At 64.8% G+C, this 56040-nt stretch carries 56 protein-coding genes (2 of these 56 only partly in view); 36 read left to right on the plus strand and 20 right to left on the minus strand.

Going from position 1 to position 56040, the window contains the following annotated elements:
• The 3 genes in view from OKW37_RS26605 to araD are tightly spaced (at most 31 nt apart) and all read left to right on the plus strand, a layout consistent with a single transcriptional unit that may run on beyond the window.
• On the plus strand, positions 1 to 291 hold the final stretch of the coding sequence (locus tag OKW37_RS26605; RefSeq protein ID WP_090807312.1) for an ABC transporter permease. 597 nt of this gene lie to the left of the window's left edge; only the last 291 of its 888 coding nucleotides appear in the window; its start codon lies beyond the left edge, outside the window; its stop codon occupies positions 289 to 291.
• Positions 291 to 1232, plus strand: a complete 942-nt coding sequence (locus OKW37_RS26610) for an ABC transporter permease (RefSeq protein WP_184063285.1) — start codon at positions 291 to 293, stop codon at positions 1230 to 1232. Before OKW37_RS26605 ends, OKW37_RS26610 begins: the two co-directional genes overlap by 1 nt.
• A gap of 31 nt (positions 1233 to 1263) precedes the next feature.
• Positions 1264 to 3000: an L-arabinonate dehydratase gene (araD, locus tag OKW37_RS26615; RefSeq protein WP_429402702.1), complete on the plus strand. Its 1737-nt coding sequence runs from the start codon at positions 1264 to 1266 to the stop codon at positions 2998 to 3000.
• A gap of 3 nt (positions 3001 to 3003) precedes the next feature.
• On the opposite strand, the gene OKW37_RS26620 is transcribed toward araD, so the two are convergent.
• A complete protein-coding gene (locus OKW37_RS26620) occupies positions 3004 to 3609 on the minus strand; it encodes a short chain dehydrogenase (protein WP_090807306.1) in 606 nt (201 codons plus the stop codon).
• 143 nt (positions 3610 to 3752) lie between these two features.
• Positions 3753 to 4205 (minus strand): DUF3005 domain-containing protein, encoded by a 453-nt coding sequence (locus OKW37_RS26625; protein ID WP_429402703.1) that lies wholly within the window; start codon positions 4203 to 4205, stop codon positions 3753 to 3755.
• A 329-nt stretch (positions 4206 to 4534) separates the two neighbouring features.
• Here OKW37_RS26625 and OKW37_RS26630 point away from each other — a divergent pair, with 329 nt between their 5' ends.
• A complete protein-coding gene (locus tag OKW37_RS26630) occupies positions 4535 to 4768 on the plus strand; it encodes a hypothetical protein (protein ID WP_013092363.1) in 234 nt (77 codons plus the stop codon).
• Between the two features lie 147 nt (positions 4769 to 4915).
• Positions 4916 to 5842: a serine O-acetyltransferase EpsC gene (gene epsC / locus OKW37_RS26635; protein ID WP_090807303.1), complete on the plus strand. Its 927-nt coding sequence runs from the start codon at positions 4916 to 4918 to the stop codon at positions 5840 to 5842.
• A 50-nt stretch (positions 5843 to 5892) separates the two neighbouring features.
• Here epsC and OKW37_RS26640 read toward each other — a convergent pair whose 3' ends face one another.
• Together OKW37_RS26640 and OKW37_RS26645 are read right to left on the minus strand one after the other, a co-directional pair.
• The gene (locus OKW37_RS26640) at positions 5893 to 6405 is read right to left on the minus strand and encodes a metal-dependent hydrolase (protein ID WP_090807301.1); all 513 of its coding nucleotides are present in this window, start codon (positions 6403 to 6405) and stop codon (positions 5893 to 5895) included.
• 149 nt (positions 6406 to 6554) lie between these two features.
• Positions 6555 to 7064: a hypothetical protein gene (locus OKW37_RS26645; RefSeq protein ID WP_429402704.1), complete on the minus strand. Its 510-nt coding sequence runs from the start codon at positions 7062 to 7064 to the stop codon at positions 6555 to 6557.
• Positions 7065 to 7671: 607 nt separating this feature from the next.
• On the opposite strand from OKW37_RS26645, the gene OKW37_RS26650 reads away from it, so the two are divergent.
• Complete coding sequence (locus OKW37_RS26650) at positions 7672 to 8193, plus strand: hypothetical protein (RefSeq protein WP_184024828.1); 522 nt, start codon at positions 7672 to 7674, stop codon at positions 8191 to 8193.
• Positions 8194 to 8339: 146 nt separating this feature from the next.
• Here the strand turns inward: OKW37_RS26650 and OKW37_RS26655 are convergent, their stop codons facing one another.
• Positions 8340 to 8771 (minus strand): hypothetical protein, encoded by a 432-nt coding sequence (locus OKW37_RS26655; protein WP_184063297.1) that lies wholly within the window; start codon positions 8769 to 8771, stop codon positions 8340 to 8342.
• 240 nt (positions 8772 to 9011) lie between these two features.
• Here OKW37_RS26655 and OKW37_RS26660 point away from each other — a divergent pair, with 240 nt between their 5' ends.
• The 6 genes from OKW37_RS26660 to ggt all read left to right on the plus strand — a co-directional run bounded on the left by OKW37_RS26660 (position 9012) and on the right by ggt (position 15715).
• A complete protein-coding gene (locus OKW37_RS26660) occupies positions 9012 to 9713 on the plus strand; it encodes a CDP-alcohol phosphatidyltransferase family protein (RefSeq protein ID WP_429402705.1) in 702 nt (233 codons plus the stop codon).
• Complete coding sequence (locus OKW37_RS26665) at positions 9710 to 10525, plus strand: HalD/BesD family halogenase (RefSeq protein WP_429402706.1); 816 nt, start codon at positions 9710 to 9712, stop codon at positions 10523 to 10525. The genes OKW37_RS26660 and OKW37_RS26665 overlap by 4 nt, the downstream gene beginning before the upstream one ends.
• Positions 10522 to 11598, plus strand: coding sequence for a lysylphosphatidylglycerol synthase domain-containing protein (locus OKW37_RS26670; protein WP_429402707.1), 1077 nt, complete (start codon positions 10522 to 10524; stop codon positions 11596 to 11598). The genes OKW37_RS26665 and OKW37_RS26670 overlap by 4 nt, the downstream gene beginning before the upstream one ends.
• Before the next feature lie 28 nt (positions 11599 to 11626).
• Positions 11627 to 12391 carry an NTP transferase domain-containing protein gene (locus tag OKW37_RS26675; protein ID WP_429402708.1) on the plus strand — a complete coding sequence of 255 codons (765 nt, stop codon included), beginning with the start codon at positions 11627 to 11629 and terminating at the stop codon, positions 12389 to 12391.
• 139 nt (positions 12392 to 12530) lie between these two features.
• Positions 12531 to 13934, plus strand: coding sequence for an MFS transporter (locus OKW37_RS26680; protein WP_429404294.1), 1404 nt, complete (start codon positions 12531 to 12533; stop codon positions 13932 to 13934).
• Positions 13935 to 13969: 35 nt separating this feature from the next.
• On the plus strand, positions 13970 to 15715 hold the full coding sequence (gene ggt / locus OKW37_RS26685) for a gamma-glutamyltransferase (protein ID WP_429402709.1): 1746 nt from the start codon (positions 13970 to 13972) through the stop codon (positions 15713 to 15715).
• A 40-nt stretch (positions 15716 to 15755) separates the two neighbouring features.
• Here ggt and OKW37_RS26690 read toward each other — a convergent pair whose 3' ends face one another.
• Both OKW37_RS26690 and OKW37_RS26695 read right to left on the minus strand, forming a co-directional pair.
• On the minus strand, positions 15756 to 16910 hold the full coding sequence (locus OKW37_RS26690) for a Fic family protein (RefSeq protein WP_429353072.1): 1155 nt from the start codon (positions 16908 to 16910) through the stop codon (positions 15756 to 15758).
• Between the two features lie 208 nt (positions 16911 to 17118).
• Positions 17119 to 18168 carry a S1C family serine protease gene (locus OKW37_RS26695; RefSeq protein ID WP_429402712.1) on the minus strand — a complete coding sequence of 350 codons (1050 nt, stop codon included), beginning with the start codon at positions 18166 to 18168 and terminating at the stop codon, positions 17119 to 17121.
• Between the two features lie 176 nt (positions 18169 to 18344).
• Between OKW37_RS26695 and OKW37_RS26700 the strand changes: the two genes are divergently transcribed.
• Together OKW37_RS26700 and ppk2 are read left to right on the plus strand one after the other, a co-directional pair.
• Positions 18345 to 18743, plus strand: a complete 399-nt coding sequence (locus OKW37_RS26700; RefSeq protein WP_184063334.1) for a VOC family protein — start codon at positions 18345 to 18347, stop codon at positions 18741 to 18743.
• A gap of 162 nt (positions 18744 to 18905) precedes the next feature.
• The gene (ppk2, locus tag OKW37_RS26705) at positions 18906 to 19832 is read left to right on the plus strand and encodes a polyphosphate kinase 2 (protein ID WP_184063337.1); all 927 of its coding nucleotides are present in this window, start codon (positions 18906 to 18908) and stop codon (positions 19830 to 19832) included.
• Positions 19833 to 19930: 98 nt separating this feature from the next.
• On the opposite strand, the gene OKW37_RS26710 is transcribed toward ppk2, so the two are convergent.
• Both OKW37_RS26710 and OKW37_RS26715 read right to left on the minus strand, forming a co-directional pair.
• Positions 19931 to 21517, minus strand: coding sequence for an inorganic phosphate transporter (locus tag OKW37_RS26710; RefSeq protein WP_429402713.1), 1587 nt, complete (start codon positions 21515 to 21517; stop codon positions 19931 to 19933).
• A 226-nt stretch (positions 21518 to 21743) separates the two neighbouring features.
• Positions 21744 to 22337 carry a short chain dehydrogenase gene (locus OKW37_RS26715; RefSeq protein ID WP_090807273.1) on the minus strand — a complete coding sequence of 198 codons (594 nt, stop codon included), beginning with the start codon at positions 22335 to 22337 and terminating at the stop codon, positions 21744 to 21746.
• Positions 22338 to 22559: 222 nt separating this feature from the next.
• Here OKW37_RS26715 and OKW37_RS26720 point away from each other — a divergent pair, with 222 nt between their 5' ends.
• A complete protein-coding gene (locus OKW37_RS26720; protein ID WP_429402714.1) occupies positions 22560 to 23405 on the plus strand; it encodes a CHAD domain-containing protein in 846 nt (281 codons plus the stop codon).
• Positions 23406 to 23508: 103 nt separating this feature from the next.
• Complete coding sequence (locus OKW37_RS26725; RefSeq protein WP_429402715.1) at positions 23509 to 25104, plus strand: diguanylate cyclase; 1596 nt, start codon at positions 23509 to 23511, stop codon at positions 25102 to 25104.
• A 66-nt stretch (positions 25105 to 25170) separates the two neighbouring features.
• On the opposite strand, the gene OKW37_RS26730 is transcribed toward OKW37_RS26725, so the two are convergent.
• From OKW37_RS26730 to OKW37_RS26740, 3 genes are all read right to left on the minus strand, one after another.
• Positions 25171 to 26283 (minus strand): VTT domain-containing protein, encoded by a 1113-nt coding sequence (locus OKW37_RS26730; RefSeq protein ID WP_429402716.1) that lies wholly within the window; start codon positions 26281 to 26283, stop codon positions 25171 to 25173.
• A gap of 218 nt (positions 26284 to 26501) precedes the next feature.
• The gene (folE, locus tag OKW37_RS26735; protein ID WP_429402717.1) at positions 26502 to 27140 is read right to left on the minus strand and encodes a GTP cyclohydrolase I FolE; all 639 of its coding nucleotides are present in this window, start codon (positions 27138 to 27140) and stop codon (positions 26502 to 26504) included.
• Positions 27141 to 27276: 136 nt separating this feature from the next.
• Positions 27277 to 28206, minus strand: a complete 930-nt coding sequence (locus OKW37_RS26740) for a LysR family transcriptional regulator (protein WP_090807267.1) — start codon at positions 28204 to 28206, stop codon at positions 27277 to 27279.
• Positions 28207 to 28625: 419 nt separating this feature from the next.
• Here OKW37_RS26740 and OKW37_RS26745 point away from each other — a divergent pair, with 419 nt between their 5' ends.
• The 5 genes from OKW37_RS26745 (at position 28626) to pcaC (ending at position 32887) form a co-directional block, all read left to right on the plus strand.
• Entirely contained in the window at positions 28626 to 29333 is a 708-nt protein-coding gene (locus OKW37_RS26745) for a 3-oxoacid CoA-transferase subunit A (RefSeq protein ID WP_429402718.1), read from the plus strand.
• Between the two features lie 13 nt (positions 29334 to 29346).
• Positions 29347 to 30006: a 3-oxoacid CoA-transferase subunit B gene (locus OKW37_RS26750; protein WP_184063370.1), complete on the plus strand. Its 660-nt coding sequence runs from the start codon at positions 29347 to 29349 to the stop codon at positions 30004 to 30006.
• A 306-nt stretch (positions 30007 to 30312) separates the two neighbouring features.
• Positions 30313 to 31692, plus strand: a complete 1380-nt coding sequence (locus tag OKW37_RS26755; protein ID WP_429402719.1) for a 3-carboxy-cis,cis-muconate cycloisomerase — start codon at positions 30313 to 30315, stop codon at positions 31690 to 31692.
• Between the two features lie 5 nt (positions 31693 to 31697).
• A complete protein-coding gene (gene pcaD / locus OKW37_RS26760; RefSeq protein WP_090807263.1) occupies positions 31698 to 32489 on the plus strand; it encodes a 3-oxoadipate enol-lactonase in 792 nt (263 codons plus the stop codon).
• Positions 32486 to 32887, plus strand: coding sequence for a 4-carboxymuconolactone decarboxylase (gene pcaC / locus OKW37_RS26765; RefSeq protein ID WP_187619599.1), 402 nt, complete (start codon positions 32486 to 32488; stop codon positions 32885 to 32887). Before pcaD ends, pcaC begins: the two co-directional genes overlap by 4 nt.
• Before the next feature lie 259 nt (positions 32888 to 33146).
• Here the strand turns inward: pcaC and OKW37_RS26770 are convergent, their stop codons facing one another.
• From OKW37_RS26770 to OKW37_RS26785, 4 genes are all read right to left on the minus strand, one after another.
• On the minus strand, positions 33147 to 33350 hold the full coding sequence (locus tag OKW37_RS26770; protein ID WP_429402720.1) for a hypothetical protein: 204 nt from the start codon (positions 33348 to 33350) through the stop codon (positions 33147 to 33149).
• Positions 33351 to 33906: 556 nt separating this feature from the next.
• Complete coding sequence (locus OKW37_RS26775) at positions 33907 to 34299, minus strand: hypothetical protein (protein WP_184063218.1); 393 nt, start codon at positions 34297 to 34299, stop codon at positions 33907 to 33909.
• Positions 34300 to 34313: 14 nt separating this feature from the next.
• Positions 34314 to 34703 (minus strand): hypothetical protein, encoded by a 390-nt coding sequence (locus OKW37_RS26780; protein WP_184063385.1) that lies wholly within the window; start codon positions 34701 to 34703, stop codon positions 34314 to 34316.
• Positions 34700 to 35164 carry a tlde1 domain-containing protein gene (locus OKW37_RS26785; RefSeq protein WP_429402721.1) on the minus strand — a complete coding sequence of 155 codons (465 nt, stop codon included), beginning with the start codon at positions 35162 to 35164 and terminating at the stop codon, positions 34700 to 34702. The genes OKW37_RS26780 and OKW37_RS26785 overlap by 4 nt, the downstream gene beginning before the upstream one ends.
• A gap of 131 nt (positions 35165 to 35295) precedes the next feature.
• Here OKW37_RS26785 and OKW37_RS26790 point away from each other — a divergent pair, with 131 nt between their 5' ends.
• Positions 35296 to 35556 carry a hypothetical protein gene (locus OKW37_RS26790; RefSeq protein ID WP_429402722.1) on the plus strand — a complete coding sequence of 87 codons (261 nt, stop codon included), beginning with the start codon at positions 35296 to 35298 and terminating at the stop codon, positions 35554 to 35556.
• On the opposite strand, the gene OKW37_RS26795 is transcribed toward OKW37_RS26790, so the two are convergent.
• Positions 35546 to 36238: a TetR family transcriptional regulator gene (locus OKW37_RS26795; RefSeq protein ID WP_184063388.1), complete on the minus strand. Its 693-nt coding sequence runs from the start codon at positions 36236 to 36238 to the stop codon at positions 35546 to 35548. The two genes, OKW37_RS26790 and OKW37_RS26795, sit on opposite strands and share 11 nt — an antisense overlap.
• A 289-nt stretch (positions 36239 to 36527) precedes the next feature.
• Between OKW37_RS26795 and OKW37_RS26800 the strand changes: the two genes are divergently transcribed.
• The 11 genes from OKW37_RS26800 to OKW37_RS26850 all read left to right on the plus strand — a co-directional run bounded on the left by OKW37_RS26800 (position 36528) and on the right by OKW37_RS26850 (position 50650).
• Positions 36528 to 38117 carry a 6-hydroxynicotinate reductase gene (locus tag OKW37_RS26800; RefSeq protein ID WP_429402723.1) on the plus strand — a complete coding sequence of 530 codons (1590 nt, stop codon included), beginning with the start codon at positions 36528 to 36530 and terminating at the stop codon, positions 38115 to 38117.
• A 24-nt stretch (positions 38118 to 38141) separates the two neighbouring features.
• On the plus strand, positions 38142 to 39080 hold the full coding sequence (locus OKW37_RS26805; protein ID WP_429402724.1) for a UPF0280 family protein: 939 nt from the start codon (positions 38142 to 38144) through the stop codon (positions 39078 to 39080).
• The gene (locus OKW37_RS26810) at positions 39056 to 39646 is read left to right on the plus strand and encodes an amino acid synthesis family protein (RefSeq protein WP_429402725.1); all 591 of its coding nucleotides are present in this window, start codon (positions 39056 to 39058) and stop codon (positions 39644 to 39646) included. The genes OKW37_RS26805 and OKW37_RS26810 overlap by 25 nt, the downstream gene beginning before the upstream one ends.
• 50 nt (positions 39647 to 39696) lie before the next feature.
• On the plus strand, positions 39697 to 40281 hold the full coding sequence (locus OKW37_RS26815) for an amino acid synthesis family protein (protein ID WP_429402726.1): 585 nt from the start codon (positions 39697 to 39699) through the stop codon (positions 40279 to 40281).
• A gap of 172 nt (positions 40282 to 40453) precedes the next feature.
• Positions 40454 to 42406, plus strand: coding sequence for an ABC transporter permease (locus tag OKW37_RS26820; RefSeq protein WP_429402727.1), 1953 nt, complete (start codon positions 40454 to 40456; stop codon positions 42404 to 42406).
• The gene (locus OKW37_RS26825) at positions 42403 to 43212 is read left to right on the plus strand and encodes an ABC transporter ATP-binding protein (RefSeq protein WP_429509974.1); all 810 of its coding nucleotides are present in this window, start codon (positions 42403 to 42405) and stop codon (positions 43210 to 43212) included. The genes OKW37_RS26820 and OKW37_RS26825 overlap by 4 nt, the downstream gene beginning before the upstream one ends.
• The gene (locus OKW37_RS26830; protein ID WP_429402728.1) at positions 43209 to 43922 is read left to right on the plus strand and encodes an ABC transporter ATP-binding protein; all 714 of its coding nucleotides are present in this window, start codon (positions 43209 to 43211) and stop codon (positions 43920 to 43922) included. Before OKW37_RS26825 ends, OKW37_RS26830 begins: the two co-directional genes overlap by 4 nt.
• 34 nt (positions 43923 to 43956) lie before the next feature.
• Entirely contained in the window at positions 43957 to 45156 is a 1200-nt protein-coding gene (locus OKW37_RS26835) for an amidohydrolase family protein (protein ID WP_429402729.1), read from the plus strand.
• Positions 45157 to 45187: 31 nt separating this feature from the next.
• Complete coding sequence (locus OKW37_RS26840) at positions 45188 to 45694, plus strand: (2Fe-2S)-binding protein (RefSeq protein ID WP_090807233.1); 507 nt, start codon at positions 45188 to 45190, stop codon at positions 45692 to 45694.
• Positions 45691 to 49338: a molybdopterin cofactor-binding domain-containing protein gene (locus tag OKW37_RS26845; RefSeq protein ID WP_429402730.1), complete on the plus strand. Its 3648-nt coding sequence runs from the start codon at positions 45691 to 45693 to the stop codon at positions 49336 to 49338. The genes OKW37_RS26840 and OKW37_RS26845 overlap by 4 nt, the downstream gene beginning before the upstream one ends.
• Positions 49339 to 49441: 103 nt before the next feature.
• Positions 49442 to 50650: an ABC transporter substrate-binding protein gene (locus OKW37_RS26850; RefSeq protein ID WP_090807229.1), complete on the plus strand. Its 1209-nt coding sequence runs from the start codon at positions 49442 to 49444 to the stop codon at positions 50648 to 50650.
• A gap of 128 nt (positions 50651 to 50778) precedes the next feature.
• Here the strand turns inward: OKW37_RS26850 and OKW37_RS26855 are convergent, their stop codons facing one another.
• Positions 50779 to 51030, minus strand: a complete 252-nt coding sequence (locus OKW37_RS26855) for a hypothetical protein (protein ID WP_018423554.1) — start codon at positions 51028 to 51030, stop codon at positions 50779 to 50781.
• A 195-nt stretch (positions 51031 to 51225) separates the two neighbouring features.
• Between OKW37_RS26855 and OKW37_RS26860 the strand changes: the two genes are divergently transcribed.
• Positions 51226 to 51750, plus strand: coding sequence for a DUF6496 domain-containing protein (locus OKW37_RS26860; protein ID WP_090807227.1), 525 nt, complete (start codon positions 51226 to 51228; stop codon positions 51748 to 51750).
• 98 nt (positions 51751 to 51848) lie between these two features.
• Here OKW37_RS26860 and OKW37_RS26865 read toward each other — a convergent pair whose 3' ends face one another.
• Positions 51849 to 53177 (minus strand): aspartate aminotransferase family protein, encoded by a 1329-nt coding sequence (locus tag OKW37_RS26865; protein WP_090807225.1) that lies wholly within the window; start codon positions 53175 to 53177, stop codon positions 51849 to 51851.
• Positions 53178 to 53363: 186 nt separating this feature from the next.
• Between OKW37_RS26865 and OKW37_RS26870 the strand changes: the two genes are divergently transcribed.
• Complete coding sequence (locus OKW37_RS26870) at positions 53364 to 54779, plus strand: PLP-dependent aminotransferase family protein (protein WP_429402731.1); 1416 nt, start codon at positions 53364 to 53366, stop codon at positions 54777 to 54779.
• Between the two features lie 23 nt (positions 54780 to 54802).
• Here the strand turns inward: OKW37_RS26870 and OKW37_RS26875 are convergent, their stop codons facing one another.
• Complete coding sequence (locus OKW37_RS26875; protein WP_184046544.1) at positions 54803 to 55426, minus strand: LysE family translocator; 624 nt, start codon at positions 55424 to 55426, stop codon at positions 54803 to 54805.
• A gap of 258 nt (positions 55427 to 55684) precedes the next feature.
• On the opposite strand from OKW37_RS26875, the gene OKW37_RS26880 reads away from it, so the two are divergent.
• Positions 55685 to 56040: the 5' portion of a glutamate/aspartate ABC transporter substrate-binding protein gene (locus OKW37_RS26880; protein WP_184063417.1), read on the plus strand. The gene runs 547 nt beyond the window's last position; only the first 356 of its 903 coding nucleotides appear in the window; its start codon is at positions 55685 to 55687; its stop codon lies off the right edge, out of view.

Raw genomic sequence — 56040 nt, forward strand, 5'->3', positions numbered from 1 at the left:
TTTCGCCGCATCTATCTGCCGCTGCTCGTGCCGGGGCTCACGATGGCCGCGTGTCTGTCGTTCGTGCAGGCGTTCTCGGTGTTTCCGTCGGCGGTGCTGCTCGGCGCGCCCGCGGGTCCGACGCGCGTGATGTCGATTGCCGCGGCCGAAGCCGCGTTCGAGAGCTACGACTATTCGCTCGCATCGGCGATCGCGATGGTGATGGGCTTCGTGCAACTGCTGGTGGTCGCCGCGCTGCTCGGCGCGCGCCGCTGGTTCTATCGTGGTCCCGTAACGGGAGGCAAAGGCTGATGACGACCGATCGTCGCGCGACGCAGCCCGACTGGTCCGCGTCCACCTCCGCTTGCGCGGCGCCTCAGCCGGGCGACGGCGCCCGCGAGCCAGCACAACATGCGCGTCAGCGCGCGAATCTGCCGGGCCGCATCTGGCAGGTGCTGGTGTGGGCCGTGATGGCGTTCTTCCTGATCAACGTCGTGCTGCTGATTGCGACCGTCGCGGTGAATTCGATCGCGACGCGCTGGTTCGGCACCGCGTTGCCGCAAGGTTTCACGTTGCACTGGTATGCGCAGGCGTGGAGCGACTTCCAGCTCGCGAGCGTGCTGTGGGTGACCGTGCAGGTGGTCGGCGCGGTCGTGTTGCTGTCGGTGCTGCTCGGCGTGCCGGCTGCGTATGCGCTCGCGCGCGTGCAATTCCGCGGCAAGCGCCTTGCGATGCTGATCTTTCTGCTGCCGTTGATGGTGCCGCCCGTCACCTACGGCATTCCGATGGCGACCGCGATGTACAAGGTCGGACTCGCCGGCACGCTATGGGGCGTGATTCTTGCGAATCTCGTACCGGCGCTGCCGTTCGTGATTCTGGTGATGACGCCGTTCATCGAGCAGATCGATCCGAATCTCGAAGCGGCCGCGCGCATTTTCGGCGCGAACACGTTCCGCTATTTCCGTTACGTGCTGCTGCCGCTGCTCGTGCCGGGCATGCTGGCGGCGGGGCTGCTCGTGCTGGTGCGCACGATCGGCATGTTCGAGCTGACGTTTTTTACAGCCGGTCCGGCCACGCAAACGCTGGTGGTCGCGTTGTATTACGCTGTGTTTTCGACCGGCGTGCGCGCGCCGCAATCGATCGATGCGATGGCGATGATCTATATGGCGATCACGTTGATCTGGGTGCTGATCGCACTACAATTCGTGAGCCCGACGCAGATCGTGTCCCGCGTGAAAGAACAGAGGCGCTGACGCATGGTCGGCGCCAATCGTGGAGTAGACGTTGACGAATAGAAAGACCCCCGAGGAATTGCGTAGTCATCGCTGGTACGGCGCGAACGATCTGCGTTCGTTCGGCCACCGCTCGCGCACCGCGCAGATGGGCTACAACCGCGACGAATACGCGGGCAAGCCGGTCATCGCGATTCTGAACACGTGGAGCGAGATCAATCCGTGCCACACGCATTTCAAGCAGCGTGTCGAGGAAGTGAAACGCGGCATCTGGCAGGCCGGCGGCTTTCCGATCGAGCTGCCTGTGCAGACGCTGTCCGAGCCGTTCCAGAAGCCCACCACGATGCTGTACCGCAATTTCCTCGCGATGGAAGCCGAGGAGATGCTGCGCTCGTATCCCGCCGACGGCGTCGTGTTGATGGGCGGCTGCGACAAGACCACGCCCGCTTTGTTGATGGGCGCGATCTCGATGGATCTGCCCGCCATCTTTCTGCCTGCCGGCCCGATGCTGCGCGGCAACTGGAACGGCGTGACGCTCGGCTCGGGTTCCGATTCATGGCGCTACTGGGCCGAACTGCGCGCGGGCACGCTGAGGCCGGACGACTGGCAGGGCGTCGAGGGTGGCATCGCGCGCTCGCCCGGTCACTGCATGACGATGGGCACCGCATCGACGATGACGAGCGCGGCCGAAGCGCTGGGCTTCACGCTGCCCGGCTTCGCGTCGATTCCCGCGCCCGATTCGCGGCATGCGCAGATGGCCGCGCAAACCGGCATGCGTATCGTCGAGATGGTGTGGGAGGATCTGAAGCCGTCGGACCTGATCACGGCGGCATCAGTCGATAACGCGGTGACGACTTGTGTCGCGCTGTCCGGGTCGACCAATTCGGTCGTGCATATGATCGCGCTTGCACGGCGCGCGGGCATCGAGTTGACGCTCGACCGCTTCGACGAGATCGCGCGCCGCACGCCCGTGCTCGCGAACATCAGACCGACCGGCGCCTATCTGATGGAGGACTTTTTCTACGCGGGCGGTTTGCGCGGGCTGCTCGCGGAACTGGGCGAACTGATCGACGGCTCGCAGAAAACCGTGAACGGCCGCACGCTCGGCGAGAACCTTGCCGGCGCGCGCATTTTCAACGACGACGTGATCCGCCGCCGCACGAATCCGCTACTGCGCGACAGCAGCCTCGCGGTGCTGCGCGGCAATCTCGCGCCCGACGGCGCCGTGATCAAGCCGGGTGCGGCCGAGCCGCATCTGCTCGTGCATACGGGCCGTGCGGTCGTGTTCAGCGACTACGACGACATGGCCGCGCGCATCGACGACGACGCGCTCGACATCGACGAAAGCTGCGTGCTCGTGCTGCAGCACGCGGGGCCGGTCGGCGCGGGCATGCCCGAATGGGGTCAACTGCCGATTCCGCGCAAGCTGCTGCAAAAAGGCGTGCGCGACATGGTGCGCATCTCTGACGCGCGGATGAGCGGCACGAGCTATGGCGCGTGCGTGCTGCACGCGGCGCCCGAGGCATTCGTCGGTGGGCCGCTGGCGTTGGTGCGAAGCGGCGATCTGATCGAGCTCGATGTGCCGCGCCGCAGGCTGAATCTGCTGGTATCGGACGAAGAGCTCGCGCGCCGCAAGGCCGCGTGGGTCAAACCCGCTGCGCGCTTCGAGCGCGGCTATGGCGCCCTGCATCAGGCGCACGTGATGCAGGCGGATCAAGGCTGCGATTTCGACTTCCTGCAGCGCGGCGGCGTGAGTCCCAATAGCTCGGGCGAGCCGGAGATTCACTGAGGTTCAATACCCCACGCGATACACGCGCCCCGTCTGCGCCCCTTCCACACTGCGCAGATAAGCAAGCGCCGCGCGTTGCGCGCTGACGGGCTCGAAGCCGCGAAAGAACGGCGCGTAAGCCTCCATCGACTCGGTCAGCACGGTCGGACTCACCACGTTGATGCGCAGCCCGCGCGGCAGTTCGATCGCGGCGCCGCGCACGAAGCCCTCGAGCGCGAGATTGACGGTCGTCGCGCTCGCTCCCTGCGGGATCGGCTCGTCGCCCAGAATGCCGCTCGTCAGCGTGAACGATCCGCCGTCGTTCACGTACGGCAGCGCCGCGAATACGACGTTGATCTGGCCCATCAGCTTGTCGCGCAGCCCGACCCAGAACTGCTCGATGCTCATCTGCTCCAGCGGACCGAAATGCACTTTGCCGGTCGCGGTGACGACGCCGTCCACCTTGCCGATGTCGCGAAACAGCCGCTCGACGCTCGCCGGGTCCGTGCTATCGACGTGATATTGCCCGCGCGTCGCGCCCACCTCGATCACTTCGTGACGCGCCTTCAGCTCCGCGCGGATCGCCTGGCCCAGCGTGCCCGTGGCACCGATGACGACGATTCTTTTCATCCGCAACTCCGTTAAACGAACCCACGTTAAAACAGGCAAAGCACGCACCAGAATAAAACGGTGCGTGCTGCGTGATTGCCTGATAAATCGGAATAAACCCGGTAATTCAAACGCGCGCGTCTAAAGGGATGATGCGCGCGCGCCTATTTCACCCGATGTAATTCGATTACGCGCGCGGGCCGCAAATGATTGAGCGCATAGTGAATGCGGCCACGATCGTGGCGCTGTCCGACCGGACGCGGGTCGTCGTACTGATGGTCGGCCGAGTAGACGTCGAGCGGCTCGGCCATGCCCTTGTCGATCACCGAGTAGCCCGGCTCGAGCGCGAGCAGCAGGTGGTTGCCGCCGACCCTGCTGTCGAAGCCGGCCATGCCATCGAGCGACTCGGGCACGCTGTTGTCGAGCGTCGCATTGCTGGTCGTGACCGCGTCGGGCGAGATCGCGCCGTGGCCCGCCAGACGGGCCGCTTCGCGGTTCTTGCCGTCGGTGTCGACCGTGCTGTCGTGCGTGCGGTCGTTGTGCAGGTCCGTGCTTCGTGGGTCCTTCGGGTCCGGCTTCGTACCGGCGTTTTCGGGTTTGTTGATCGCGCTGTTCATCGTGCATTCTCCTGAAGCGGACATTCGAAGAAAAGAGCAAAAGCCGTTCCGACTGACACGGCGCCGCGGTGCGCGAGAGTCGCGATGCGTTCTCCGCCATCCTTCGATGCGAGTGGCGTTACCTCGCGATTAAACGGCGATGACGTCCGCGATTCATTTCGTTTTTTTCAATGGACGCGTATTTTCTACAGAGTATGATCTTACTCCTGCGACCGACGCGCGGATAAATTGGCGGCATGCTCCGGCTGTTCCAGCATGGTCGGAAAAACTAACAAACAAATGGCCGCGCGACTGAGAAAATGTTACGGGGCTTCAGGGGCGGGTGACTCATGCACTTCGATGCTGCATTCACACATCGCGGCTATCTTTTGAATTGCGAACCGGCGCGCTCGGGCGACGGCTCCTGGCAACCGTATGTGGTGATCTCGCGCTCGAGCGACGGCGAACTGGTCGCTAACCGTTTCTTTCCCACGGAACTGCGCTTCTCCGACGAAGCCGCTGCCATCGCGCACGCGCGCGATTGGGCAGTGCGCTGGATCGACGCGAGCAGTCTGACTATCTGAAGTCAGGGAACGATGCGTGCATGCCAGCGCGCGTCGACGCAATGAATCCGAGCCGACCTGCGCGCTGCCGGGCGGGCACCGTTAAAACGCGGTAATCTCTGCTCGATAACCACTTCGAACCGTGCACGCCGCACGGCGCCGTCCCTTATGCCCAACGAGCCTTCCCATAACTGGGGCCTTGAACAGATCGTCGCCGACCTGCGCGCCTCGCGCGAGCAATTGCATCGCACGCGGCATCCGCTCGGCATTCGCGAATTGCCATCGCGCGAAGCGGTGGTCAATATCGTGGCCGGTCTGCGCGCCGCGATGTTTCCGACGCATTACGGCGCGCCCGATCTAACCGACGAAACGGTCGACTACTACGTCGGCCACACGCTCGAAAGCACGTTGCGGCTGCTCGCCGAACAGATTCGCCGCGCGCTGCGCTTCCTGCCCGAGTTCGGCGAGACGCCGGACGCCGAGTTGCGGGAGCGCGCGTTCGCGGTGGCGCGCGAGTTCGCGACGCAGCTGGCGGGCATACGCGCGCTGCTCGTCAGCGACATCCAGGCTGCGTACACCGGCGACCCCGCCGCGCAGCACATCACCGAAATCCTGCTGTGCTATCCGGGCGTGTGGGCGATGACGCATCATCGGCTCGCGCATGCGCTGCATCGGCTCGGCGTGCCGCTGCTGGCGCGCTTCATCAACGAGATCGCGCACTCGGCGACCGGCATCGACATTCACCCGGGCGCGACGATCGGGCCGAGCTTCTTCATCGATCACGGCACCGGCGTGGTGATCGGCGAGACAGCGATCATCGGCGAGCGCGTGCGCGTGTACCAGGCGGTCACGCTCGGCGCGAAGAGCTTCGCGGCCGATGAGGACGGCACGCTGATCAAGGGCAATGCCCGGCATCCGATCGTCGAGGACGATGTCGTGATCTACGCGGGCGCGACGATTCTCGGACGCGTGACGATCGGGCGCGGGTCGGTGATCGGCGGCAACGTGTGGCTCACGCATAGCGTGCCGCCGGGCAGCAGCGTATCGCAAGGCAAGGTCCGCGAAGGAGAGCGCACCGACAACGGACGGCAATGACACGGCTAGCCGCCGCGCCCGCGCGCCGGGCCGATTGCATCGCGCTGCGCCTAGCCGATCGGCCAATGGCGCAACCACGGCAACGCATGCATGCCATGCAGCCACACATGCTCGCCGATAAACCACGCGGCCGCCCAGGACGCCGCGACGACGATCAGATCGCAGTGCCCGCTATTCCATAGATTCAACGAATGTCGCCCGGCGATCCACGGCACGCCGAGCGGATTCGGCCAGTCGGCGAGCAGATGCATCAGGCCGCCGCACGCGAAGCCGAACGCGGGCGCCGCGAAGATCGAATGTCCGAGCGTGTGATACGACACCGCGAGCAGCGCGAGCCAGCCGATGCCCCAATGCGTCAACGTGCGATGCGTGATCCACAGCCGCCGCGCGCGCGACCACCATGCGACTTCGAGCCAGTCCGGCGCGGTGCTGCCGGCCACGCCGGCGATGAAGCTCAGCAGCACGCCAGCATGAAACGGACCGCCGCCGTTGCGCGCGACGATCGCCGCCGCGATGATGCCGGCTGCGAAACCGGTCGCATGATGCGCTTTGCTGGATGCCATCGAAACTCGCGGCACACGTGCCGCGCGAAAGACAAAGGGCGGCTATGTTCGCAGATGGGCGCGTAAAAAAATAGCCGATGCGCCAGATAAAAATTCGCGCACCGGCCTTCCGTGCATGACGCGCACGGCGTTCAAGCGCGCCGCGCCGCTCAGATCGCGCAGCGCGCGATATCGAAGCGCATTTCCTCCTCGGGCGGATCGTCGGGCGCATTGGCCGGATGCACGACCTTGATGACCGTGTTGCCGTTGAGCGGGGTCAGCGTGACGAAGTACGAGTTGTGCGAATCGGCACCGACCGCAAGTTCGGTCGCCGCGCCGGCGTGCGAGGTGCGCACGCGCGGCAGACGTTCTTCGAGGCAGGCGGCGATGGACGCAGGCGTGCGTGACGACGACACGTACACGAGCGGTGCGGACGCATCGCGCGCGGGGCCGCCCGATGAACCGCAAGCGGCGAGGGTGGCGGTGAGGGCGACAGCTGGGGCAAGCAGGAGAAGTCTTTTCATGATCCGATCGTCGGCATTCCCGGTCATGCATGGGAAGGTGAGGCGCGGGCGAAGCGCGATGCGCTGACGTACAGCGCGATGCTTCGCGACGAAGCTGCCGTGCAGGCGGCGCGGTTTCGCGGCGTCGCACGGCGGCCGGGGCAGTATACCGAGCATGTGTCGACGTCGTCACTAGCGCGGCCATGCGTTTATTGGTGTCGATGCGCAGCGAAGTGTAATTGCCGCTATGCGGATATTTAATTGCGCGCCTTACAACGGTTTATTTTCGAATCCGGGATTATGTGAATTAATCGCGTAAGTGCCGGTCCGCAAAAGGAAATTATTTTTAACGATGAATGGCGGGACGCGCTGTCAGGTCAGGGGCTGTTGTCGGGCGGTAACGGCTCAAGGCCTCGCGGCGAGCACAAGGGGAAAGCGGATGAGGCCGTTTGCCCTGATTCCCACGGTTTTGCGCAATGCAGTCTTTCGAAGAAAGCCTTAAATCGAGGGGGGATGCCACTTATAATTTTGATAGACCCCTTCGACCAAAGGGTGTCTTTTTCATTTTTACACGCGGCTTTCGGGCCGCGTTTTTTTATCTGAAATTTAAAGCGGATTTATAAATCGTCGCGTAGGTAAATATAACTTTTTGCGCGTTGAGCGGCGGCGCCGTTCCGAACGCGCCTTGTCCGTTCGTCAGAGCGAGCAGGGCCAAGCGGGCTGCGCAGGTAGAATCGCGGGTTCGAAATCTGTTTGTGCGCCCCGCGAAGTGAGTGAACCTGTGATGACCGACACGCCCTTTCCCTCGACCGACACGAATGCCGAGTTCCTCGGACCGGACGACAGCGTGCATGAAGAACGTCTGTGGCGCGACAACGGCTGGACCGCGCGCATCATCAAGAACGAAGACGACGAAGGCTGGGCCGTCGAAATGATCAAGGACGGCGAGGCGGAGCCTGCGCTCGTCGGACCGTGGACGATGGGCCGCAACAAGAAGGATCCGAAGCCGCTCGACGTATCGGCGTTCAACACGCTCGTGAAAACCGCGGCGGAAGTGCTGCGTCGTCACGAGCAGCAGCTGCGCGCGCAACTGCACAAGACGGTGCGCGTGCCGAGCGCGGACGGCAACGACGAACTCGACATCACGCTCGACATCGTTCCCGACGAAGACGAGCCGTACGCACTGTTGAGCGCGCTCGATATTTTCGGCGAGCAGATCGCGCAAGTGCAGGTTGCGCCGACGTTCAAGCTCAGCAAGGCGAGCGCCGCGGCGTGGGTGGCAAACGAGTTTCGTCGGCCGGGGTAAGTGGCGGTTGTAGGCGCGGTTGCGTCGTGATCTGATCCGCTGGTCGCTGACACTGCCGGCGATCATGGCTGGCCACTCGAACTGGCTCGTGATCAAAGATATCGACGATCGTGGCGAAACGGTCGAATACGACGTCTCGCCAAACCCTAGCTGCGCTTGCAGAAAATCGCGGTGATGAGCGGCGCGACGTGATGCACGATCGCCGTGCTGCCGGCGTTTTCAAGCGCGCTTTTAACATTGTCGTCGCTGCCGAACACGACCGCGCCATACGCGGACTGCGCGACCGGTTCGCCGTCGCCGACCCGGAACATCGGGTCGTCCTTTTCGAAGCCCACCACCGCGAATACGCGGAAACCGAACGCGGTCAGATGCACATCGGGCATCGGCGAGAACGCGTTGATCGAGTTGCTTTCGACGTGACTTGGCTTCGGTTTGATCAGCTGCTGCTGCATCAGATCGGCAATGAACTGGTGGCCGCTCTCATTGCATGTCAGCGGCGCGTCGAGCTCCACGGCGAACGAAGAAAGGGGCAGCGCGGCGGCGGCGGCAAACAGCAGAGGGACAAGGAGACGGTTCATGAGCGTAGGCGGGCGTCAACAGTCGATGTCGTGGATTAGCAACCACTGCGCCATCCCCCGGAGGGCACGAGCGGTGCTGCACATCGAACAGATTCCGCATGACTGGCACAACTGGATTCGCACTTTACAGCGATTCGGTGAATTCCGCTTTGTGACGGACACACGAACGGCATCTGCAAATTGCAGAGAAACGTACGGCATAACAGCAAGCTTTCAGAATCCCGTATATATTTCCGCCCTATGACTTCGCAACCCCGACCTCCAATCAACGTTCCGCCGCCACGTACGTGGGACGCCCGGCTCGCCCGCCGGCTCGTGACACCGCTAGTCGACACCTGGGTCACCCCGAACCATTTGACCACGCTGCGCCTGCTGATCGGCGTCGCAGGCGCGCTGTGCCTTGCGCACGGGGGATTCGCGTGGGCCAATGCGGGCGCACTGCTGATCGTCCTGTCGAATTTCGTCGATCACACGGACGGCGAACTCGCGCGAGTGGGCGGCAAGTCGAGCCGCATCGGTCATTTTTACGATCTCGCCTGTGATGCGCTCGTGACCGTGATGCTGTTCGTCGGCATGGGTATCGGTGTCGGCGGCGCGCAGATCGACGCTTTGAAGCTCGCGCCCGGCGTGCTCGGCGCGGTGGCTGGTGTCGCGGTCGCCCTGATCTTCTTTTTGCGCATGCGGATCGAGGAAATGGTCGGCAAGGCCGGCACGAAGCAGGCGTCGATGGGGGGCTTCGAAACCGAGGACGTGCTGTACCTGCTGCCCATCGTCACGCTGACGAATGTCATTGCGCCGTTCGTGGTGGTCGCGTCGATCGGCGCGCCGCTGTTCGCCGCATGGGTGGTGATCGACTACTGGCGCGTCGCGCGCCGTAGCGCTCGCCGGACGGCCAAGGCCGCCAGCGCGTCTGAATCCCGTCAACAGTGGGCCAGCAAATGAATCTGCACGCCGAAGACGACGTGATCGCGCCCGTGTCGTCAGGCACGCCCGTGGCGGCGCTCACGCCCGCGCCCGATGCCGACCGCGCGGTCGCGAGCCGTACCCGCACGTTCGACAACGCGCGTCTGCGTAAAGACTTCGCCGCGCAGGACGCGTTTCTGTATCTGGACGATTTCCTCGCCCCGGAAGTGACCGCGCAGCTGGTACACAGCGCGCGCTCGCTGCTCGACGAAGTGAACCGCAACTATCTGCCGGGTCACAAGCAGGGCGGCAGTGTCAGCCGCCATACGATCGACCGTCTCGCGCCGTTCGTCGCCGAGCTGTATCGCTCGAAGGAGTTGATCGGCTGGCTCGAGCAGCTTAGCGGCGACCAGTTGCAGGTGTCGCCCGCCGACGATCCGCACGCATACGCGCTCTACTACTACACGCGCCCCGGCGACCATATCGGCTGGCACTACGATACTTCGTATTACGAGGGACGCCGCTACACGCTGCTGCTCGGCGTGATCGACGAATCGTCGTGCCGGCTCGACTACGAACTGCATACGCGCAATCCGGAGGTGCCCGACCAGCCGGGCTCGGTGCAGATTCCGCCGGGTGGCCTCGTGTTTTTCGATGGCGACAAGCTGCGTCATCGCGTCACGCCGGCCGGGCCGAACGAGATGCGTGTGTCGCTGACGTTCGAATACGTCACCGATCCCAACATGCGGCCGTGGCGCCGCTTCGTTTCCAACATGAAGGACGCGATCGCGTACTTCGGTTTCCGCCAGGTGTTCCGTCAGATGGCCTCGCGCGGCAAGGACGCCGCGTGAGTCGGGCGGCCCTGCTTCTGCTGTCGATCGGCTCGGCGCTGTTCGTCGGCCTGCTCGCCTGGCAGGGCTTCGGCTCGGTGGCGTCGACCTTGCTCGCAGCCGGCTGGGGCCTCGCGGTCGTCGCCGCGTTCCACGTGGTGCCGCTCGTGCTCGATGCGGCTGCGATCGCCGTGCTGTTCAGGCGCGACCACCCTTCGCGTGACGGTGCGCATGAAGGTCCGGCAAGCGGTGCAACCAGCGGCGCGACGAGCGCTGCGCGAGCCGAACCCTCGCTGCGCGATGCGTTGTCCGCGCGCTGGATCGGCGAGTCGGTGAATAGCCTGCTGCCCGCTGGGCAGATCGGCGGCCCGGTGGTGATGGTGCGTCAACTGTCGCAGCGCGGCATGCTGCTGCGCGACGCGGCCGCCGCGATCACCGTCAGCACGACCTGGCAGGCGCTCGCGCAAATCGTGTTCGCGCTCGGTGGCCTCGCGATGTTCGGCGCGTACGCCGCGCACGGCACGCTGCACGACCTGCGCACCGCAACGCTGATTGCGACCGGCGTGCTCGGCGCGCTGATCGCCGCGTTCTACTTCGCGCAGCGGCGCGGTCTGTTCGGCCGGCTGCTGGGCGTGGTGTCGAAGGTGTTCGGCAAGCGCGACTGGTCGTCGCTGATGACGCGCGCGGAAGCCGTCGATGCCGCCGTGCAGTCGCTGTACCGCGAGCGCGGCCGCGTGGTGGCGAGCTTTGCGCTGAGCCTCGTGGGATGGGTCGTCGGCACGGCCGAGGTATGGCTCGCGCTGCGTTTTCTCGGTCATCCGGTCGGCTGGATCGACGCGCTGCTGCTGGAAAGCATCGGCCAGGCGATTCGCGGCGCGGCCTTCATGATCCCGGGCTCGCTCGGCGTGCAGGAGGGCGGCTATCTGCTGCTCGCGCCGCTGGTGGGTTTGCCGCCCGACGCGGCGCTGGCGTTGTCGCTCGCCAAGCGTGCGCGTGAACTCCTGCTGGGCCTGCCGGGCCTGCTTGTATTGCACTTCAGCGAACGAAGCTGGCAACGGCGGCGCGCTCCACGGCGCGTGCCGGTTGCCGATTGACCTCCGTACTTTTTTCAAAGGACCGCGCATGCGCGCAATCATTCTCGCAGCGGGCCTCGGCCTGCGTCTCCAGCAGCCGCCGCAAGCCCAGTTTCCGAAATGCCTGTTGCAGTTCGACGGCATGAGCCTGCTCGAACGGCATCTGCAGATGCTCAAAACCGCTGGCGTGACCGACGTCGTGCTGGCGCTCGGTTTCCAGCCGGAATCCGTGCAGGCGGAACTCGCGCGCATCGACTGGCCGCACAAGGTCGAGACCGTGCTCAATCCGCGCTTCGATCTTGGCAGCGTGCTGACCGTGCATACCGTTGCCGACGCGTTGACGCGCGGCGGCGACGTGCTGCTGATGGACGCCGACGTGCTGTACGACGAGCGCATCCTGAGCGCGCTGGTGGCGGGCGAGTCGGTGAACCGTCTGCTGATCGACCGCGATTTCGAAGCGGGCGACGAGCCCGTCAAGCTGTGCCTGAAGGACGGCGTGCCGGTCGAGTTGCGCAAGCAGCTCGCGGTCAATCTGGAGTACGACACGATCGGCGAGTCGGTCGGATTCTTCCGCTTCCGCGAGGAAACCGCGCGACGCTTCACGCAGATCGTCGCGGGCTATATCGACAGCGGCCGCGCGAACATGCCGCACGAAGAGGCGGTGCGTGACCTGCTGCTCGAGCGCAGCCAGCTGTTCGACACGGCCGACGTGACCGGCGCGCCGTGGATCGAGATCGACTTCCCGAACGACGTCGCGCGCGCCGCCAACGAGATCCTGCCGCAGTTGCAGCCGCTCGTCAGCGCATCGCGCTGAGGCGTCCGTGCCGCGCGCGAAGATGCACGGCAGCGCGCGATGGCACCCGGCAAAATCCCCTCGCGCGACAACATTTGTTGTCGCCGCGATGCCATAATCGACGCTTTCCATTGATGGCTGGCCGCCCGTCGCCATGACAATGCTGCTCGCTTTAGGCGCTTTCATCGTTCCGCTGATCGTCGCGTGCGCGATGTTCATGGAAAACGTGGACGGCACGGTCATCGTGACGTCGCTGCCGGTTCTGGCACGCGACCTCGGTCATGATCCGATCACGCTGAAGCTTGCGGTCACCGCGTATGTGATCGGCCTTGGCGTCTTTATCCCGATCTGCGGCTGGGTCGCCGACCGCTTCGGTTCGCGCACCGTGTTCCGGACCGCGATCGGCATCTTCCTGGCGGGCTCGCTGTTGTGCGCGGCCTCCACTTCGCTCGATACCTTCGTGCTCGCGCGCTTCGTGCAGGGCATCGGCGGCGCGCTGATGGTGCCGGTGGGCCGCATCATCATCTTCCGGTCGCTGCCGAAGTCGGAGTTCATTCGCGCGATGAACTATCTGACGGTGCCGGCGTTGCTCGGTCCGGTGGTCGGGCCGCCGCTCGGCGGCTTTATCACGACCTATCTGCACTGGCGTCTGATCTTCGTGATCAACGTGCCGATCGGCCTGCTCGGCATCTGGCTCACCAACAAATACATCGCCAATACGCGCGAGCCGCATCCGGGCCGGCTCGACTGGCTCGGCTTCGTGCTGTCGGCTAGCGGGGCTTCGCTGTTCATGCTCGGGCTCTCGCTGGTCGGCGGCGAACTGGTGTCGACGGGACTATCGGTCGGCATGTGCGTGACCGGCATCGTGTTGCTGCTGCTTTATGTGCTGTATGCGAGCCGCGTCGCGCTGCCGGTGCTCGATCTGCGCTTGCTGCGCATTCCAAGTTTTCATGCGAGCGTGATCGGCGGTTCGCTGTTTCGGATCGGTCTTGGCGCCGTGCCGTTCCTGTTGCCGCTCGCGTTGCAGGAAGGGCTCGGCATGACCGCGTTCAGAGCCGGCGCGATCACGTGCGCATCCGCGTTCGGTTCGATTTTCATGAAGACGGTGGCGTCGCGCATTCTCGAACGCTTCGGCTTTCGTACCGTGCTGATGGTCAACGCCGCGTGCGCGGGTCTCGCGATCGCCGTGTACGGGTTGTTCTTTCCCGGCACGCCGCATTGGGTGATCTGGTGCATCGTGCTGGTGGGCGGCTTCTTTCCTTCTCTGCAATTCACGTCGCTCAATACGCTGGCCTATGCCGATATTCCGGGCAGCGACGTGGGCCGCGCGACGAGTGTCGCGAGCGTCATCCAGCAGATGTCGCTCGGCCTCGGCGTGACGATCTCGGGCATCGTGCTGCAGATTTCGCATCGTGTGCAAGGGCATCCGAACATCGTGTTCTCCGATTTCTGGCCGGCGTTTCTCGTCGTCGGTCTGTTCTCGTGCCTGTCGATTCCGATTACGCGGCGGCTGCCGCGAGACGCGGGCGATGAGATCTCGCGCGGCCGTCGCGGGCGCGCGTAAGCCATCATGCGGATGTCGTCGTCGATGAGGAGGTCATGAAGTTGTTTCGCAACGTCAAAGCTTCAACCAGTGCTTCGATCAGCGGTCTTGCCCTGATCGCAATCCTCTGCGTTTCAACCGGGTTTCTCGAGGCGGCGCCTGCTGTCGCGAAAGCGCCCGCGAAGACGCAACCGGCCGTGCTTGCCGGTTCGGCGATTGCGGTGCCGGACTCATACAGCGCCGATGCCGCCGAGCAGATCTTCAACGAAGGCGGCAATGCGGTCGATGCGGCCGCCGCGATCGCCTTCACCCTCGCGGTCACGTTCCCGGATGCGGGCAACATCGGCGGGGGCGGGTTCATGACGCTGTACGTCGACAACAAGCCGTATTTCCTCGACTATCGCGAGCGCGCGCCGCTCGCCGCGACGAAGAACATGTATCTCGACGACAAGGGCGAGATCATCAAAGGCATGAGCCTGGTCGGCTATCGCGCGGTGGGCGTGCCAGGCACCGTCGACGGCATGTGGCAAGCGCAGCGCCGTTTCGGCAAGCTGAAATGGCAGCAGGTGCTCGCGCCGGCTATTCACTATGCGCGCGACGGCTTCGTGGTCGCCCCGCAACTGCAGAAGCGGCGCGACGATGCGGCGAAGAACTTCGCGGGCAGGACCAATTTCGACACCTACTTCGGCAATCTGAAGCAGGGCGTCACCTTCAGGCAGCCTGACCTTGCCGCGGTCCTGCAGCGTATTTCCGATCAGGGCGCGAAAGATTTCTACACGGGCAAGACTGCGGATCTGATCGCCGCTTCAATGCGCGGCCACGGCCTGATTACGAAGGCCGATCTCGCGCAGTACAAGGCGGTTTGGCGCGAGCCGGTGCAGGCGAACTGGAACGGCTACCGCGTGATCACCGCGCCGCCGCCGAGTTCGGGCGGCGTCGGGCTCGTGCAACTGCTGAAGATGAAGGCCGATATCGCGCCCGAGTTCAAGAATGTGCCGCTCAATTCCGTGCAATACGTGCATCTGATCGCGGAGCTCGAGAAGCGCGTGTTCGCGGACCGCGCGCAGTATCTCGGCGACCCGGATTTCTACAAGGTGCCGGTCGCGCAACTGATCGACGACCCGTATCTGGCCAAGCGCGCGGCCGAGGTCGATCCGAATATGCCGTCGGACACGAAGAGCATTCAGCCGGGGCTCGGGACCTCGATGCCGGAGAAGGCGGAGACCACGCATTTTTCGGTGGTCGACAAATGGGGCAACGCGGTGTCGAACACGTACACGCTGAACGGCGCGTTCGGCTCGGGCGTCGTGGTGGATCGGGCAGGCATCGCGCTGAACGACGAGATGGACGACTTCTCCGCGAAGCCGGGCGCCGCCAACATGTTCGATGTGGTCGGCAGCGACGTGAATGCGATCGAGCCGAAGAAGCGCCCGTTGTCGTCGATGGCGCCGACGATTCTGACGAAGGACGGCAAGGTCGCGCTCGTGATCGGCACGCCGGGCGGATCGCGCATCTTCACGACGATCTTCCAGGTGATCACCGACATCTACGACTTCGACATGCCGTTGCCGGATGCGCTCGCCGCGATGCGTTTCCATCACCAGCTATTGCCGCCGAATACGATCTATTCGGAGCCGTACAAGCCGATCGAGGGCGAACTCGCCCAGCAGCTCGAGGCGAAGGGCTACAAGCTGGAAGGGCAGCAATTCACCGGCGATGTTCAGGTGATCAGGATCGATGGGGACGAGCCGGAGGCGGCGGCCGATCCGCGTGGGCGAGGGGTGACGCGGGTGGTTCGGTAGGGAGGAGAGTCGGTTGCAGCCATTCTCTTCGACGATCAGCCTAGTCCTGATCGACTTCGGGCCATAGTCTCGGGAATAGAAATCGAAGACTCTTCAATGGGAGACCGAACGAGAGATTGCCGCGATGGGAAGGCGAGTCGAGCAGTCCAATATCAAGTAGAGAGCGCGTAATCCGGCGAGCCAGAACATCAGTAACGCCAAGTATCTGATTGAATTCGGCGCGGCTGACTGCACGCCGCGTCGCCACAAACTCCATCGCCAGTGCCGAGGCCTCCGGTTTGATCACCGATTTTTCGGAGCCGATCATCCACGGATTCGAATCGAGGTAGCGCAATAGATCGAGCAGGCGATCTGCAATGCCATCGAACTCGGTCATGCGAACCATAAAGCTTACCTGGTCCAGGCAGCAATCGAGAAAGAACCGCGCGAAACGCACCAGGCCTTCCTGGGATAGATTGCCTCGGCCATCAAGGTCATTGCGGCGCGTCTGGTCGGCTTCGCTCAATCTTGCGTAGTACAGCTCATGTTCGCGTGCGAGACCGCGAAGCGGAGACCATAGGCCATGCGTCAAGTCGGCCGATCGTAAAGCGAGATGTGAATGCAGACGTGCCACCCGGCCATTGCCGTCTGCGAACGGGTGAGTCCATGCCAACCGATGATGCGAGCAGGCGATGCCGATCAACTGATGGTCCTTGATCCGTAGGCGCGCATATCGCTTGGCCCATGCATCGAGCAATGGCGCGATCATTTCAGGTTCTGGCGCGAGATGCCGGCCCACGGTGACGTCCGATCTGCGAAGTTCGCCCGGCACGATTGGTTCGCCCTCGCTGGTAAATCTCTCAGCGACCGGCAAATAGGAAAAAAATCGCTCATGAATGGCCGTAAGTCGTGCGGGCTCGAACAGGGCGGGCGTCGCAAGCAAATCCCACTCTTCTTCGAGCGAGGATTCCGTTGCAATATGCGCCATCGCAAGGCGCTGCTTTTTGCGCTCGGCGACGTCAGCTGAATAGTCGCGCTTGAGAGCGGCCTCGATCCTGGCGGGCGTGGTGTGCTGGCCTTCGATCTTATTTGTGTAGTACGAATTCATCGCACGCAATTGCGGGACGAGCGCCGCGGCAAATGGCGTCCCGCTTACGGCAAGGAGCTTTTGCGATGAGTCGACGAGTTCGGTCGTGCGCTCGATCAGCGGATCCAATACACGGTCCTCAGGAAACAAGGGTTCGAACGATACGACGGTCGTCATCGCGGATTGTAGGGTTTAATGTAGAGTTAGATGTTGTTGATTATATCGTTCAATAAATTGATTTATAAGGATTTTAATTATTTCTTGTAGAGTCTAATGTAGGGTTTGCGGTAGGGTGGCGCCTGACTGTCCACCCCGCAGTCCCCCGGCAATCCCCCCATCACCCTGCCTGCTCCACCGGCGTCACCGTCAACTCCACCCGCTGCGCGCCGCGCAACACCGCCACGTTGACCGGCTTGTCGATACGCGAAGCATCGAGCGTGCGTTGCAGTGCATCCACATCCTGCACCGGCTGCGCGTCGATCGCGACGATCGTGTCGTCGGTGCGCAAGCCGCCGAGCGCCGCCGGACTGCCTTTGACGATCTCCATCACGCGCACGCCGCTTTGCGTGCCGAGCCCGAAGTAGCGCTGCACGCGGCGCGACAGCGGCGTCGTCGTGCCGGCCACGCCGATATACGCGCGTCGCACGCGACCGTGCGCGAAGATCTGCATGATGACCCACTTCGCGGTATCGATCGCCGTCGCAAAACAGATGGCCTGTGCGCCAGGAATGATCGCGGTATTCACGCCGATCACCTGACCCGCCGAATTGATCAGCGGTCCGCCCGAGTTGCCCGGATTCAATGCCGCGTCGGTCTGGATCACGTCGTAGATCATGCGGCCGGAGTTCGAGCGCAGCGACCGGCCGAGCGCCGAAACGACGCCGGTCGTCACGGTCTGTTGCAGCCCGAGCGGGTTGCCGACCGCAATGGCGATCTGCCCGACGCGCAGCTTCGATGATTCGCCGAGTTCGACATGCGGCAGCGGTTCCGGCGAACCGATGCGCAGCACCGCGAGATCGCTGCCGGGATCGTCGCCGACCAGATCGGCGTCGAACTTCGCGCCGTCGGCCAGCGTCACCTGGATATGCGTCGCGCCATGCACGACGTGGCTATTGGTCAGCAGGTAGCCGTCGGGCGTGAACAGGAAGCCCGAGCCGGTGCCGCCGCGCGCGCCGCGCCCATGCGTGGACGCTTCGCCGGGCAGCCGGCGTTCGACGGCGATAAACGCGACCGCCTGCTGCACGCGCTCCAGTGCACCGATCACGGTGCGGGAGTAGGCGTCGAGCAGCGCGTCGTCGTCGTGGGTCAAAAGGTCGGTGGATTGGGGCCCGGGGGCGTCGGATGCGGCGCTCGACAGGTCATCGATGAAGCGTGGGCGGCTTCCCATAACGATGCTCCGGATAGACGGGCTCCGAGATGCGGGACGCTGCGCGAGTTTTCAAGTGCATCGCGGGGCGTGGGCGGTGTCCCGGCCGCGCCGCCAGACCGGTGGCCACTGCCCGTGAGACACTTTCCCGGGCGGGCCGTCGCTCGCCGCTCGCTCGCGCCACGGAGACCCTGTTCATGTCCGCATCTAACGCTTCAGCGCCGCAATCCCCGCAGCCGGGTCCACGCATCGAGTCGCTCTGTGCGATCACGCTCGCCACCAGCGACATGCAGCGCGCCGTCGCGTTCTACGAAGCGCTCGGCTTCCCGATCAAGTTCGGCGGTCCGCGCGAGGCCTTCACGTCGTTCGCGTTCGGCAGTTCGTATTTGAACCTGATCGCTGATGCGCGCGCGCCGGTCAACTGGTGGGGGCGCGTGATCATCTACGTGTCGGACGTCGACGCGTTCCATGCCAGGGCGGTGGCGGCAGGCTTGCAGCCGACGTTCGCGCCGTCGGATGCGCCGTGGGGCGAGCGCTATTTTCATATCACCGATCCGGACGGCCACGAACTGAGCTTCGCGCAGCCACTGCCCTAGCGGCGGAAGTCGGGGCAAAACTCGCTATCATGGGGTTATCACGCATATGCAGCGGCCGCCCACGCGGTAACACGGCTGACACCTCGCGCTTCGATAATCGAACGCGACCGCGTCGCGCTAGCCGCCGCGCGCCATCCCATTCCTGTTGCGAGGAGAGCCGCAATGAAAGAGCCGGACCCGAGACCCGATATCGAACTGATGGCGGAGCGGCAACGCCGTTTCGAGGAAGACCTCATCGATGCCTACGACGAAGAACTCGAAATGGAGGTCGACGACCGCATCATCGACGGCCCGGCCGGCTTGACGCCCGAGCATCGCGAGGCGCGCAAGCAGTACTTCCGCGAACTGTTCCGGCTGCAGGGAGAACTGGTCAAGCTGCAGGACTGGATCGTCGCGACCGGGCACCGGCTCGTCGTGATCTTCGAGGGGCGCGACGCGGCCGGCAAGGGCGGCGCGATCAAGCGCATCACGCAGCGCCTCAATCCGCGCGTGTGCCGCGTGGCCGCATTGCCCGCGCCGAACAATCGCGAGCGCACGCAATGGTATTTCCAGCGCTATGTATCGCACCTGCCGGCGGGCGGCGAGATGGTGCTATTCGATCGCAGCTGGTACAACCGCGCGGGCGTCGAGCGCGTGATGAACTTCTGCACCGACGAGGAATACGAAGAGTTTTTCCGCTCGGTGCCGGAGTTCGAAAAGATGCTGGCGCGCAGCGGCGTGCAGATCCTCAAGTACTGGTTTTCGATCACCGACGAAGAGCAGGAAATCCGCTTCCAGAACCGCATTCACGATCCGCTCAAGCAGTGGAAGCTGAGTCCGATGGATCTCGAAAGCCGGCGCCGCTGGGAAGCCTATACGCTGGCGAAGGAGGTGATGCTGCAGCGCTCGCATATCCCCGAGGCGCCGTGGTGGGTCGTGCAGGCCGTCGACAAGAAACGCGCGCGCCTGAACTGCATTCAGCATCTGCTGAGCCAGGTGCCGTATCACGAGATCGAGCATCCGCAGATCGACTTGCCGTCGCGTGTCTATCACGAAGACTATAGCCGTCAGCCGGTGCCTCAGTCGATGATCGTGCCTGAGCTGTATTAACAGCGGATCGTATGAAATAGCCGGCCAACGAAAAAGCGCGGTACGTATATCAGCGTACCGCGCTTTTCTTCGTGCTTCGCCCCGCCAGATCGGCGAACTCAGAACACCGAACGGAACGCCCAGAACAGCCCGCCCGCGAGCGCGATCGACGCGGGCAACGTCAGCACCCATGCGAGGATCAGACTGCGCACCGTGGCCCATTGCAGACCCGAGCCGTTGGCCGCCATCGTGCCGGCCACGCCGGAAGAGAGCACATGGGTCGTCGACACCGGCAGACCGTAGACGTCGGCGGCACCGATCGTGACCATCGCGACGAGTTCAGCCGACGCGCCCTGGCCGTACGTCAGATGCTGTTTGCCGATCTTCTCGCCCACCGTAACGACGATGCGCTTCCAGCCGACCATCGTGCCGAGACCCAGCGCGATCGCGACCGCCACCTTGACCCACGGCGGAATGAACTTGGTCGCGTGGTCGATCTGCGTTCTGAAGTTGGCGATGACCTTCGCGTCTTCGGGCGAGAACTGCGGCTGATTGGCCTTCTGCATCAGACGGATCGCCTCGGAGGTGACATACATGTTGTTGCGCACGTTATCGACGATGCCTTGCGGCACCGCGGCCATCGAGCCCGACTCGGCGACCTGGCGACCGATCTGCTCGGTCAGCTGCTGCAGCGCCGGCAGCGTGGCGGGCGTCAGCTGACGGGTGCGCACGAAGGCCTCGACGTCGGCGCGCGGATCCGCGGAAGGCGCCGCGCCCTGCGTGTAGCGCGACAGCGTCGCCGCGGTTTGATGCGCGACCGCGACGAAGTTCTGCGTTTGCGCCGGCGTGACCGCCTTGTTCAGCGCGTAGGCGGTGGGCACGGTACCGATCAGGATCAGCATGATCAGCCCCATGCCTTTCTGGCCGTCGTTCGAGCCATGCGCGAACGACACGCCCGTGCAGGTCAGAATCAGCAGGCAGCGAATCCAGAACGGCGGCGGCTCCTTGCCCTTCGGCTCGGCATACAGCGCGGGCACGCGCACGACGGCCTTCAGGATCAGCAGCAGCAGGCCCGCAAGCAGAAAGCCCACGATCGGCGAAAACAGCAGCGACTTGCCGACGCCGAGCGCCTGATTCCAGTCCACGCCACTGGTGCCGTTCGCACCATGCAGCATCTGATTCATCAGACCTACGCCGATGATCGAGCCGATCAGCGTGTGCGAACTCGAAGACGGCAGGCCCAAAGACCACGTGCCCAGATTCCAGATGATCGCGGCGATCAGCAGCGCGAATACCATCGCGAAGCCGGCGCTGCTGCCAACCTGCAGAATCAACTCGACGGGCAGCAGTTGCAGCACGCCGAAGGCGACCGCTCCGCTCGACGTCAGCACGCCCAGAAAATTCCACGTGCCGGACCAGACCACCGCGATATTCGGCGTCAGCGAGTGAGTGTAGATGACGGTGGCGACCGCGTTGGCCGTATCGTGAAAGCCATTGACGAACTCGAAGCCGAGCGCGATCAGCAGCGCGACACCGAGCAGCAGATACGGCAGTACCGAGCTTTCGCGTACGGGCTGCAGATCGTCTATCAGATGAACGCCGCAGTACACGACGCCCGCGATGAGCAGGGCAACGAAAATAACCAGGCCCGCGTTACGGCCTTTGCCGCTGGCGGCGCCTGGTTGCGGATACGAAAGTTCCGGCATGACGTGAGCCCCAAAAAGTGGTCGCAGAGTTCTTGATGCTGCTTTCACTGTGTGTCGCAACGATGACAACTACGTGACGGCATTGGGAGGCGGGAAAAGCAGGCGCGGCGCGCCTATGCTACGCCGCTCACGCCGGTAAATACTACGCGGGCTGGCGGACGGGAATAGCAAGATGTCCGAACCGAACTAAGCAAGAGCACGAGCGGCGAGCGGGCTTCGGTTGCGCTTACGATGCGCTGACTACTTCGCCGCTTGCGCTGCCACCGAGGGTGCGTTTATAAGCTTGCGCGACGATTTCCGCCGGTACCCCTTGCGACGGATCGCGGCCCATCGATTCGAGCGTTTCGGCGACCCACCCCGGGCTCACCACATTGACGCGGGCCTTGCCTCGCAACTCGAGCGCGGCCGAGCGCGCGAACGCTTCGACACCCGCATTGACGATGCTGACCGCGGCGCTGCCTTCCATCGGCTGTTGCGCGAGCACGCCGCTCGTCAGTGTGAACGAGCCGCCTTGCGACACATGGTCCACGCCGCAGCGCACCAGATTGACCTGCCCCATCAGTTTATTGGCAAGACTAAAAGAAAAGTCTTCGTCGCCAAGCGCCGCGAGCGGCGCGAATTTCGCAGAGCCGGCCGCGCAGATGATCGCGTCGAAGCTGCCGGCTTGCGCATACATCGCTTCGATGCTGCGTTTGTCCGACAGGTCGACGTGCAGTTCGGAGCCTTTGCGGCTCGCGCCGACCACGTCATGCTCCGTGGCGAGCAGCCTCACGATGTGCGAACCGAGCAGGCCGGTCGCACCGACAACGAGTATTCGCATACATCCTCCTAAGGTCTGTTTGCGGCATTTGCCGCACTGCACACTGCATCGTCGCCGGAGCACTCGCCGAACCGTGCAACGCGCGATCCTATCGGTCGAGGATAGACGCTGCCGGCGCGACGCGCCAATGCGTGAGGGAAGAGCCGGCTGACACGCGCCGCGATCCTCCTGAGCATCATTTTTGCTACGCTGGAAGTAAGGTCATGTTTCCCGGGAGCGTCGATGAAGCAAGACAGCGAGACAGTCAACGAGCCGGTAGAGGACGAACCGGCACAGCGAGCCTTCACTTCCTATGCAGCGCCCCTCGTCGATGAGGCGATCCGGCTCGCCAAAGGGGTGCATGGCGACGCGTCACCCGAAGCGCTGCACAAACTGCGCGTTTCACTGCGGCGTTTGCGTTCGTTATGGTGGGCTTTCGCACCGCTGCTCGACAAGGGCGAAAATTCCCGGCAACGCGCGGTCTACAAGTTTCTCGCCACCGCGGCGGGTAAAACGCGCGATTGGGACATCCTGATCGCGTTGCTGAAGCAGCAAGACAGCGGCGCGCAAGCATTGATGCCGAAGCTCGAGCAGGCGCGCCGCGACACACTGGCGACCAGCCGCGAGACGTTGTTGAACGCCGACGTCAAACACCTGCTGCGCGATGCGTTGGCCACCACTTCCGCGCAACTGCACGCCACGCACGATTCGGCTATTGCGCTGCGCAAATTTGCCGCTCGACGCATAGGGGCGTCGGAGCGCTCATTGAAAAAGCGCATCAAACGCGCGCGCCATGCGAAACGCTCGAATTACGCAGCCTTTCACGATGTCAGAAAAGCGGGCAAGAAACTGCGCTATCTGTTCGAGTTTTTCGGGCCGGTGCTTAAAACCAGCCATAAGCGCACGCTCAAGCGCCTGAAAAAAATCCAGAAGCGCTTCGGCATGCTCAACGATACCGTCGCGAGCGAAACGCTGTTGCGCGACAATGCCGCATCGTTTGCCGACGCGGACCACATCGAAGCCGCGTTGGGTTGGCTCGACAGGAAACGCAAACGCCGCTTGCGCGCGGCGTCGGAGCTACTGGGCTGAGAGAGCGCGTTCGGTCCTCGCTAGCGCGGAGGATCCGCAGCCCAAAATGCACGGCGCACCGCGCTGCGGCCCGAAAGAATAGTCCGCGAAGGAGGCGAGGAGCGTGGCACCGCATGGGCTTTCGCTGCGTCATCGGCTGCGCCTGACGTTGCGCGCCGTTCGAGCCGGGATGACCCGCTATGTGGGCAACCGCCCGTGGGTGGCCGGCATCGCCGGCACGCTCGTCGCGTTGGCGATGTCGATCCTGACGGCGGTGGAGGTCGGCGAAGGCCGCCGCGAAATGCTCGATCATGCGCGCCAGACGTCGCAAAACCTCGTGTCGATCATTTCCGCCGATCTCGCGCGCAACGTCGAAATTTATAGTCTGTCGCTGCAATCGATGGTGGATGCCGCAGGCGATCCGCTCACCTGGACGCTGCCGGTCCCGGTGCGCCAGGCGATGCTGTTCGATCGCGCGACCACCGCCGCGTTTCTCGGCGGCGCGTATATAGTCGGCGCCGACGGTGAAGTGGCCGCCGCGCAGTACGCCGACGCCAACACCACCGTCCATCTCGACGATCGCGAATACTTTCAGGTGCATCAGCGCAATCCGGCGGCGGGCCTGTATTTCTCGCATCCGTTCATGTCGCGGCTGCGTGGCGGCAAGCTGTCGATCGCGCTGACGCGGCGCATCGACGATGCGCAAGGCCGCTTCGCCGGCATCGCGCTGCTCGCGATCCGCATCGAGTACTTCCAGCACCTGCTGGACCGGATCGACACCGGCGAGCAGGGCTCGGTTTTCATCGTGATGGCGGACGGCACGCTGCTCGCGCGCAAGCCGATCGACGCGCGCGCTATCGGCACCAGCGTCGCCAAGTCGCCGACCTTCGCACCGATGACGGTGCACGACTCCGGCAGCTACGTATCGGTCTCGCGGGTCGACGGTGTGCGTCGCATCTTCACCTACACGCACGTACCGGGCACGCCGCTGATCGTGGCCGTCGCGCCCGCTGTCGATGACGTGCTCGCGCCGTGGCAGCGTCGCAGCCACGTGGCCGCTGCGCTGACCATCTCGTTCGGCTCGGTGTTCGTGCTCGTGTCGTGGCTGCTCGCGTTCGCGCTGCGCGACAAACAGCGCGCGCAGGCCGCGCTGCTGCGTCTTGCCGCGACCGATCCGCTGACCGGGCTCAGCAATCGCCGCGTGCTCGACAAGCGGCTCGACGACGAATGGAAGCGGGCGCGACGCGAGAACAAGCCGTTGTCGGTGCTGTTCATCGATATCGATCACTTCAAGCGTTTCAACGATACCTACGGCCATGAGAGCGGCGACGAGGTATTGGTCGCGGTGGCTGATTGCATCGCGTCCGTGGCGCGGCGCTCGGCCGATCTGGTCGCGCGCTACGGCGGCGAAGAGTTCGCGGTGGTGCTGCCGGATACGACCGCGCAGGGCGCGTTCGCGGTCGCGGAGCAGATTCGTCGCAAGGTGGAAAACCAGGTCATCGTGCGCGGACACGATGCACCGGAGGCGGTGACGGTGAGCGTCGGCTGCGCAACGGCGCTGCCGAGCGCCACGGATGTCGCGAACGGACTCGAGCTGATGGCGGCCGCTGATGGACAGTTGTATGTGGCGAAGAACGAAGGGCGCAATCGCACCCGGTCGGCGCAGTGGGACGAGTATTCGGCGACGCAGGGGGTCTCGCGCACGGGGGCGGCGCCTTAACGCCAGGTGTTCGTTCGCGTGAGCGTGAGCGCCTTCCCGGCCCAGATTGTCGCGACGCAGCGCAATTCAGGCGCGCTCCGCACTGCGCGGCGCGAAGCCGCGCAACGTCACCGCCGCTGGTGTTTCGTCCCGCAACGCCGAGCGCGGCCGATCGGCGGCCGAACCATCCGCGTAAGCCAGCAAGCCCACCGGGAAGCCACGCCGCTGCCATGCATCGAGCCCGCCGCGCAGTGCGCGAATCCGCGTGTAGCCATTGCTGCGCATATGTTGCGAGACTTCGAGCGCGGTCGCGCTGTCCGGGCAGATGCAATAGATGACCATGTCGTGCGTGCGCAGCGCGCCGTCGATCTGCTCAGGCGAATGCGGATCGAGCGCGCGCGCGTCGGGAATCTGGCGTCGCAGATCGAGCAGCGGAGCGCCGGGCCGCGCATCGAGCACGCGGGACGGCGCCATGCGGCGCAGGCGGCCGGAGCACCGCCAGCGCCACGGCATGCTCGACGCGGCGGCACTCGCCGATGAGGCCTGCGTCGGCGCGGCCAGCATCGGCTCGGCTTGGGCCGACGTGGCTCGCGTGAACCGGCGCCGTTCGTAATATCGCAGATACAGCCGGTAGAGCAGATAGACGAGCGCCACCGCAAGAAGAATGTCGGCGATCGTGCCGCCGCGCTGCTCGACGAACGCGCGCAGCATATGCACCTCGCGTTCCACGGCCGCGCCGCCGAGCAGCCAGAACGTCGCCCACGCGATCACGCTCGCCAGATCCCATAGTGCGTAGATGCGGATGTCGACGGCGGTCGTACCCATCAGCGGCGGCGTGATCAGGCCGAGGCCGGGCACGAACTTCGAAATCGACACGAGCGGCACGCCATAGCGTTCGAATAGCGCGCGCGCGGTTTCCAGCCTCGTATCGACGGCGGGCGACAAGCGGCCGAGCCACGCGAGCAGTTTGCGTCCATACAGACGGCCCGCCGCGAACCAGGTGCCGTCGCCGATCAATGCGCCCAGCACCGCCGCGCCGAGGGTCGGCCAGAACGCCAGGGTGCCCGCAGCGATCGCCGAGCCCGCGAACAGCAGCATCGGCACGGCCGGAATCGGTACGCCGAGGCGCGTCAGCAGGACGTTGACGAACACGATAGCGCAGCCCCAGGTTGAAACCGCCGACAACGGAAACTCGACCAATTGAGGCGCTCCTGTTGCTGCTGTTGGGCTGGCATGCGTGGACGGCCGGTATCGACCATCGGCCTCAATCGTCAATACGCAACTAACTGTCAACCCCGCGTGCCCACCGCAACGTGGCCGGCGCGCTTGAAGAGAGTGCGCGCGGGCGCGCACGCTGGATTCGCAGGGGCGGGGGCTGCATCGTCAACGAACCACGAGCAGCCCCCGGGTCCACCTCATCAGGCATTCGGCACTGCCACCACGCCCGGATTCCCGACGATCGCCAGAAACTCCCGCCGTGTCGACGGATCGGTGCGGAACGTGCCGAGCATGCGCGACGTGACCATCGTGACGCCCGCCTTGTGCACGCCACGCGTCGACATGCACTGATGCGCGGCTTCGAGAATCACGCCCACGCCGGCCGGCTGCAGCACGTCGTTCAGCGTATCGGCGATCTGCACCGTCATCTTTTCCTGGATCTGCAGCCGTTTCGCGAACGCATCGACGAGGCGCGCGAGCTTCGAAATGCCGACCACGCGATGGTTCGGCAGATACGCGACGTGCGCGCGTCCGATGATCGGCACCATATGGTGCTCGCAATAGCTTTCGAAGCGGATGTCCTTCAGCACGATCATTTCGTCGTAGCCGTCCACTTCGGAGAAGGTACGCGCGAGGATGTCGCGCGGATCGACCTGGTAGCCGACGAAAAACTCGTCGTAAGCGCGCGTCACGCGTGCCGGCGTGTCGATCAGGCCTTCGCGCTGCGGATCGTCGCCGGCCCAGCGCAGCAGCACGCGCACGGCTGCCTCAGCTTCTTCGCGGCTCGGGCGTTCGGCGGCCGCTACGGGTTTGGTGTTCTTTGCCTTGCTGCTGGTCATGCGTCGTCCTCCTGGATCGCGCGTCGACGCTGCGCGACGCGCGGGGTCAGTAACTGAGGTCATTGTTCCATGTTTTGCGCCGAAGGTGCCGATGCCCCTTTCGCGGCCGGGGCAGTCGCGGGCGTGCTGCGCACGGCTACTTCGGCCATTCGTCCATCGCATCGTTGAACAGCTCGGCGACCACGCCGCGCAGCCAACTGCCGCGCGGATCGTTATGAAACTTGCGATGCCAGTGCTGCCGCAGGTCGAAGCGCGGCAGCGGCAGCGGCGGCTCGACGAGCATGATCGACGCATGCTCCGACACGTACGCGAAGCCGATCGCGTGCGGCACGGTCGCGAGCAGGTCGGTGCGCGCGAGGATGAAAGGCAGGCTCATGAAGTGCGGCGTTTCGAGCACCGCGCGTCGCTTGATGCGCTTCTTTTCGAGGTACTGCTCGAGCACTTCCTGGCTGCGTCCCTCGGCGCGCACGACCGCATGCCCTGACGCCACGTATTGCTCGAGCGTGAGCGGCCCCTTCGACAGCGGATGTCCGCTGCGCATCAGGCAGATGAAGCGATGCGTGAAGAGCCGCTGCTGAAAGAAGTTGTTGCCCGCCAGGTCCGGAAAATAGCCGACGGCGAGGTCGACATCGCCCGATTCGAGCCCGCGTTCCACTTGCGACGGCGACAGCGTGACCGAGCGCAGTTTCGCGGACGGCGCGCGCTCGGCGAACAGCTGCAAAAGACGCGGCAGAAACACGATTTCGCCGACGTCGGACAGCGCGATCGAAAACGTGTGCGTGCTCGTCGCCGGATCAAAATCCTGCACGTCGAGCATGCCTTTCTCGATGCGCAGCAAAGCGTCGCGCGCGGCGGGCAGGATCGCGAGCGCGCGCGGTGTCGGCTCCATGCCTTTCGATGTGCGCACGAACAGCGGATCGTCGAAGTATTCGCGCAGGCGCCCAAGCGCGGTGCTCACGCGCGGCTGGCTCACACCGAGCTGCTCGGCGGCGCGGCTCACGTTGCGCGTGTCTTCCATCGCGACCAGATAGGGGATCAGGTTCAGATCCAGATGTGTCTCGGACATGCTTGTTATGGCTCGCGGGGCGGGCGGTGCAAGGGAATGCTTATGCCGTATCGCTATAGAGCCTAGTTGAAAAATCGCCCGTAAGCATAGTGGGATTTTGCGCGGCCGGCATTTTCGCGCGCAGGGCGAGCGCTGGACGAGGGCATCCCGGACCTTCGCCGCCGCGCGCGGCGACCTATGATGAAGGGGGTTTCCCTGCCTTGACAACCCGCCCACAGGACAACCATAATCGCCGAAGCGTTCGCTAAACGAATCCATGTTCACGCAACGAACAATTCAGCGGCGAAGCAATCGAAGGCGCCAGCCCGCTCTCCCCCTCGCGAGCCGTCGCCAGCATGCCCGGAGACTGTTTCCGCGCGAGCCTTGCCGGTTACGGCTGTCAGCCCAGCGGCACGTAGCGCCCCCAAAGGAAATTCGACATGATCAACAAGATTTTCGAGACACTTCAATCGGCGGTCGCCGATGTCCACGACGGCGCGACCGTCATGATCGGCGGCTTCGGCACGGCCGGCATGCCGTCCGAGTTGATCGACGCGCTGATCGAGCAGGGCGCGCGCAATCTCACCATCGTCAACAACAACGCAGGTAACGGCGATATCGGCCTCGCGGCGCTGCTGAAGGCCAAGCGCGTGCGCAAGATCATCTGCTCGTTCCCGCGCCAGAGCGACTCGTATGTGTTCGACGCGCTCTATCGCGCCGGCGAAATCGAACTCGAACTCGTGCCGCAAGGCAACCTCGCCGAGCGCATCCGCGCCGCGGGAGCGGGCATCGGCGGCTTCTTCACGCCGACCGCGTACGGCACCAAGCTCGCCGAAGGCAAGGAAACCCGTCTGATCGACGGCCGTCACTACGTTCTCGAAGCGCCGCTGCACGCGGACTTCGCGCTGATCAAGGCGTACAAGGGCGATCGCTGGGGCAACCTGATCTATCGCAAGACCGCGCGTAACTTCGGGCCGATCATGGCGAGCGCAGCGAAGACCGCGATCGTGCAGGTGTCGGAAGTGGTGCCGCTCGGCGGCCTCGATCCGGAAGAAATCGTCACGCCCGGCATTTTCGTGCAACGCGTGATCGCGGTGCCGCAAGCGGCGCATGCCCCGACGCCCAATCCTCACGACGCTGCTGCCTGACCCGGAGACCGACATGAAGAAACTGACTCGCGATGAAATGGCCAAGCGCGTTGCCCAGGACATCCCTGAAGGCGCTTACGTGAACCTCGGCATCGGCGTGCCGACGCTGGTGGCGAACCACCTCGCCGCCGACAAGGAAATTTTCCTGCACAGCGAAAACGGTCTGCTCGGCATGGGCCCGGCACCGGCGAAGGGCCAGGAAGACGACGAACTGATCAACGCCGGCAAGCAGCACGTCACGCTGCTGACGGGCGGCGCCTACTTCCATCACGCGGATTCGTTCGCGATGATGCGGGGCGGCCATCTTGACTTCTGCGTGCTCGGCGCGTTCCAGGTGTCGGCGAAGGGCGATCTCGCGAACTGGCACACCGGCGCACCCGACGCGATTCCGGCGGTCGGCGGCGCGATGGACCTCGCGATCGGCGCGAAGCAGGTCTACGTGATGATGGACCATCTGACCAAGCAGGGCGAGAGCAAGATCACCGCCGAGTGCTCGTACCCGGTCACCGGTATCGGTTGCGTGACCCGTATCTATACGGACCTCGCAATGATCGACGTCACGAAGGAAGGCCTCGTCGTGCGCGAGATTTTCACGGACATCGGCTTCGACGAACTGCTGAAGCTGACCGGTGTGCCGATGACCGACGGCACGCAGGCCGCGCGCGCGGCCTGATAGTTGGCTGAGGCGTCGCGGCGGCGGTCTGCTTTGCGGCCGCGTCGATGGCGTCTCGTCTGAAAGCAGCATTGCGCGAACGGGCCAGCGCTGACGGGGCGAACTCCTCGTCAGCGCTGGCCTGGCAACTTCAGCGACGGGTTGTCCACGTTTGGCGCACAATACGCAGCACATACTGCGGCATACGCACGGCACGAGCGCGGAGCAAGCGCGCTACGAGCGCTTGCTCCGCCACGGCGTCTGCTTCGAACCGCCGCGCGCCGTGCCGCTTCTTCGCTTCCGATTCCCTCAAACATCGTCGTCACCATGCTCGACTCCAGCGCCCGTCTGACTGGCCTTCTTTGCGGCACACAGCCGATGAACGACATCTGGGCGCCGCGTGCCACGCTGCAGCGGATGCTCGACGTCGAAGCCGCGCTCGCGCGTGCCTCTGCCGCGCACAAAGTCATTCCCGAATCCGCCGTCCCCGCGATCAAAGCGGCCTGCCAGGCCGACCAGCTCGACGCCGACGCGCTCGCACGCGACGCCGCGCTCGGCGGCAACCTCGCGATTCCGCTCGTCAAGCAACTGACTGCACGCGTCAAAGCCGCCGATGCCGAAGCTGGCAAATACGTGCATTGGGGCGCGACGAGCCAGGACATCATCGACACCGCGACGGTACTGCAACTGCGCGACACTTTCGACCTGCTCGACAGCGGCCTGCAAGCCACCTGCGACGCGGTCGCGAAACTCGCGGCCACCCATCGCGCGACACCGATGATCGGCCGCACGTGGCTGCAACAGGCGCTGCCGATCACGCTGGGTCTGAAGTTCGCGCAATGGCTCGACGCGCTGTTGCGTCATCGCGAGCGGCTCGACGCGTTGCGCGAACGTGTGCTGGTGCTGCAATTCGGCGGCGCGGCCGGCACCCTCGCGAGTCTGCGCGAGGCGGCGCCGCAGGTCACGCAGTCGCTCGCCAAGGAACTCGGCCTCGCGGTACCGACCTTGCCGTGGCACACGCAGCGCGATCGCATCGCCGAGACGGCGTCGCTGTTCGGCATGCTGATCGGCACGCTCGGCAAGATCGCGCGCGACGTGTCGCTGCAGATGCAAACCGAAATCGACGAACTCGCCGAACCGGCCGCGGCCGGCAAGGGCGGATCGTCGACGATGCCGCACAAACGCAACCCGGTCGGTTGCGCGGCGGTACTGACGGCGGCGACGCGCGCGCCCGGCCTCGTGGCGACTGTGTTCGCCGGCATGGTGCAGGAGCACGAACGCGCGCTCGGCGGCTGGCAGGCCGAATGGGACGCGCTGCCGGATCTCGCGCGCCTCGCGGGCGGCGCGCTCGCGAACATCGAACAGATCGCTGCGGGTCTGAACGTCAACGAAGCGCGCCTCGCCGCGAATCTCGACGTCACGCACGGCCTGATCCTCGGCGAAGCGGTGATGCTCGCGCTCGGCGATTCCATCGGCCGGCTCGACGCGCATCATCTGGTCGAGCGCGCATCCAAGGCGGCGATCCGCGACGGCAAGACGCTGTATGACGTGCTCGCCGCCGACGCGGCCGTCACCGAACATCTTTCGTTCGAGCGCCTGAAGCAGCTGCTCGATCCCGCTCAATACGTCGGCCAGGCGCACGCATATGTCGACGCCGCGCTGACGCTTCACACCACGCGCGCGCAGCGCGCCCATTCCAAGGAGTAACCGGCATGCCCTACGCCGCAGTCAACGGCACCGAGCTTCACTATCGCATCGACGGCGATCGTCACGGCCACGCGCCGTGGCTCGTGCTGTCGAATTCGCTCGGCTGCGATATGTCCATGTGGACGCCGCAGGTCGCGGCGTTGTCGAAGCACTTCCGCGTGCTGCGCTACGACACGCGCGGCCACGGTCATTCGGAAGCGCCGAAGGGTCCGTACACGATCGAGCAGCTGAGCGGCGACGTGCTCGGGCTGATGGATACGCTGAAGATCGCGCGCGCGAATTTCTGCGGCATATCGATGGGCGGCCTGACCGGCGTCGCACTCGCCGCGCGTCACGGCGACCGCTTCGAGCGCGTCGTGCTGTGCAACACGGCCGCGCGCATCGGCTCGCCGGAAGTGTGGGTGCCGCGTGCCGCGAAGGCGCGCAGCGAAGGCATGTTCGCGCTCGCCGACGCGGTGCTGCCGCGCTGGTTCACGGCAGACTTCATCGAGCGCGAGCCGGTCGTGCTGGCGATGATCCGCGACGTGTTCGTGCATACCGACAAGGAAGGCTACGCATCGAACTGCGACGCGATCGACGCGGCCGACCTGCGGCCCGAAACGCCGGGCATCAAACTGCCGACGCTCGTGATCAGCGGCACGCACGATCTGGCCGCCACGGCCGCGCAAGGCCGCGAACTTGCGCAGTCGATTCCTGGCGCGCGCTACGTCGAACTCAATGCCTCGCATATCTCCAACATCGAAAAGGCCGGTGAGTTCACGAAGACCGTGCTCGACTTCCTGACGGAGGCAAAATGAACGACGAAGACCGTTACGAAGCCGGTATGGAGGTGCGTCGCGCGGTGCTGGGCAATGCGCACGTCGACCGTTCGCTCGCGAACCGCACCGAGCTGACCGAGGAATTCCAGAACCTGATCACGCGCTATGCGTGGGGTGAGATCTGGACGCGTGAAGGTCTGCCGCGTCATACGCGTAGCCTGCTGACGATCGCGATGATGGTGGCGTTGAATCGCAGCGAAGAACTCGCGCTGCACCTGCGTGCCGCGAAGAACAACGGCGTGACGCGCGAGCAGATCAAGGAAGTGCTGCTGCAGACCGCGATTTACTGCGGCGTGCCGGCGGCCAACTCCGCGTTCCATCTGGCCGACAAGCTGTTTCGCGAGGATGATGCGGCGGCCGCGGCGGCGAAGTCGTAAAGACTGAGCACACGTAACTGGCCCTGCGCATCGCGTAGGATCAGGTCGAAGGTGAGGGCAGGCGTGCTCACGACGGACTCCGCAGCTCACGCAGGAAACGCTGCACGGCCACCCGCACGATCTGCTGCACCCGACGGTGGGTCGCCTTCGACACCGCGCGCAGTTCATCGAGCAGTTCCTGCGGCAGGTACTAGCGGTAGGAAGGGTTGCGGTAGCGGCCGGCCATTTCAGTTCGTCCATTCCGACCGGCCGCGACAGGTCAGGACTGTCTTGCGTTCAATGCAGGCCAGCGGGCCAGGGCAATGAACCACAGCAGAATGACGTTCACCACCGGAATGAAGGCGAGCAGCGACCAGGCGCCCGCATATCCCGCCTTCTTCAGGATCAGCCATAGCGGGATAATCTCCGCGATGACGACAACAAGAACAAACACCATCCAGTGCCATATGGAAAGAGCGCCCACGCATACCTCCATTTTTTAAAGTTGACGGGCAGAGCTGAGTATAACGACGCACGGCTGACTTCTTTTTCAATATTTCCGGCTGCCATCGATGCCGCACACCCGCTGCGCTTTACGCGCGTAGTCCTGCAACGCGGTCGGTTTCCGTATGGTCGCATCCCCGTCGCTGGTGATACCGAAAAGATCGTCAGCAGCCGCTGCGTCAAGTCCGGCTGTACTGGCTCCATCAGCTCCAACCATCCGTTCGCATCTGACCGTGCGGGAGGCGGCCAGACACTTCCGCGCCACGCAGCTGGCCGTACTCGACGCGTGCGAAGACTGGGAGGGCGATGGTTACATGCGGCCCGCAACGGGCTTTCGCGCCGGAAGCGTTTCGGATCGATTTCCCGCCTTGGCGACTATTTCGTGGAAGCCTACAGACAGACCCGAACCAGACGTACAGGCCGCGCGGGCAAGGGGTGTAATGACTGAAACAGAGCGAGGTAGGGGCCTTATGACGCGCCGCTCGCAGGCAAAAAAAGACCCGCGCGATGCGGGTCCGGGTCTGAACTGGCGCGGTTCACTCGATATGCCTGTACCGAGTGTCCCCGCCGCCACGCTGCAACTGTTTCGAAACGATAAGAAACTGCTCGTCACTAATCGTACACTCCAGTTCGCCTATCTCGTACACAGCAATCAGCTTGATCTTATTTCCGTTTCGCTCCTCAAAGGTAATCTGATAGACCCCGCGCCACATTGGTTCGCCATCCTCATATTTACCGATCTTCTCGGACGCCAGTCGCACGGCCCTTGTTTTCGTAGCATCGAAATCCAGGGAGAGGATGTCAGTTTTTCTTAGCGCCATCTGGGCCACATAGGCCGGAAACCGGTCGCCGCATGGCGGGTATGGTCCGGGTTCCGCCAGGCATAGCGCGGGAAGGGATAGCAGCAGGACTGCAAAAGCGTGTTTCATGGATTCAAAGGACCTCACTCTATCTGCTTGAACATTCTGTCAGCCTCGACTCTTGACAGCAAATGCTTCGAAACGACAAAAACCTCTACGGCACTCATTGAGCATTCAAATTCGCCAGCGTCGTTCACAGCAATCACCTTGACCTTGTTTCCGTTTTTTTCGTGAAAGGTGATGTGATAGACCTCACGCCACAACTGTTCGCCATCCTCATCTTTTCCTATTTTCTCGGACGCCAGTTGCACGGCTTGGGTTTTCGTATAGTCGATACTGCCAAGCATGCCAGCCTTTTTTAGTCTCCCCTCGGCTATGTTGGTCGGCCACCTGTCGCATTGGGGTTCTGGTTTAGATTCCGCGAGGCATAACGCGGGAAGGGATAGCAGCAGGACTACAAGAGTGCGTTTCATGGATGTGCCACCCTAAGCGTTCTGTCGCCACTGTTCCAGATTTGCTTGCGGTATGGCAAGTGCAGAACGATACATCCATTTGATGCGTTGCCGGGGTCAGTCTTGCTGTCGCCGTGGATCATGAAGCCGTCGCGCCCGCCCAAACTCGTTCCCGCAACAGGGTTGAGCCGCATCGAGAACGGTCCAGTTTTAGGGTGCGGAAACGGTGCCGTAATTTCATACAGACCGACGGGGATCGGTCCCAGGTCGCGGACATACTGGCTACCGTGTTTATTTTTGTGTACGCCCTTGCCTGCATATCCGTCATCGGTAATGAATTTGTCATCGTGATACAGCTCGCCGCTCGCATGTTTGTAAATCCACACCATTGTTTTTTTCCTCATTGGTTGTACGAACCAACGATTACACCAGATCATCTGGCTGCACACAATTTTTAAGATATACGTCAGTTTGATCTGCATCCGCGTATCGAGCCGACAGAGGCAAGTGCAATTGATCGCGAAAGATCACGGCGAATATGAGTATGGGGCCGATTCGTGGGGAAAAAACAGAACCACGCCGCAACGATTGCCGGAGCAACACAATGTAAAGAATGCGAATCAAAGCAACAAAAAAGAACGCGAAGAATGCAGCCGCAACGAACGTTCAAAACGCAGATGTGCAAAAGCCGGACGTTACGAAGGTCAGCGCAGTGAAGCCTCAAGCCACGAAAACCGCGGCAAACGAAAGCCGCAAAACGAAAACGCCTGTTACCGTTGTGAAGGAATGCGCGCCGTTCAGGATTGGTATCGAAGGAATCCGCACGGCGTTCATTCGCGAATTCGGCGGGCGCCGATATTTTTTTATGCGGTAGTCGTCGCTACGACGCTCACCGGCACCTGCACGCACACCGCCCGCAACACCGTCTCCTTGATCACCTCGCGCCAATGCGCGAGCGCCGCCTTGTCCATCAGCGGCTCGCCGAGAAACGCGCCGAGCGTGTACTGATTGGCGTTATAGAAATAGCCGAGCGACGCGATCATCAGATACACGTCGCGCGCCGCGATATCGGCGCGAAACACGTCCTGCGCGCGGCCCGCCTCCAATAGCCTCTGCACGACCGAAATCGCGTAGCCCGAAATCTCCTTGAGCTTCTGCGATTTTTTCGCATGCTTGCCCTGGTGCAGATTTTCGCTCGACAGCAGCGTCACGAACTCCGGGTGATCGAGGTAGTACTGCCAGACGAACTCGACCATCTGTTCGAGGCCATGCACCGGATCGCGCAGATCGAGATCGAGTTTGCTTTCCGCTTCGTTGAACTGCGTGTAGATCGTCTCCAGCACTTCGATGAACAACTGCTCCTTGCTGCCGAAGTAGTAATAGATCATCCGGTCGTGCGAACGCGCGGCCTTCGAAATACTTTCGATGCGGCCGCTTGCATAACCCTGCTTCGCGAACACCCTGATGGCCGCCTTCAAGATCTTGGCGCGCGTGTCCTGCGCCTGTTTCGCGCGGATACCGATGGCGCCCGGCTTGCGGGCGGCGGTGGGACTCATGACGGTCTCGGATCTCTTTGTCAGCGTCGGTTTGAACGGCGGGCGCGCAGACTCAGCATGCCGATGCCGCGTTGCACCATGATCCCGCGTGACGGAAACACGTTGCACAGTCGATTTTGATCGAGTAGATTTCAATCGAGTTTGGTGTAGAAGATACTACATGAACGGTGAGTGACCGCAACATGAAAATGGGCGGCCCCACGCGGAAATGCCCTGAAACCGGGACGATTCGCGCACCACGCAGCACCACCAGTCATGTCGCGCCTGTGATGTCGTACGGAACCCCACGATGACAGAACATACGAAGGTCGATTTCGGTGCAGAGAGTGTCGATCGCGATACCGCGTCGACGCCGGGCCCAACCGTGCTCGAAAAGTCGGCGCCGCGCAGCGAGCGCATGGCCTCGAACAAGATCGAATGCAATGCGTGTCCGGTGCTGTGCCAGATCTCGGAAGGGCGCACCGGCGCGTGCGATCGTTATGCGAATGCGGATGGGCGGTTGATACGCGTCGATCCGGTGGTGTTTCTGTCGCGTGCGAACGATGCCGACGCCGATCCGGCAAATGCGGCGATCGAATTCGGCGCACCCCCCGCCGCCGACCAAAGCACCGTCGAACCGGCCCTCTTCGTCACCGGCGTCGGTGCCTCCTCGACCTATCCCGACTACAAGCCCGCGCCGTTCATCGTCGCGTCGAAGCTCGACGACGTCGACATGGTCACCGTCGTCACCGAAGGCATCTTCAGCTATTGCAGCTTCAAGGTGAAGATCGACACCGACCGCTTTCTCGGCCCCGAACAGGCCAACGTGCGCTGCGACGGCGAGATCGTCGGTCACGTGAGCACGGCCGAATACGGCTCGCAGATGCTGAGCCTCGGCGGCGTCCATCATCTGACCGGCGGCAGCAAGAAAGAAGGCCGCGTGACCTGCGACATGATGCTCGCGCTCGGCAACAAGGAGGCGGTCGAGCTTGGTATCGACGGCGGCGCGAGTCTCGTGATTCGCGCCGGCGTCGCGCCGATCGTCGACGGTGTCGAGGAGCAGCGCATGCGCGTCGGCTGCGGCTCCGCGACGATCGGTATCTTCGCGAAGCAATGGTTCGGCCACGTCGATGAGGTGGTGGTCGTCGACGATCACATTACGGGCGTGCTGACCGAGCACCAGGCGGGCCGCTGCCTCGGCATGACGCGCTCGGGACTCAAGATACGCGGCCGCAAATCGACGCCGGGCCGCTATTTCCAGGTTGCCAATCCTGGCACCGGTTGGGGGGGCACCGACATTCAGGACCCGCTCGCGATCGTCGAAGGATTCGATCCGTCGGTCGCGAAGCCGGGCATGCGCGTGCTGATGGTCTCGACGACCGGCGAACACGCGCAATGGTACGAACTCGACGCACAGCTCGTGCCGCGCATCGCGCCGATGCCCGACGCGGTGCGCCGCACGGTCGAGCGGATCGGCGAGAACTGCGAGCCGTCGCTCGCGACGGTGCTGTTTCTCGGCGGCGCGGGCGGCAGTCTGCGCGCCGGCGCGACCGAGAATCCGGTGCTGCTCACGCGCGCGATCAAGCGCAAGCTCGTCAACGTCACGTGCGGCGGTGCGCCGGCTTATGTGTGGCCGGGCGGCGGCATCACCGTGATGGTCGACGTGACGCGCATGCCGGACCGCTCGTTCGGCACGGTGCCGACACCGGCGCTCGTCGCGCCGATCGAATTCACGATGACGTACGACACGTACCGCGATCTCGGCGGCCACGTCGAGGCGGTGCGCTCGTTGCAGAGCGTGCTCGCGAGCGGGCCGACGCATACGGAAGGCGCGCCGCTCGCGCGGCGGACGCTGGCTCGCGATCCGGACAATCCGTGGCCGCCTGCAATGCCCGGTTAAGCACCCTGACCAAAAAATCACACGATGACCCCCACCCGAACCCGCCTCGACGAACACCGCTGGCATTGGCAGCACGGGCCGATCGACCTGATCCTCGGCGCCGACGGCGAGCCCGACGCGGTGCGTGCCGCATATGACGCATGCTGGGAGCGCTTCAGTCCTGTGCTGGAGGAGCTGGTCCGCGAATTGAACGTGCTTCGGCAACCAGTGCAGGCTGTGGCGGCACGACATGATTGCCCGCTTCGAGGGCCGGTCGCGACGCGTATGTGGCGTGCGTGTCATCCGCATCGTTCAAGCTTCATCACGCCGATGGCCGCAGTCGCGGGCAGCGTCGCCGACGAACTGATCACCGCGTTCGCGCGCGACGGCATCGCGCGCGCGTTCATCAACAACGGCGGCGACATCGCGCTGCACCTCGCGGCGGGGCAGCAGTATCGCGTGGGCGTGTTGGCGGACCTCGCGCAAATTTCGGGCACGCGTTTCGCGCACGACCCTGCGCTCGACGCGCATCTGACGCTCGACGCTCGGCAGCCGATTCGCGGCGTCGCGACGAGCGGCTGGCGCGGCCGCAGCTTCAGTCTCGGCATCGCCGACAGCGTGACCGTGCTCGCGCGCGATGCCGCGAGCGCCGACGCCGCCGCGACGATGATCGCGAACGCGGTCGATCTCGACCATGCGGGAATCGTGCGGTGTCCGGCGTCGTCGCTGAAGGACGATAGCGATCTCGGCGATCTGCTGGTGACCGTCGACGTGCCGCGTCTGCCGCAGCCGCTGATCGATTTCGCGCTCGCGCGCGGCGTCGATGTCGCGAAGCGGTTGCGCGGCCAGGGTTTGATCGAAGGCGCCGCGCTGTTCCTGCAAGGACGGGCGCGGGTCACCGGCATCGACGATTCACGCGCGTTGTCCGCCACGCGCGCTTCACTGACAACGGAGGCTCCGTGTTCGAAATACGCCGCGTGCTGACGCACGTCGAAGACATCTTCCACGAGTTCGGCCCCGCGCCCGCGCAGCCGCTCAGACGAGGCGCGATCGCCGCGGTGATGACGAATCCGTTCGCGGGCCGCTACGAGCCGAAAATAGAACCCGCGATGGAAGCGCTGAAACCGCTCGGCTTCGAGATGGCGCAGCGGCTGCTGGCGGCGATGGCGGTGCCGCATGCGTCGATCGAAAGCTATGGGAAGGGCGCGATCGTCGGCGCGCGCGGGGAACTCGAGCACGGCGCGCTATGGCATGTGCCCGGCGGCTACGCGATGCGCGAGCTGCTCGAAAAGCACGGCGTGCCGACCCACGCGATCGTACCGTCGACGAAGAAGGTCGGCGCGCCGTCCACCGCGCTCGACGTGCCGCTCACGCATGTCAACGCGAGCTACGTGCGCAGCCACTTCGATGCGATCGAAGTACGCGTGCCCGGCGCGCCCGCCGCCGACGAGATCGTCTACATCCTCGTGATGAGCACGGGGCAGCGCGTGCATGCGCGGGTGGGCGGCCTCGCGAAAGAGGCGATCGTCGGCAAGGACGGCTTGCGCTGAAGCGGCGCGCGGCAACCATACTGCAAGGCAACGAAACTCGGAGAGCGCAAATGGCAATCAGGCTTCGCAAGCTGGTCGTGCAGGTCGACGAAACACACATCGAAATGGGCCAGACCGTCGAGCCGCCCGCGCGCCGCGCGGTCGCGATTGCGGTGATCGATAATCCGTATGCGGGCCGCTACGAAGCGAAGCTCGACGCGCTGATCGAAGCTGGCGAGGAACTCGGCGCGCTGCTCGGCAAGCGCTGCGTCGAGGCGTTGGGCATCGCGCCCGGGGAGGCTCAAAGCTACGGCAAGGCGGCGATCGTCGGCGAGGCGGGCGAGCTCGAACATGCGGCCGCGATCCTGCATCCGAAGCTCGGCGCGCCGCTGCGCGCGGCGGTCGAGAAGGGCGCGGCGCTGGTGCCGTCGGCGAAGAAGATCGGCACGCTCGGCACCGCGATCGACGTGCCGCTCGGCCACAAGGACGCCGCCTACGTGCGCAGCCATTTCGACGCTATCGAGGCGCGCGTGGCCGACGCGCCGCGCGCGAACGAAATCGTCGTGGCGGTCGCGGTGACCGCGTCGGGCCGGCCGCTGCCGCGCATCGGCGGCCTGCAGGCGAGCGAGATCAAGGGCGAAGACGGTTTGCGCTGAACAATCGCTTTTTTCGCCGCTTTTTTGCCTGCGCTTGTTGCGTGGGTTGTTTCGCTGGTAGTGTCCTGCCGTTGACGCGGGCGCGCATGGTGCCGCCCGCGCTGCAACGTCCGCCGATCGGGCCGCCGCGCATGTTGCGCGCGCGCCGTTCGGCGAGCTGCCGAGGGTCGCGATGCTTTCGAATCTGCTGGTACAACTGGTCAATGGACTCGCCGACGCGTCGACGCTGTTTCTGGTCGCCGCCGGTTTGTCGTTGATCTTCGGCGTGACGCGCATCGTCAACTTTGCGCACGGCTCGTTCTATATGTTCGGCATTTACGTCGCGTATAGCATCGCGAGCCGCTTTGGCCACACGGCGGGCGGCTTCTGGCTGTCGGTGCTCGCCGCCGCGCTCGCGGTCGCGGTGTTGGGCGCGCTCGTCGAAATCGTCGTGTTGCGGCGGATCTATCAGGCGCCGGAGTTATTCCATCTGCTCGCCACGTTTGCGCTCGTGCTGATCTTTCGCGACGCCGCACTATGGCTTTGGGGCCCCGACGATCTGTTCGGCCCGCGCGCGCCGCATCTCGCGGGCGCGGTCGACTTTCTCGGCCATCCGCTGCCCACGTACGACATCGCGCTGATCGTGATCGGTCCGGTCGTCTTGCTGCTGCTGTGGTACGCGTTGACGCGCACGCGTTGGGGCACGCTCGTGCGCGCCGCGACGCAGGATCGCGAGATGCTCGGCGCGCTCGGCATCAATCAGGCGTGGCTGTTTACCGGCGTGTTCTTCGTCGGCGCGTTTCTCGCGGGACTCGGCGGCGCGCTGCAAGGGCCGCGCATGTCGGCGAACCTGTCGCTCGACCTCGAGACGATCGGCAATGCGTTCGTGGTCGTCGTGGTCGGTGGCATGGGTTCGATTCCGGGCGCGTTCGTCGCGGCACTGCTGATCGCCGAGATCAAGGCGCTGTGCATCGGTATCGGGCACGTGACGATCTTCGGCAGCGGTTTTTCGCTGAGCCGCTTCACGCTGGTGGCCGAATTCGTCGTGATGGCGGTCGTGCTGGTGGTGCGGCCTTGGGGTCTGCTCGGCCGCGCGAGCGCCGCGGTGCGCGCGATGGGTACGCCGGAAACGCCATTGCGTCCGGCGGGCAGGCGTCTGAAGGGGCTGGCCGCCTTCGTGTTGCTGGTGCTGGTTCTGGCGCCGCTCGCGGCCAACGCGTTTCCGTACATGCCGGTGCTGCTGGTTGAAATCCTGATCGCGGTGCTGTTCGCGGCGAGTCTGCATTTCATCATGGGTCCGGGCGGCCTGCATTCGTTTGGCCATGCCGCGTACTTTGGACTTGGCGCTTACGGCGCGGCGCTGTTTCTGAAGGTGCTGAATCTGCCGATGGAAGCCGCGTTGCTGCTCGGGCCGCTGCTCGCGGTGGTGGGCGCGCTCGTGTTCGGCTGGTTCTGCGTGCGCCTGTCTGGTGTCTATCTGGCGATGCTGACGCTCGCATTCGCGCAGATCGTCTGGTCGGTCGTGTTCCAGTGGGACGACGTGACCGGCGGCAGCAACGGCGTGCTAGGCCTGTGGCCGTCGAACTGGCTGTCGTCGCCGGTCGCGTTCTACTACTTGACGTTAGCGTGCGCGGTGCTCGGCGTGTGGCTGCTGCGCCGCATGCTGTTCTCGCCGCTCGGCTATGCGATGCGCGCGTCGCGCGATTCCGCGCTACGCGCCGAGGCGATCGGCATCGACGTGAAGCGGGTTCAGTGGGCGTCGTTCGTGATCGCGGCGTTGTTCTGCGGACTCGCCGGATCGCTGTACGCGTTTTCGAAGGGCAACATCTCGCCCGAAGTGATCAGCGTGAGCCGCTCGGTCGATGGCCTCGTGATGGTGCTGCTCGGCGGCTTGCAGACGTTGAGCGGGCCGATCGTCGGCGCGGCCGTGTTTACGTGGCTGCAGGACACGGTCGCGCGCCAGACCGACTACTGGCAGGCGCTGCTAGGCTTCGCGATCCTGCTGCTGGTGATCGCGTTTCCACAGGGTATCGTCGGCTTCATTCGCGAGCGTTTCGGCGACGCGAACGGCGACCAGGCCGACAAGACCAACGGCGCCGCCGCGTCGCCGTCGCAACGGGCCGCCGCGGTCAAGGAGGGGCTATGAGCCTGCTGCGCGTAAGCGGTCTGTCGAGATCGTTCGGAGGACTGAAGGCAGTCGATAACGTTTCATTCGATCTCGAAGCGGGTCAACTGCTGGCGCTGCTCGGCCCCAACGGCGCGGGCAAATCGACTTGTTTCAACATGGTCAACGGCCAGTTGCAGCCGTCGTCGGGTTCGATTCTGCTCGACGGTCACGAACTCGTCGGCATGCGGCCGCGCGATATCTGGCGGCGCGGCGTCGGCCGCACGTTCCAGATCGCCGCGACGTTCAACTCGATGACGGTGCTCGAAAACGTGCAAACGGCGCTGGTGTCGCGCGAGAAAAAGACCTTCGGCCTCTGGAAGCCAGCGGGCTCGCACCATGCCGACGAAGCGTTCGCGCTGCTCGAACAGGTCGGCATGGGCGCGCACGCGAAGCGCGCGTGCGGCGTGCTCGCGTATGGCGACGTGAAGCGCGTCGAGCTTGCGATCGCGCTCGCGAACCGGCCAAAGCTGCTGTTGATGGACGAACCGACCGCCGGCATGGCGCCGAAGGAGCGCAACGAATTGATGGCGTTGACCAAGCGGCTGGTGACCGAACACGAGATCGGCGTGCTGTTCACCGAACACAGCATGGACGTCGTATTCGCGTACGCCGACCGGATGATCGTGCTCGCGCGCGGCAAGCTGATCGCCGAAGGCGACGCCGACACGATCCGCAACGACGCGCGCGTGCAGGAGGTCTATTTCGGCACCGGCAAGACGTTCCGGCCGCACGCGCCACTGCAAGACGCGTCAGGCAGCGCGCGGGATCGTGGAGCATTGCAATGAGCGAACCGATGCTGAAAGTCTCCGGCCTCAATGCGTTCTACGGTCGCGCCCACATCCTGTTCGACGTCGGCCTCGAAGTCGGCCGCGGCGAGGTGGTCGCGCTGATGGGCCGCAACGGCGCCGGCAAATCGACGACGATGAAAGCGGTGATGGGACTGCTGCCGCGCCGCCACGGCGAAGTGACGTTTCGCGGCCAGAACATCAGCGCGCTCGCGCCGTTCAAGATCGCGCGCATGGGCGTCGGTTTCGTGCCCGAGGACCGCCGCGTGTTCGCGGACCTGACGGTGATGGAAAACCTCGACACGGGCCGCCAGCCGCCGCGCGAAGGCGCGCCGCAATGGACGCCCGACAAGCTGTTCCGCCTGTTTCCGAATCTCGGCGAAATGCCGAAGCGCCCCGGCGGCCAGATGAGCGGCGGCGAGCAGCAGATGCTGACCGTGTCGCGCACGCTAATGGGCAATCCGTATCTGGTGCTGCTCGACGAACCGTCCGAAGGCGTCGCGCCGGTGATCGTCGAGCAGATGGCGAACATGATTCTCGAACTGAAACGCGAAGGGCTATCCATTCTGTTATCCGAACAGAATCTGCACTTCGCCGAGCTGGTCAGCGACCGCGCGTATGTGCTCGAGAAAGGGCAGATCCGTTTCAGCGGGACGATCGGCGAACTCGCACGGAACGAAGCAGTGAGGCGCGCTTATCTGAGCGTGTGAATTCATCGGGTAGTGTCGGCGAAAGGAGAGGCAGATGGCGGCAGAGACGTTGACAGGCTTGTCGGGCAAGGTCGCGGTAACGAACATCGGGCTGCTGCTGTCGGGCGATATCGATCAGCCGATTCTCGACGCGGACACGCTGGTGATCGACGACGGCGTGATCGTCGCGCTCGGCCGCGAGAAAGACTGCGATCTCGAAGGCGCGCGCACGACGGTCGACTGCAAGGGCACGACGGTCGCACCGGGCCTGATCGACTCGCACGTGCATCCGGTGTTCGGCGACTGGACGCCGCGCCAGAATCAGCTCGGCTGGATCGAGTCGAATCTGAACGGCGGCGTGACGACGATGATCTCGGCCGGCGAAGTGCATTTGCCTGGCCGTCCGAAAGACGTGCTCGGCGTGAAGGCGCTCGCGATCACCGCGCAGCGCTCGTTCGACGGCATGCGCGCGGCCGGCGTCGGTGGCGGCGTCAAGGTGCTGGCGGGCGCGCCGGTGATCGAGAAGGGCATGGTCGAGCAGGACTTCAAGGAGCTGTCCGAAGCCGGTGTGAAGCTGCTCGGCGAAGTCGGCCTCGGCAGCGTGAAGGGCGGCGAGGAAGCGCAACAGATGGTCGCGTGGGCGCGCAAGTACGGTATCCAGAGCACGATTCACACGGGCGGTCCGTCGATTCCGGGCTCCGGCCTGATCGATCGGGACGTGGTGCTCGCCGCCGATGCCGATGTGATCGGCCACGTCAATGGCGGCCATACGTCGCTGTCGTACCGGCACGTGTGCGATCTGTGCGAGCAGTCGAGCCGCGCGCTCGAAATCGTCCACAACGGCAACGAGCGGATCGCGTTGCTGACCGCGCGCCATGCAATCGAACTGAAGTGCCCGCACCGGATCATTCTCGGCACCGATAGCCCGGCCGGCTCCGGCGTGCAACCGCTCGGCATTCTGCGCATGATCGCGCTGATCTCGAGCCTCGCCGACGTCCCCGCCGAAATCGCGTTCTGCTTTGCGACCGGCAATACCGCGCGGCAGCGCCACCTGCGCCAGGGGCTGATCGAGCTGGGCCGTCCCGCCGATCTCGTGTTCATGGACCGCGCGCAGCATACGGCCGCCGACACGCTGCTCGAAAGCGTGCAACTCGGGGATATTCCGGGTGTGGGGATGGTGATGATCGATGGTCTGATCCGCTGCCGGCGCAGCCGCAATACGCCGCCCGCGACCGAACTGCCGGTGGTGCTGTGAACGCGCGGCGCGACAGGGTGCTCGCATCATGATGAACCGCGCCGCTCAGCTCGTGCTGAAGGTAAACGGCGCGACGCATGTGGTCAGCGCGGCGGCGCAGACACCGCTGCTCTACTTGTTGCGCAATGATCTCGCGCTGAACGGGCCGAAGTTCGGTTGCGGTCTCGGCGAATGCGGCGCCTGCACCGTGCTGCTCGACGGCATGCCGACGCGCGCCTGCGTGACGACCGCCGAAGTCGCGCTGGGCCGCGAGATCACGACGCTCGAAGGGCTCGGCACGCGCACCGCGTTGCATCCGGTGCAGCAGGCGTTCATCGACGAACAGGCCGCGCAATGCGGCTACTGCCTGAACGGCATGATCATGACCGCGAAGGCGCTGCTCGATCGCGATCCGCATCCGAGCGTCGCGACGATCCAGCGCGAGCTGTCGCGCAATCTGTGTCGCTGCGGCACGCATGTCGAGATCGTGCGCGCGGTGCAGCGCGCGGCGCAACTGCTCGACGCGCAAACGGACGTGGACGACGGAGCGCGCGTATGACCGGGCCGGACTTCAGCGTCGATCGTCGTGGCGCGACGCCGTCACGCAAGCAGTTGTACGACGCGCACAGCGTGCTGATCGTCGCGCGGCCGCCGCATGCACCGGTCAAGGCCGCGCGCGGCCAGCCGGGGTCGCGTTCTTCGTTCGTGCCGACCGAGGCGGATCTGTTTCTGGTCGTGCGAGACGATGGCAGCGTGGTCGCGTTCAACGGTCACGTGGATCTTGGCACCGGCATTGGCACCGCGCTCGCGCAGATCGTCGCGGAAGAACTCGATGTGCCCTTGACGCGTGTGTCGATCGTGCTCGGCCATACCGGCGAAGCGCCGAACCAGGGACCGACGATCGCCAGCGCGACGATCCAGATTTCGGCGGTGCCGCTGCGGCAGGCGGCGGCGCAAGCGCGTCAGTATCTGGTCGCGCAAGCGGCCGCGCGCCTGAATGTAGACGCGAACGATCTCGACGTGCAGGACGGCCGCGTGTTTCCACGCGATGGCGACCCGGCGCAGGGCATTCACTATGGCGAGCTGATCAAAGGCCAGCGTGTCGAACTGCTGCTGTCGAACGATGCACCTTTGAAACCGCCGCACGCGTACCGCGTCGTCGGTAAAAGCGCGCCGCGTGTCGACATTCCCGCGAAGGCGACCGGTGAGCTGAGCTTCGTGCACGACGTGCGCGTGCCCGGCATGCTGCATGGACGCGTGGTGCGGCCGCCTTATGCGGGCGTCGCGCAGGGTGAGTTCATCGGGCATAGCCTGCTGGAAGTGAACGAAGCGGCGATTCGCGATTTGCCTGGCATCGTCAAGGTGGTCGTGATTCGCGATTTCGTCGGCATCGTCGCCGAGCGTGAGGAGATTGCGCAACAGGCGGCGCAGCGGCTCGACGTGCGCTGGAAAACGGTCGATGGCCTGCCGCCGCTCGACACGAGCGAGCAGGTCGAAGCGGCGTTGCGCGCGAATCCGGCGACGCGGCGCGATCTGGTGATCGAAGGCGACGTGGATGCGGCGCTCGCGCAAGAACCGTCGCGCACGTTGGAACGCACTTACGTGTGGCCGTTCCAGATGCACGCATCGATCGGGCCGTCGTGCGCGGTCGCGGACTATCGCAACGGAGGCGGCGACGACACGCAGCTGAAAATCTGGTCCGGCACGCAGAACCCGCATTCGCTGCGCGCCGACCTCGCGTTATTGCTGACGCTCGACGAAGCGCGCATCGACATCGTGCGGATGGATGCGGCGGGCTGCTACGGACGCAATTGCGCGGACGACGTCGCCGCCGACGCCGCGCTGCTGTCGCGCGCGGTCGGCGCGCCGGTGCGCGTGCAGCTCTCGCGCCAGGACGAACACGCGTGGGAACCGAAGGGCGCCGCGCAACTGATGGACGTACGCGGCGCGCTCACCGCCGAAGGCGTACTGGCCGCCTACGACTTTGCGACGCGCTATCCGTCGAACGACGCCCCCACGCTCGCGCTGCTGCTGACCGGCACGATTCCCGCGCAGCCGCAGGTGTTCGAGATGGGCGACCGTACGGCCGTGCCGCCGTACGACTATCGCAGCATGCGCATCGTCTGCGACGACACGCCGCCGATCGTGCGCGCCGCGTGGCTGCGCGGCGTGTCGGCGTTGCCGAACACGTTCGCGCACGAGTCGTTCATCGACGAACTGGCCGAGCAGGCCGGCGTAGATCCGATCGAATTCCGCCTCACGCATCTGACCGATCCGCGCGCGATCGACCTCGTCAAGGCGGTCGCGGCGAAAGCCGGGTGGGAACCGCGCGAACCCGCGTTCAGAACGCGCGGCGAGGACGACGAGGACGGCAACATTGCGCGCGGCCGCGGCATAGCGTACGCGCGCTACGTGCACAGCAAATTCCCGGGGTTCGGCGCCGCATGGTCCGCGTGGGTCGCCGACGTCGAAGTCAATCGCAACAGCGGCGAACTGGCGGTCACGCGCGTCGTGGTCGGCCAGGACACCGGCACGATGGTCAATCCCGATGGCGTGCGTCATCAGATTCACGGCAACGTGATCCAGACGACGAGCCGCGCGCTGAAGGAGCAGGTCAGTTTCGGCGACAACGCGGTGACGAGCCAGGAGTGGGGCGCGTATCCGATCCTGACGTTCCGCGAAGTGCCCGTGATCGACGTCGTGATGATGCCGCGCCACGGCGAGCCGCCGATGGGCGCCGGCGAGTCGGCGTCGCTGCCCGGCGCGGCCGCCATCGCCAATGCGCTGTACGACGCGACGGGGGTGCGTTTCCGTCGCCCGCCGTTCAAGCCGGAAAAGATCCGCGCCGCGCTCGCCGACGCGCAGGCGCAAGACGCGGCGGCGGCGCGCAGGAAAAAGCGCTGGCGGCGCGGCTTTTTCGGCTTGTCGGCCGCGGGCGTGGTCGGCTGGCTTGGCGCGCTGTCGTTCGCCTCGGTTTCCAGCGCGCCGCTTGCGCCGATCACGCCGCCGCTCGCCAGCGCGTTTGCGCCGGAACTGGTCGCGCGCGGCAAGCTGCTCGCGTCGCTCGGCAATTGCGCGGTTTGCCATACCGCCCACAACGGCGTGCCGAACGCCGGCGGCAAGCCGCTCGCGACCCCGTTCGGCACCGTCTACAGCACCAACCTCACGCCCGACGGCCAAACGGGGATCGGCCACTGGTCCCTCGAAGCGTTCGTGCGCGCGATGCGGCACGGCATCAGCCGTGACGGTCATCGGCTGTATCCGGCGTTTCCGTACACGTCGTTCCAGAACATTTCCGATGACGATCTGCACGCGCTCTACGCGTATCTGATGTCGCAAACGCCGGTGCGCAGCCGGCCGCCCGAAACGAAGCTCGCGTTTCCTTTCAGCGTGCGTCCGCTGATGGCTGCATGGAACGGCCTGTTTCTCGGCCGCACTGCGTTTATCGGCAACCCCGCGCAGAGCGCGCAATGGAATCGCGGCGCGTATCTGGTGAATGGCCCTGGCCATTGCAGCGCGTGCCACACGCCGCGCAACGTGTTCGGCGCCGAGAAAACCGGCGCGGCGTTCATGGGCGGAGGCAGCGCCGAGGGCTGGGAAGCGCCCGCGCTGTCGGCGTTGTCGAATGCGCCGGTGCCGTGGAGCGAGGACGAACTGTTCCGCTATCTGCGCGACGGTCACGCGCCGTTGCACGGCGTCGCGGCCGGGCCGATGGCGCCGGTGATCGGCGATCTGGCGGCGCTGCCCGACAGCGATATCCGCGCGATGGCCGTCTATCTCGCGTCGCTCAATCCGCTGGAGCCGAACGCCGATCCGGCCGCGACCGCGCGCGAATACGAACAGGCCAGCGCGATGACGGGCGCGCCGGTCACGGCGGGTGCGCGGCTTTTCGACGGCGCGTGCGCCGCGTGCCATCACGCTGGCAGCGGACCTCAGTTGTTCGGCGCACATCCGTCGCTGGCGCTGAACACGAACCTGCACGGCGCGGCGCCGGACAACCTGATTCGCGTGATTCTCGACGGCATCGACTCGCCTGCGCGGCCCGAACTCGGTACGATGCCGGCTTACCGCGACAGTTTCAACGACGCCCAGGTCGCCGAGCTCGTGTCGTTCCTGCGCGCGCAGTTCGCGGGCGGCAAGCCGGCATGGCAGGACGTCGCCGCGAACGTGGCCAGAATCCGCGCGGAACCACGCGAGCAATGAGCCGCCAGCCGTCGTCCGAAGGTGCGCAGGTCCACGCGCTTGCACGTCCTCAGGTTCGCATGTCTGACTAAAACCACCATTCCTTCTGATAACGGAGAAACGCATGACCACGCGCGCAGGATGGATCTCTCGCCTCATGGTGTCGACCGTGTGCTCGTTTGCCGCGCTCGGCGCGAGCGCACAGCAGACCATCAAGATCGGTGAGATCAATAGCTACAAGGCGCAGCCCGCCTTTCTCGGGCCTTACAAGCAAGGCTGGAATCTCGCACTCGAGCAGGTGAACGCGGCGGGTGGCGTGCTCGGCAAGCAGCTCGAGGTTATTTCGCGCGACGACAACGGCAACCCCGGCGACACGATCCGCGTCGCCCAGGAGCTGATCGCGCGCGAGCAGGTGCAGGTGCTGTTCGGCGGCTTCCTGTCGAACACTGGCCTCGCGCTCGCCGACTTCGCGAAGCAGAAGAAGATCTTCTTCCTCGCGGCCGAACCGCTGACCGACAAGATCGTCTGGGCCGATGGCAATAAATACACGTACCGTCTGCGCCCTTCGACCTACATGCAGGTCGCGATGCTGGTGCCCGAGGCCGCGAAGCTGAAGAAGAAGCGCTGGGCGATCGTGTATCCGAACTACGAGTACGGGCAATCGGCGGTGGCGACCTTCAAGAAGCTGCTGACGGCCGCGCAGCCGGACGTGCAGTTCGTCGTCGAACAGGCGACGCCGCTCGGCAACGTCGACGCGGGCGCCGTGACCCAGGCGATCGCCGACGCGAAGCCCGACGCGATCTTCAACGTGCTGTTCGGCGCCGACCTCGGCAAGTTCGTGCGCGAGGGCAATACGCGCGGGCTCTTCAAGGACCGCGCGGTGGTGTCGCTGCTGACCGGCGAGCCCGACTACCTCGATCCGCTCGGCGCCGAAGCGCCGACCGGCTGGATCGTGACCGGCTACCCGTGGTATTCGATCGATACGGCCGCGAACAAGCAGTTCGTCGACACGTATCAGGCGAAATATCACGACTATCCGCGGCTGGGCTCGGTGGTCGGCTATTCAGCGCTGATGTCGATCGCGGACGGCATCAAGAAGGCGGGTTCGACCGATCCGGACAAACTCGCCGCCGCGTTCAAGGGGCTCAACGTGCAGACGCCCTTCGGCCCGATCATGTACCGCGCGCAGGACAATCAGTCGACGATGGGCGCGTATGTCGGCGTGACCGGCGTGAAGGACGGCAAGGGTGTGATGACGTCGTACCGCTATGTGGATGGCGCGAGCGTGCAGCCATCGGACGCCGAGGTGAAGAAACTGCGCCCGGCGGATTGAGGACGTGGCGCGCGGCGGTCCGTCGTGACTGCCGCGCAATGGCCGCGCGAGTGTTGGTGAATGCACGTCCGCGGCGGCTGTTGCCACGAGTGGGCGGCTTTGAAAACGGCGGTTGCCGTCGGCGAAACCTACTCTTCCGCGTCGTGCTCCGTGACGAAGCGCTTCAGATAAGCGAGCACGGCCGCTTCCATCGCGCGATGATCGGCGGTGTTTTTCGAGCCCGCGTTTTCTTCATCGCCGAACAGTGTGGACGGCGCGTTGTGCACGTCCACTTCCTGCCCCTCGCGGAACACGCGAATTTCGTGGACGTCTTCGACGTACTCGGCGATCCAGTGCACGCCCTCGATATGTGTGCCAGCGCGAACCGTAACTATCTTCATGGCTGTCTCCATGCAAGGCGGCCGATTTGAGTTAGCGCTTCGGCGCTTACTCCCGTCCCATGTCCACCACCATACGCCGTCCCGCCGACGCACGCGAGTCCCGCCGCGCAACCGCCGCCGGAGCATGGCGCGGATGGGCGCTCCGGCACGCTCGTTGCTAAATGATAGAGACTCACCCACAACCGGAGAACCGTCATGCCAGAGCAGAAAACCTTGAAGCGTGCCGCGGCCGATAAACGCGCCGGCAAATCAGCGAGTACTCAAGCGGGAGAGTTCGTCAAGGAACAGGTGGACAAGGTCCGCGCCGGCAAGCACGGCGTGCGCTCGCCGAAGCAGGCGATCGCGATCGGGCTGTCCGAGGCGCGGCGCGCGGGCGTCGACCTGAAGCCGCCGAAGAAGGGCGCCACGAGCGAGGCGACCCGCAAGAAAGCGCAGAAGGACAGCGCGGCGGGCAAGCACGAAGGCGCCGCGAAAAAGAGTGCGAGCAAGGAGTCGAGCGCGAAACGCTCGCGTGTGTCGGAGAGCGTGCTCAAGCGCGAGAGCAAGGCCGGGGCGTCGTCGGCGGCGATGTCGAAGCAGGCGAAGTCGGCGGCGGCCAAGCGGCCAGCAGCGAGCCGCTCGGCCGCAGCCAAAAAGGCCGCTGCGACGAAGGGCGCGGCTGGACGCTCCGCTGCCGCGAAAAAGGCCGCGCAAACGCGGGCGTCGCGCGCGCATCACTGAGCTTGCGGCTCGCAAAGCGGCAGCAATAAAAAAGAGCGGCGCACGCATGCGCGTGCCGCTCTTTCGTCGTCGCCTGGTGGCGCGCTTGCGGGCCTTCCTTACTGCACCGTCGCCAGCACCTCGCCAACGGTGCGGAAGAGCCGCGCGATCTGCTCTTCGTCGATGATCAGCGGCGGGGAGAACGCGAGGATGTCGCCGGTGAAACGGATCAGCACGCCTGCCTCGAAGCATTTGACGAACGCCTCGTAGGCGCGCGCGCCCGGCGCTCCGTCGCGCGATTCGAGCTCGATGCCCGCGACGAGGCCGAGATTGCGCACGTCCTTCACGTGCTTCGCGTCGCGCAGCCCATGCGCGGCGGCTTCGAACGTCGGCGCGAGGCTGGCCGCGCGCTCGAACAACTGGTCGCGGCGGTACAGATCGAGCGTCGCGATCGCGGCCGCGGCAGCCGCCGGATGCGCCGAGTACGTGTAGCCGTGGAACAGCTCGATCGCGCCCGGCGCGCCGCTACCCACGACCGTGTCGTGGATGGTGCGGCTCGCCGCGACCGCGCCCATCGGAATCGACGCGTTGTTGATCGCCTTCGCCAGCGTGATCAGGTCCGGCGTGACGCCGAAGTGTTCGCTCGCGGTCGCCTTGCCGAGGCGGCCAAAGCCCGTGATTACTTCGTCGAAGATGAGCAGGATGCCGTGCTTCGTGCAGATCTCGCGCAGCTTCTGCAGATAGCCTTGCGGCGGAACCAGCACGCCGGTCGAGCCGGCCACCGGTTCGACGATCACCGCGGCGATCGTCGAAGCGTCGTGCAGCGCAACGATGCGCTCCAGCTCCTCGGCAAGATGCGCGCCCCATGCGGGCTGGCCCTTCGAGAACGCGTTGTGTTCGAGGTTGTGCGTGTGCGGCAGATGATCGACCGCCGGCAACAGCGCCCCCGAAAACGTCTTGCGATTCGGCGCGATACCGCCGACCGAAATCCCGCCGAAACCGACGCCGTGATAGCCGCGCTCGCGGCCGATCAGACGCGTGCGCTGGCCTTCGCCGCGCGCGCGATGGTAGGCGAGCGCGATTTTCAGCGCGGTGTCGACCGATTCGGAGCCCGAGTTCGTGAAGAAGATGCGATCGAGCCCTTCCGGCATCAGCTCGGCAACCTTCTTCGCCGCTTCGAACGCAAGCGGGTGGCCCATCTGGAAGGTCGGCGCGAAGTCGAGCGTCGACAGCTGCTGGGTGATCGCGGCGACGATTTCATCGCGGCCATGGCCGGCGTTCACGCACCACAGCCCGGCGCAACCGTCGAGAATCTCGCGCCCGTCGGTGCTTCGGTAGTACATGCCCTTCGCCGATTCCAGCAGGCGCGGCGCGGCCTTGAACTGGCGGTTGGCGGTGAAGGGCATCCAGAAGGACGACAGATCGTCGATGACGGGGCGCGAAGTCATGGCATCTCCTCGAAGTGGTGTCGGTTGGGGCTTTAAGCGTAGCCAAACTGTAGCCCTCGCGGTTTAATGGCGGCATAAACAGTTGACCAAGTGTGGTGTCAACCGTGCTGGTGGATTCGCGCGAACTGTTCCGGTAGGCGGGCGGTCCGCGGTTCGTCTTTTTGCCCCTCGTTTTTCGCCCGAAACATGATCGAACTGGACCTTCAACGCGACCGGCGCGCGGCGCCGACGCTCGTCGAACAGGTCGTGCAGAGCTTCGCGCGCGCGATCGACTCGCAATCGCTGCGCGCCGGCGCACTGCTGCCGTCGGTGCGGCAGCTTGCCCAAAGCCACGCGCTGAGCACCTTCACCGTGACCGAGGCGTACAACCGGCTGGTGTCGATGGGGCTCGTGGTCGCGCGGCGCGGCTCCGGCTATCGGGTGGCGGCGCGCTCGCCGTCCACACGGGCGGCCGTCGCCGACTGGACGCCGCCGAGCCTGACCGCGACGTGGCTGCTGTCCGACGTGTTCGCCGATCACTCGGTGCCGATCAAGGCGGGCTGCGGCTGGCTGCCGAGCGAATGGACCAACGAGAGCGGCCTGCAGCACTCGCTGCGCGCGCTGAGCCGGGTGCCGGCCGCGCGGCTCGGCGACTATGGCCATCCGTACGGCTTCGCGCCGCTGCGCGAGCGCATCGCCGAACAACTCGACCGGCGCGGGCTGCCCGTCGACGTCGCGAACGTGCTGCTCACGCAGGGCGCGACGCAGGGGCTCGATCTGATCGTGCGCACGCTGCTGCGCGCGGGCGATGCGGTGATCGTCGAAGATCCCGGCTACTGCAATCTGCTGCAGATCCTGAAGCTCGCCGGGCTGGTCGTGCATGGCGTGCCGCGCACGCCGGCCGGCGTCGATACGGACGTTCTCGCAACGCTGGTCGCGCGGCACAAGCCGAAGGCGATCTTCGTCAACACCACGCTCCAGAATCCGACCGGCGCGACCTTCGGCATGTCGGCCGCGTTCCGCTTGCTGCAGATCGCCGAGCGCGAGCGCATCTGGGTGATCGAGGACGACGTGAGCCGCGAACTCGCGCCGGCCGGCGCGCCGCTACTGGCGGCGATGGAAGGCTTGCAGCGCGTGTTGCACGTCGGCGGCTTTTCGAAGACGGTGACGCCGTCGCTGCGCTGCGGCTATGTGGTGGCCGAGCAGGCGGTGCTGCGCGAACTCGCGCGCACGAAGATGGCGGTGGGGCTGACGTCGTCGGAAACGATCGAGCGGATCGTCGACAAGGTGCTGGTGGAAGGGCGTTACGCGCGCCACGTCGAGATGGTCAACGAACGGCTCAAGCTCGCGCACGTGGCACTCGAAGAACGGCTGGACGCGCTCGGGCTCGAGGTGTTTCACCGGCCGCGCGCGGGGCTCTTCATGCTGGCGCGTCTGCCGATCGAAGCGGAGCGCGCCGCCGAGGTCGCGACCGCCGCGCTCGCGCACGGCATCTGGCTCGCACCGGGCTCCTACTTCCGTCCCGACGACGCGCCGAGCGCGTGGTTCCGCTTCAACGCGCCGTATTCGAGCGACGACGCGTTGTGGCGCTTCATCGAGCGGGTCGGGGAGGGGGCGTGGTAGACGCGGCGGCGCGCGTCGAAAGCTCAGCCGCCGTGCCCGATCAGCTTCAGCGCGATCGGATACAGCGACGCGACCAGCAGCAGCGCCATCGCGATGTTGAAGACGCGCAGCCGCTTCGGGTTCGACAGCACCTCGCGCATCGCGGTGCCGAAACCGGCCCACACGCAGATGCACGGAAAGCCGATCACATAGAACACCGCGGCCATCGCGGCGGCGTTCATGCCGAAGCTGTTGCTCAGGTGAATCGTCGTCGCGGCGGTCAGCACCATCATCCACGCCTTCGGATTGACCCACTGAAACGCGATCGCCTCGTGAAAGCGCATCGGGCGACGCTCGCCGTTCCTGAGCTTCAGTTCGCCCGACGTGCCGATTTTCCACGCCAGATACAGCAGATAAGCGACGCTGACGACTTCGAGCACCGTATACAGCACGGGGAAATGCACGAACGCCTCGCCGAGGCCGATGCCGACCGACAACATCAACAGCACCACGCCGACGCTGATGCCGGACAGATGGGGCAGCGTGCGGCGAAAGCCGAAATTGACGCCCGACGCGAGCAGCATCGTGTTGTTCGGACCGGGCGTGATCGAGGTGACGAGCGCGAACAGGATGCCGGCGGGCAGCGCGCTGAGAGTGACGAAAGACATGGGGGCTCCGGTGTCGCCAACAGAAAACGGTGAGGTTCATTCTAGCGACAGAGGCCGGTACAGTACCTGTACGGTTTTGAAAATGATGTCCAGTACGGATCGATGATGACTTGATTGGCCGGAAAGCGTCGCCACGCGGCGTTTCAACACTCGGTAGTTAACATATGTTGCATTTATTTTTTTAATGGCAACATATGTAGACGGCTGGCGCAGCAGCCCGCCATCCATCAGGAACCTGCCGCACGATTGGAGATACCCATGAAAATGATGAATTGGTCCACTGTTGCCATGCTCGTGGCGGCAACGTTGGCGAGTCCGGGCGCGTTCGCGCAGGACGCGACGTCCACGCTCGCGAAGATCCAGCGAAGCGGCGTGATCGCGATTGGCCATCGCGAGACGTCGGTGCCGTTCTCGTACGTCGACGCGAACAACGAGGTGGTCGGCTTTTCGCAGGACCTGTGCAACAAGGTCATCGATGCGGTCAAGGCGAAAACGAAGCGTCCGGACCTCAAGGTGCGCTTCATCCCGGTCACCTCGCAGAATCGCATTCCGCTCGTGCAGAACGGCACGGTCGATCTCGAATGCGGTGTGACGACCAATCTCGTCGCGCGCCA

Origin of the sequence: Paraburkholderia sp. MM5482-R2, assembly GCF_050436125.1 — a bacterium.
GTDB lineage: Bacteria > Pseudomonadota > Gammaproteobacteria > Burkholderiales > Burkholderiaceae > Paraburkholderia > Paraburkholderia tuberum.

Excerpts from the sequence above, each read along its gene's own strand:
- OKW37_RS26655 (WP_184063297.1), bottom strand. The coding sequence starts at position 8,771 with ATGAACCGTCTCCTTGTCCCTCTGCTGTTTGCCGCCGCCGCCGCGCTG.
- OKW37_RS26675 (WP_429402708.1), top strand. The coding sequence starts at position 11,627 with ATGCGCGCAATCATTCTCGCAGCGGGCCTCGGCCTGCGTCTCCAGCAG.
- OKW37_RS26785 (WP_429402721.1), bottom strand. The coding sequence starts at position 35,164 with ATGCAGATCAAACTGACGTATATCTTAAAAATTGTGTGCAGCCAGATG.
- OKW37_RS26860 (WP_090807227.1), top strand. The coding sequence starts at position 51,226 with ATGCCAGAGCAGAAAACCTTGAAGCGTGCCGCGGCCGATAAACGCGCC.
- OKW37_RS26875 (WP_184046544.1), bottom strand. The coding sequence starts at position 55,426 with ATGTCTTTCGTCACTCTCAGCGCGCTGCCCGCCGGCATCCTGTTCGCG.
- pcaC (WP_187619599.1), top strand. The coding sequence starts at position 32,486 with ATGAACGACGAAGACCGTTACGAAGCCGGTATGGAGGTGCGTCGCGCG.
- ggt (WP_429402709.1), top strand. The coding sequence starts at position 13,970 with ATGAAGTTGTTTCGCAACGTCAAAGCTTCAACCAGTGCTTCGATCAGC.
- OKW37_RS26660 (WP_429402705.1), top strand. The coding sequence starts at position 9,012 with ATGACTTCGCAACCCCGACCTCCAATCAACGTTCCGCCGCCACGTACG.
- OKW37_RS26745 (WP_429402718.1), top strand. The coding sequence starts at position 28,626 with ATGATCAACAAGATTTTCGAGACACTTCAATCGGCGGTCGCCGATGTC.
- OKW37_RS26665 (WP_429402706.1), top strand. The coding sequence starts at position 9,710 with ATGAATCTGCACGCCGAAGACGACGTGATCGCGCCCGTGTCGTCAGGC.
- OKW37_RS26750 (WP_184063370.1), top strand. The coding sequence starts at position 29,347 with ATGAAGAAACTGACTCGCGATGAAATGGCCAAGCGCGTTGCCCAGGAC.
- OKW37_RS26640 (WP_090807301.1), bottom strand. The coding sequence starts at position 6,405 with ATGGCATCCAGCAAAGCGCATCATGCGACCGGTTTCGCAGCCGGCATC.
- OKW37_RS26800 (WP_429402723.1), top strand. The coding sequence starts at position 36,528 with ATGACAGAACATACGAAGGTCGATTTCGGTGCAGAGAGTGTCGATCGC.
- OKW37_RS26855 (WP_018423554.1), bottom strand. The coding sequence starts at position 51,030 with ATGAAGATAGTTACGGTTCGCGCTGGCACACATATCGAGGGCGTGCAC.
- OKW37_RS26625 (WP_429402703.1), bottom strand. The coding sequence starts at position 4,205 with ATGAACAGCGCGATCAACAAACCCGAAAACGCCGGTACGAAGCCGGAC.
- OKW37_RS26715 (WP_090807273.1), bottom strand. The coding sequence starts at position 22,337 with ATGCGAATACTCGTTGTCGGTGCGACCGGCCTGCTCGGTTCGCACATC.
- OKW37_RS26775 (WP_184063218.1), bottom strand. The coding sequence starts at position 34,299 with ATGAAACACGCTTTTGCAGTCCTGCTGCTATCCCTTCCCGCGCTATGC.
- OKW37_RS26740 (WP_090807267.1), bottom strand. The coding sequence starts at position 28,206 with ATGTCCGAGACACATCTGGATCTGAACCTGATCCCCTATCTGGTCGCG.
- OKW37_RS26680 (WP_429404294.1), top strand. The coding sequence starts at position 12,531 with ATGCTGCTCGCTTTAGGCGCTTTCATCGTTCCGCTGATCGTCGCGTGC.
- OKW37_RS26630 (WP_013092363.1), top strand. The coding sequence starts at position 4,535 with ATGCACTTCGATGCTGCATTCACACATCGCGGCTATCTTTTGAATTGC.
- OKW37_RS26780 (WP_184063385.1), bottom strand. The coding sequence starts at position 34,703 with ATGAAACGCACTCTTGTAGTCCTGCTGCTATCCCTTCCCGCGTTATGC.
- OKW37_RS26850 (WP_090807229.1), top strand. The coding sequence starts at position 49,442 with ATGACCACGCGCGCAGGATGGATCTCTCGCCTCATGGTGTCGACCGTG.
- OKW37_RS26820 (WP_429402727.1), top strand. The coding sequence starts at position 40,454 with ATGCTTTCGAATCTGCTGGTACAACTGGTCAATGGACTCGCCGACGCG.
- pcaD (WP_090807263.1), top strand. The coding sequence starts at position 31,698 with ATGCCCTACGCCGCAGTCAACGGCACCGAGCTTCACTATCGCATCGAC.
- OKW37_RS26790 (WP_429402722.1), top strand. The coding sequence starts at position 35,296 with ATGCGAATCAAAGCAACAAAAAAGAACGCGAAGAATGCAGCCGCAACG.
- folE (WP_429402717.1), bottom strand. The coding sequence starts at position 27,140 with ATGACCAGCAGCAAGGCAAAGAACACCAAACCCGTAGCGGCCGCCGAA.
- OKW37_RS26610 (WP_184063285.1), top strand. The coding sequence starts at position 291 with ATGACGACCGATCGTCGCGCGACGCAGCCCGACTGGTCCGCGTCCACC.
- OKW37_RS26870 (WP_429402731.1), top strand. The coding sequence starts at position 53,364 with ATGATCGAACTGGACCTTCAACGCGACCGGCGCGCGGCGCCGACGCTC.
- OKW37_RS26865 (WP_090807225.1), bottom strand. The coding sequence starts at position 53,177 with ATGACTTCGCGCCCCGTCATCGACGATCTGTCGTCCTTCTGGATGCCC.
- OKW37_RS26805 (WP_429402724.1), top strand. The coding sequence starts at position 38,142 with ATGACCCCCACCCGAACCCGCCTCGACGAACACCGCTGGCATTGGCAG.
- OKW37_RS26700 (WP_184063334.1), top strand. The coding sequence starts at position 18,345 with ATGTCCGCATCTAACGCTTCAGCGCCGCAATCCCCGCAGCCGGGTCCA.
- OKW37_RS26840 (WP_090807233.1), top strand. The coding sequence starts at position 45,188 with ATGAACCGCGCCGCTCAGCTCGTGCTGAAGGTAAACGGCGCGACGCAT.
- OKW37_RS26815 (WP_429402726.1), top strand. The coding sequence starts at position 39,697 with ATGGCAATCAGGCTTCGCAAGCTGGTCGTGCAGGTCGACGAAACACAC.
- OKW37_RS26830 (WP_429402728.1), top strand. The coding sequence starts at position 43,209 with ATGAGCGAACCGATGCTGAAAGTCTCCGGCCTCAATGCGTTCTACGGT.
- OKW37_RS26620 (WP_090807306.1), bottom strand. The coding sequence starts at position 3,609 with ATGAAAAGAATCGTCGTCATCGGTGCCACGGGCACGCTGGGCCAGGCG.
- OKW37_RS26695 (WP_429402712.1), bottom strand. The coding sequence starts at position 18,168 with ATGGGAAGCCGCCCACGCTTCATCGATGACCTGTCGAGCGCCGCATCC.
- OKW37_RS26835 (WP_429402729.1), top strand. The coding sequence starts at position 43,957 with ATGGCGGCAGAGACGTTGACAGGCTTGTCGGGCAAGGTCGCGGTAACG.
- OKW37_RS26710 (WP_429402713.1), bottom strand. The coding sequence starts at position 21,517 with ATGCCGGAACTTTCGTATCCGCAACCAGGCGCCGCCAGCGGCAAAGGC.
- OKW37_RS26755 (WP_429402719.1), top strand. The coding sequence starts at position 30,313 with ATGCTCGACTCCAGCGCCCGTCTGACTGGCCTTCTTTGCGGCACACAG.
- epsC (WP_090807303.1), top strand. The coding sequence starts at position 4,916 with ATGCCCAACGAGCCTTCCCATAACTGGGGCCTTGAACAGATCGTCGCC.
- ppk2 (WP_184063337.1), top strand. The coding sequence starts at position 18,906 with ATGAAAGAGCCGGACCCGAGACCCGATATCGAACTGATGGCGGAGCGG.
- OKW37_RS26720 (WP_429402714.1), top strand. The coding sequence starts at position 22,560 with ATGAAGCAAGACAGCGAGACAGTCAACGAGCCGGTAGAGGACGAACCG.
- OKW37_RS26650 (WP_184024828.1), top strand. The coding sequence starts at position 7,672 with ATGACCGACACGCCCTTTCCCTCGACCGACACGAATGCCGAGTTCCTC.
- OKW37_RS26845 (WP_429402730.1), top strand. The coding sequence starts at position 45,691 with ATGACCGGGCCGGACTTCAGCGTCGATCGTCGTGGCGCGACGCCGTCA.
- OKW37_RS26645 (WP_429402704.1), bottom strand. The coding sequence starts at position 7,064 with ATGCTCGGTATACTGCCCCGGCCGCCGTGCGACGCCGCGAAACCGCGC.
- OKW37_RS26825 (WP_429509974.1), top strand. The coding sequence starts at position 42,403 with ATGAGCCTGCTGCGCGTAAGCGGTCTGTCGAGATCGTTCGGAGGACTG.
- OKW37_RS26795 (WP_184063388.1), bottom strand. The coding sequence starts at position 36,238 with ATGAGTCCCACCGCCGCCCGCAAGCCGGGCGCCATCGGTATCCGCGCG.